The organism is Oceanobacillus indicireducens (genome assembly GCF_014647195.1).
Taxonomy (GTDB): Bacteria; Bacillota; Bacilli; order Bacillales; family Amphibacillaceae; genus Oceanobacillus; species Oceanobacillus indicireducens.
The window spans coordinates 61,252-106,718 of the sequence record NZ_BMOS01000012.1; the positions used below are offsets into that span (position 1 = coordinate 61,252).

At 38.6% G+C, this 45,467-nt stretch carries 45 protein-coding genes, 1 pseudogene and 1 riboswitch; of the genes and pseudogenes, 18 read left to right on the forward strand and 28 right to left on the reverse strand.

What is annotated here, in order from left to right; all coding sequences use genetic code 11:
• The 5 genes from IEX94_RS19775 to IEX94_RS10125 form a co-directional block, all read right to left on the reverse strand.
• The coding region (locus IEX94_RS19775; RefSeq protein WP_229782662.1) for an FAD-dependent oxidoreductase at positions 1-442 on the reverse strand (442 nt) is incomplete at its 3' end.
• Between the two features lie 4 nt (positions 443-446).
• Complete coding sequence (locus IEX94_RS10110) at positions 447-1,727, reverse strand: dihydrolipoamide acetyltransferase family protein (protein WP_188857067.1); 1,281 nt, start codon at positions 1,725-1,727, stop codon at positions 447-449.
• A gap of 23 nt (positions 1,728-1,750) precedes the next feature.
• Entirely contained in the window at positions 1,751-2,728 is a 978-nt protein-coding gene (locus IEX94_RS10115; RefSeq protein ID WP_188857068.1) for an alpha-ketoacid dehydrogenase subunit beta, read from the reverse strand.
• Between the two features lie 3 nt (positions 2,729-2,731).
• Entirely contained in the window at positions 2,732-3,775 is a 1,044-nt protein-coding gene (gene pdhA / locus IEX94_RS10120) for a pyruvate dehydrogenase (acetyl-transferring) E1 component subunit alpha (protein WP_188857109.1), read from the reverse strand.
• A gap of 417 nt (positions 3,776-4,192) precedes the next feature.
• Entirely contained in the window at positions 4,193-4,852 is a 660-nt protein-coding gene (locus tag IEX94_RS10125; RefSeq protein WP_188857069.1) for a YkyA family protein, read from the reverse strand.
• Between the two features lie 693 nt (positions 4,853-5,545).
• Here IEX94_RS10125 and def point away from each other — a divergent pair.
• From def to rnjA, 3 genes are all read left to right on the forward strand, one after another.
• The gene (gene def / locus IEX94_RS10130; RefSeq protein WP_188857070.1) at positions 5,546-6,097 is read left to right on the forward strand and encodes a peptide deformylase; all 552 of its coding nucleotides are present in this window, start codon (positions 5,546-5,548) and stop codon (positions 6,095-6,097) included.
• 581 nt (positions 6,098-6,678) lie between these two features.
• Positions 6,679-6,888 (forward strand): DNA-dependent RNA polymerase subunit epsilon, encoded by a 210-nt coding sequence (locus IEX94_RS10135; protein ID WP_188857071.1) that lies wholly within the window; start codon positions 6,679-6,681, stop codon positions 6,886-6,888.
• Between the two features lie 2 nt (positions 6,889-6,890).
• Entirely contained in the window at positions 6,891-8,558 is a 1,668-nt protein-coding gene (gene rnjA / locus IEX94_RS10140; RefSeq protein WP_188857072.1) for a ribonuclease J1, read from the forward strand.
• Between the two features lie 43 nt (positions 8,559-8,601).
• Here rnjA and IEX94_RS10145 read toward each other — a convergent pair whose 3' ends face one another.
• From IEX94_RS10145 to cbpB, 4 genes are all read right to left on the reverse strand, one after another.
• The gene (locus IEX94_RS10145; RefSeq protein WP_188857073.1) at positions 8,602-9,270 is read right to left on the reverse strand and encodes a potassium channel family protein; all 669 of its coding nucleotides are present in this window, start codon (positions 9,268-9,270) and stop codon (positions 8,602-8,604) included.
• A 181-nt stretch (positions 9,271-9,451) separates the two neighbouring features.
• On the reverse strand, positions 9,452-11,194 hold the full coding sequence (locus tag IEX94_RS10150) for an ABC transporter ATP-binding protein (protein WP_229782664.1): 1,743 nt from the start codon (positions 11,192-11,194) through the stop codon (positions 9,452-9,454).
• A gap of 109 nt (positions 11,195-11,303) precedes the next feature.
• Positions 11,304-13,052, reverse strand: coding sequence for an ABC transporter ATP-binding protein (locus IEX94_RS10155; RefSeq protein ID WP_188857075.1), 1,749 nt, complete (start codon positions 13,050-13,052; stop codon positions 11,304-11,306).
• Positions 13,053-13,253: 201 nt separating this feature from the next.
• Positions 13,254-13,703: a cyclic-di-AMP-binding protein CbpB gene (gene cbpB, locus IEX94_RS10160; protein WP_188857076.1), complete on the reverse strand. Its 450-nt coding sequence runs from the start codon at positions 13,701-13,703 to the stop codon at positions 13,254-13,256.
• 537 nt (positions 13,704-14,240) lie between these two features.
• On the opposite strand from cbpB, the gene IEX94_RS10165 reads away from it, so the two are divergent.
• The 3 genes from IEX94_RS10165 to IEX94_RS10175 all read left to right on the forward strand — a co-directional run bounded on the left by IEX94_RS10165 (position 14,241) and on the right by IEX94_RS10175 (position 16,451).
• Positions 14,241-15,101: a metallophosphoesterase gene (locus IEX94_RS10165; protein WP_188857077.1), complete on the forward strand. Its 861-nt coding sequence runs from the start codon at positions 14,241-14,243 to the stop codon at positions 15,099-15,101.
• A gap of 96 nt (positions 15,102-15,197) precedes the next feature.
• The gene (locus IEX94_RS10170) at positions 15,198-15,770 is read left to right on the forward strand and encodes an SCO family protein (RefSeq protein WP_188857078.1); all 573 of its coding nucleotides are present in this window, start codon (positions 15,198-15,200) and stop codon (positions 15,768-15,770) included.
• A gap of 210 nt (positions 15,771-15,980) precedes the next feature.
• Positions 15,981-16,451: a YkyB family protein gene (locus IEX94_RS10175; protein ID WP_188857079.1), complete on the forward strand. Its 471-nt coding sequence runs from the start codon at positions 15,981-15,983 to the stop codon at positions 16,449-16,451.
• Between the two features lie 219 nt (positions 16,452-16,670).
• Here IEX94_RS10175 and IEX94_RS10180 read toward each other — a convergent pair whose 3' ends face one another.
• The 3 genes from IEX94_RS10180 to IEX94_RS10190 form a co-directional block, all read right to left on the reverse strand.
• On the reverse strand, positions 16,671-18,128 hold the full coding sequence (locus IEX94_RS10180; RefSeq protein ID WP_188857110.1) for an aldehyde dehydrogenase family protein: 1,458 nt from the start codon (positions 18,126-18,128) through the stop codon (positions 16,671-16,673).
• A 13-nt stretch (positions 18,129-18,141) separates the two neighbouring features.
• Positions 18,142-19,005, reverse strand: a complete 864-nt coding sequence (locus IEX94_RS20135) for a methyl-accepting chemotaxis protein (protein ID WP_188857080.1) — start codon at positions 19,003-19,005, stop codon at positions 18,142-18,144.
• A 250-nt stretch (positions 19,006-19,255) separates the two neighbouring features.
• Positions 19,256-19,582, reverse strand: a complete 327-nt coding sequence (locus IEX94_RS10190) for a hypothetical protein (protein WP_188857081.1) — start codon at positions 19,580-19,582, stop codon at positions 19,256-19,258.
• Positions 19,583-19,697: 115 nt separating this feature from the next.
• Here IEX94_RS10190 and IEX94_RS10195 point away from each other — a divergent pair, with 115 nt between their 5' ends.
• A complete protein-coding gene (locus IEX94_RS10195) occupies positions 19,698-20,615 on the forward strand; it encodes a DMT family transporter (RefSeq protein ID WP_308425594.1) in 918 nt (305 codons plus the stop codon).
• A 46-nt stretch (positions 20,616-20,661) separates the two neighbouring features.
• On the opposite strand, the gene IEX94_RS10200 is transcribed toward IEX94_RS10195, so the two are convergent.
• Together IEX94_RS10200 and IEX94_RS10205 are read right to left on the reverse strand one after the other, a co-directional pair.
• Positions 20,662-20,829, reverse strand: a complete 168-nt coding sequence (locus IEX94_RS10200) for an FbpB family small basic protein (protein ID WP_156856322.1) — start codon at positions 20,827-20,829, stop codon at positions 20,662-20,664.
• A gap of 451 nt (positions 20,830-21,280) precedes the next feature.
• Positions 21,281-21,466: an aspartyl-phosphate phosphatase Spo0E family protein gene (locus tag IEX94_RS10205; protein WP_188857082.1), complete on the reverse strand. Its 186-nt coding sequence runs from the start codon at positions 21,464-21,466 to the stop codon at positions 21,281-21,283.
• 126 nt (positions 21,467-21,592) lie between these two features.
• Between IEX94_RS10205 and lepB the strand changes: the two genes are divergently transcribed.
• The 4 genes from lepB (at position 21,593) to IEX94_RS10225 (ending at position 25,283) form a co-directional block, all read left to right on the forward strand.
• On the forward strand, positions 21,593-22,123 hold the full coding sequence (gene lepB, locus IEX94_RS10210) for a signal peptidase I (RefSeq protein WP_188857083.1): 531 nt from the start codon (positions 21,593-21,595) through the stop codon (positions 22,121-22,123).
• Between the two features lie 598 nt (positions 22,124-22,721).
• Positions 22,722-23,873: a zinc-ribbon domain-containing protein gene (locus IEX94_RS10215; protein ID WP_188857084.1), complete on the forward strand. Its 1,152-nt coding sequence runs from the start codon at positions 22,722-22,724 to the stop codon at positions 23,871-23,873.
• Between the two features lie 33 nt (positions 23,874-23,906).
• Positions 23,907-25,049 (forward strand): S1C family serine protease, encoded by a 1,143-nt coding sequence (locus tag IEX94_RS10220; protein ID WP_188857085.1) that lies wholly within the window; start codon positions 23,907-23,909, stop codon positions 25,047-25,049.
• A gap of 102 nt (positions 25,050-25,151) precedes the next feature.
• Positions 25,152-25,283, forward strand: coding sequence for a YjcZ family sporulation protein (locus IEX94_RS10225; RefSeq protein WP_188857086.1), 132 nt, complete (start codon positions 25,152-25,154; stop codon positions 25,281-25,283).
• A 78-nt stretch (positions 25,284-25,361) separates the two neighbouring features.
• On the opposite strand, the gene IEX94_RS10230 is transcribed toward IEX94_RS10225, so the two are convergent.
• On the reverse strand, positions 25,362-26,726 hold the full coding sequence (locus IEX94_RS10230; RefSeq protein WP_188857087.1) for a TrkH family potassium uptake protein: 1,365 nt from the start codon (positions 26,724-26,726) through the stop codon (positions 25,362-25,364).
• A 28-nt stretch (positions 26,727-26,754) separates the two neighbouring features.
• Positions 26,755-27,165: a YwpF family protein gene (locus IEX94_RS10235; RefSeq protein WP_188857088.1), complete on the reverse strand. Its 411-nt coding sequence runs from the start codon at positions 27,163-27,165 to the stop codon at positions 26,755-26,757.
• Positions 27,166-27,321: 156 nt separating this feature from the next.
• Between IEX94_RS10235 and IEX94_RS10240 the strand changes: the two genes are divergently transcribed.
• The 6 genes from IEX94_RS10240 to spoVAE all read left to right on the forward strand — a co-directional run bounded on the left by IEX94_RS10240 (position 27,322) and on the right by spoVAE (position 31,284).
• Positions 27,322-28,059, forward strand: a complete 738-nt coding sequence (locus IEX94_RS10240) for a hypothetical protein (RefSeq protein WP_188857089.1) — start codon at positions 27,322-27,324, stop codon at positions 28,057-28,059.
• Between the two features lie 24 nt (positions 28,060-28,083).
• Complete coding sequence (gene nfsA / locus IEX94_RS10245; RefSeq protein WP_188857090.1) at positions 28,084-28,824, forward strand: oxygen-insensitive NADPH nitroreductase; 741 nt, start codon at positions 28,084-28,086, stop codon at positions 28,822-28,824.
• Between the two features lie 152 nt (positions 28,825-28,976).
• The gene (locus IEX94_RS10250; RefSeq protein WP_188857091.1) at positions 28,977-29,429 is read left to right on the forward strand and encodes a YhcN/YlaJ family sporulation lipoprotein; all 453 of its coding nucleotides are present in this window, start codon (positions 28,977-28,979) and stop codon (positions 29,427-29,429) included.
• Positions 29,430-29,446: 17 nt separating this feature from the next.
• Positions 29,447-29,920, forward strand: coding sequence for a stage V sporulation protein AC (spoVAC, locus tag IEX94_RS10255; protein WP_188857092.1), 474 nt, complete (start codon positions 29,447-29,449; stop codon positions 29,918-29,920).
• Between the two features lies 1 nt (position 29,921).
• On the forward strand, positions 29,922-30,926 hold the full coding sequence (gene spoVAD / locus IEX94_RS10260) for a stage V sporulation protein AD (RefSeq protein WP_188857093.1): 1,005 nt from the start codon (positions 29,922-29,924) through the stop codon (positions 30,924-30,926).
• 7 nt (positions 30,927-30,933) lie between these two features.
• Positions 30,934-31,284, forward strand: a complete 351-nt coding sequence (gene spoVAE / locus IEX94_RS10265; RefSeq protein WP_188857094.1) for a stage V sporulation protein AE — start codon at positions 30,934-30,936, stop codon at positions 31,282-31,284.
• A 263-nt stretch (positions 31,285-31,547) separates the two neighbouring features.
• Here the strand turns inward: spoVAE and IEX94_RS10270 are convergent, their stop codons facing one another.
• The 3 genes from IEX94_RS10270 to IEX94_RS10280 form a co-directional block, all read right to left on the reverse strand.
• Positions 31,548-32,528, reverse strand: coding sequence for a zinc-binding dehydrogenase (locus tag IEX94_RS10270; protein WP_188857095.1), 981 nt, complete (start codon positions 32,526-32,528; stop codon positions 31,548-31,550).
• Between the two features lie 276 nt (positions 32,529-32,804).
• On the reverse strand, positions 32,805-33,383 hold the full coding sequence (gene thiT / locus IEX94_RS10275; RefSeq protein WP_188857096.1) for an energy-coupled thiamine transporter ThiT: 579 nt from the start codon (positions 33,381-33,383) through the stop codon (positions 32,805-32,807).
• A gap of 121 nt (positions 33,384-33,504) precedes the next feature.
• Positions 33,505-33,609: riboswitch (TPP riboswitch) on the reverse strand.
• A 55-nt stretch (positions 33,610-33,664) separates the two neighbouring features.
• Positions 33,665-35,443 carry a M3 family oligoendopeptidase gene (locus IEX94_RS10280; RefSeq protein ID WP_188857097.1) on the reverse strand — a complete coding sequence of 593 codons (1,779 nt, stop codon included), beginning with the start codon at positions 35,441-35,443 and terminating at the stop codon, positions 33,665-33,667.
• A 256-nt stretch (positions 35,444-35,699) separates the two neighbouring features.
• Here IEX94_RS10280 and IEX94_RS10285 point away from each other — a divergent pair, with 256 nt between their 5' ends.
• Positions 35,700-36,236: a YceI family protein gene (locus IEX94_RS10285; RefSeq protein ID WP_188857098.1), complete on the forward strand. Its 537-nt coding sequence runs from the start codon at positions 35,700-35,702 to the stop codon at positions 36,234-36,236.
• Positions 36,237-36,281: 45 nt separating this feature from the next.
• On the opposite strand, the gene IEX94_RS10290 is transcribed toward IEX94_RS10285, so the two are convergent.
• The 9 genes and pseudogenes from IEX94_RS10290 to IEX94_RS10330 form a co-directional block, all read right to left on the reverse strand.
• Complete coding sequence (locus tag IEX94_RS10290; RefSeq protein WP_229782663.1) at positions 36,282-37,145, reverse strand: VanW family protein; 864 nt, start codon at positions 37,143-37,145, stop codon at positions 36,282-36,284.
• 256 nt (positions 37,146-37,401) lie between these two features.
• Positions 37,402-38,610: an NAD(P)/FAD-dependent oxidoreductase gene (locus IEX94_RS10295; RefSeq protein ID WP_188857099.1), complete on the reverse strand. Its 1,209-nt coding sequence runs from the start codon at positions 38,608-38,610 to the stop codon at positions 37,402-37,404.
• A 245-nt stretch (positions 38,611-38,855) separates the two neighbouring features.
• Positions 38,856-39,557 carry a hypothetical protein gene (locus tag IEX94_RS10300; RefSeq protein ID WP_188857100.1) on the reverse strand — a complete coding sequence of 234 codons (702 nt, stop codon included), beginning with the start codon at positions 39,555-39,557 and terminating at the stop codon, positions 38,856-38,858.
• Positions 39,558-39,674: 117 nt separating this feature from the next.
• Entirely contained in the window at positions 39,675-41,867 is a 2,193-nt protein-coding gene (locus IEX94_RS10305; RefSeq protein WP_188857101.1) for a type IA DNA topoisomerase, read from the reverse strand.
• Between the two features lie 334 nt (positions 41,868-42,201).
• Complete coding sequence (locus IEX94_RS10310; protein ID WP_188857102.1) at positions 42,202-42,432, reverse strand: hypothetical protein; 231 nt, start codon at positions 42,430-42,432, stop codon at positions 42,202-42,204.
• A gap of 358 nt (positions 42,433-42,790) precedes the next feature.
• A complete protein-coding gene (locus tag IEX94_RS10315; protein ID WP_188857103.1) occupies positions 42,791-43,102 on the reverse strand; it encodes a hypothetical protein in 312 nt (103 codons plus the stop codon).
• A 339-nt stretch (positions 43,103-43,441) separates the two neighbouring features.
• Positions 43,442-43,835 (reverse strand): annotated as a pseudogene (locus IEX94_RS10320) (ATP-binding protein); the annotation flags it as partial.
• A gap of 152 nt (positions 43,836-43,987) precedes the next feature.
• Positions 43,988-44,458 (reverse strand): hypothetical protein, encoded by a 471-nt coding sequence (locus IEX94_RS10325; RefSeq protein WP_188857105.1) that lies wholly within the window; start codon positions 44,456-44,458, stop codon positions 43,988-43,990.
• Between the two features lie 422 nt (positions 44,459-44,880).
• On the reverse strand, positions 44,881-45,063 hold the full coding sequence (locus IEX94_RS10330; RefSeq protein WP_188857106.1) for a hypothetical protein: 183 nt from the start codon (positions 45,061-45,063) through the stop codon (positions 44,881-44,883).
• Positions 45,064-45,467 lie beyond the last annotated feature (404 nt).

Consider the following 45,467-nt stretch of genomic DNA (forward strand, 5'->3'; position numbering starts at 1 on the left):
CTGTTGCAATGATACAATTATTGAATTTATACGTTTGTGAATTTTTTTCATCCATAACTTTTGCAGTGTTTTTGTCTACAAAGTATGCTTCACCACTTACAATATCTACTTTATTACCTTTAAGTAATCCTTCAACACCGCTCGTAAGTTTGTTTACGACAGAGTCTTTCCATTCTTGTACTTTGGAAAAGTCAACAGAAACTTTTTCTGCTTTAATACCAAGTTCTTCAATACCTTGTGCTTCAGCTGCCTTCTGTCCAGCAGTGATGAGTGCCTTAGATGGAATACATCCAACGTTTAAGCAAACTCCGCCTAGCGCTCCTTTGTCGACAATTGTTACCTTCTGTCCAAGTTGAGCGGCACGGATTGCAGCAACATATCCCCCAGGTCCAGCGCCAACGACAAGTGTGTCTACTTCTACTGGAAAATCTCCTACTACCATCTTCTTACGCCTCCATCATGATTAGTTGTGGATCATTTAGTACACGTTTAATTTGGTTCAGTGCAAGTTGTGCAGTTGCACCATCAACGATACGATGATCAAAGCTTAGAGATAATGTAAGTACTGGAGCAACAACAACTTCTCCGTTACGTACAATTGGCTTGTCAGCAATTCTACCAATTCCTAAAATAACCGCTTCAGGGTAGTTTAGAACTGGTGTGAACCATTGTCCACCAGCTGAACCAATATTTGAAATTGTGTTCGAAGCTCCTTTCATCTCTTCAGGTTTCAGTTTACCATCCCTAGCTTTTTCTGCCAAGGAGTTGATTTCTGCCGAGATTTCAAAGATGGATTTTCTATCTGCATTCTTAACAACCGGAACGAGCAATCCTCTATCTGTGTCAGCTGCAATACCGATATTATAGTAATGTTTCTGTACAATCTCATCAGTCGCATCATCAATAAAAGAGTTAAGGATAGGGTACTTTTTCGATGCAGAAATTAAAGCTTTTACAACATAAGGAAGATATGTTAGTTTCACACCTTGCTCCGCTGCAACTTCTTTAAATTTCTTACGGTGTGCAACAAGCTCTGTTACATCGATTTCGTCCATTAACGTAACATGAGGCGCTTTTGTTTTCGAGTTAACCATTGCATTTGCAATAGCTTTACGGATATTCGACATTTTCTCGCGTGTTTCTGGGAAATCACCTTCAGGAACGGCAACCTGTTGTGCACTAGAAGCAGCTTTTGTATCTTTGGCAGTTTCAGCTGTAACAGTTTCAGCTGGCTGTGCATCTCCGCTTACGAACGCATCGATATCTTCTTTTAAAATACGGCCATTCTTGCCTGTTCCAGAAACTTCTTTGATATTAACGCCTTGTTCACGTGCATATTTTCTTACAGAAGGCATGGCGATGACTACTACATCACTGTCTGAATCAGCGCTTTCCGCTTGAGCTGGTTTTGCACTGTCCGTTTTCGCTTCTTCTTTTGCTTCCTCTGTTTGTGCAGGTGCTTCTTCCGTACTATCATCAGACTCATAACCCTCTGCATCAAACGAAACAAAAGTATTTCCTACTGTCGCAACTTCACCTTCTTGAACGTAGATTTTCTTAACTGTACCATCTACTGGTGCTGGAATTTCTACAACTGCTTTATCATTTTGTACTTCACAAAGGACATCGTCTTCACTAATCTCATCGCCTTCATTAACGAACCATTTTACTATTTCGCCTTCTGTGATTCCTTCACCGATGTCCGGAAATTTAAATTCAAATGCCATTTTCTCTACCTCCTATGATGATTTTAGAAGTTTATTACTTGGTTGACTTTTTCTATAATATCTTTGTGGTTTGGTAGCCAAACTTCTTCCGCTTCTGAGAACGGGTATACTGTATCCGGAGCAGTTAAACGTAATACTGGTGCTTCTAAGTGCAGAATTGCTCTTTCTTGGATTTCCGCAACCACATTTGCTGCAACTCCAGCTTGACGTTGTGCTTCTTGGATAACTACGACACGGTTTGTCTTCTCAACAGATGCAAGAATTGTATCGTAATCGATTGGTGATACCGTACGTAAGTCAATTACTTCCGCTTCAATACCTTCTTCCGCAAGCTCATCAGCCGCTTTTAGCGCTGCGTGTACCATTGCACCGTAGGCTACTAATGTAACATCTTTACCTTCGCGTTTCACTGCTGCTTTTCCAATTGGAACGGTGTACTCTTCTTCCGGTACTTCTTCACGGAATGAACGGTAAAGTTTCATATGTTCAAGGAAAATTACCGGATCATTATCACGGATTGCAGAAATGAGTAATCCTTTCGCTTCATATGGAGTGGAAGGAATGACAACTTTAAGTCCTGGCTGTTGTGCAACGAGTCCTTCTAATGAGTCTGCGTGAAGTTCAGGTGTGTGAACCCCTCCACCAAATGGTGCACGAACTGTAATTGGAGCTTGGTACGTACCACCAGAGCGGTAACGCATTCTAGCCATTTGTCCACTGATAGAGTCCATTACTTCAAATAAGAAGCCGAAAAATTGAATTTCCGGAACTGGACGAAAACCTTGAGTTGTAAGACCAATCGCCAGTCCTCCGATACCAGACTCAGCAAGCGGAGTATCAAATACACGTTCTTCACCAAACTCTGCCTGCAATCCTTCTGTCGCACGGAAAACTCCACCGTTTTGTCCAACGTCTTCACCGAACACAAGTACGTTTTCATCATTCTTCAATTCGTTACGCATTGCGTCTGTAATTGCTTGAATCATTGTCATTTGCGCCATGATTTATTTCGACTCCTTTTCTTCATAAAATTCTAACTGCTCCTGTAAGTTGTGTGGGAGCTCTTCATACATATTATTAATTAAATCCGTTACTTTCTGTTTCGGATATTGGTCTGCTTTCTTAATCGCCTGTTTGATATCTTCTCTTGCTTCTTCAATTACTTTATTCTCGTCTTCTTCGCTCCATAGTTTCTTTCCTTCTAAGAACTTACGGAAACGCACAAGTGGATCTTTCTTCTCCCACTCTTTATCCAAGTCTTCGGAACGATAACGAGTTGGATCATCACCTGACATCGTGTGTGGACCGAAACGGTATGTCAATGTCTCAATCAATGTTGGACCTTCACCTTTAACAGCACGGTCGCGCGCATCTTTAGTTGCTGCATAAACTGCAAGCACGTCCATTCCATCCACTTGAATTCCTTCGATACCAGCAGCCACAGCTTTCTGCGCTAATGTTTTCGCAGCCGTTTGCTTTTCTACAGGTACAGAGATAGCAAAGCGGTTGTTTTGAACAACAAAGATTGCTGGAGCTTGGTAAGCACCCGCCATGTTGATACCTTCATAGAAGTCACCTTGAGATGTTCCACCGTCACCAGTATAAGTAATCGCTACATTTTTCGATCCACGTAATTTCATACCAAGTGCAACTCCAGCAGCTTGTACGTACTGTGCACCGATAATAATTTGCGGAGCTAATGCTTTCAAGCCATCCTCGTATTGGTTTCCATGGAAATGACCTTTCGAGAATAAGAATGCCTGATACAGTGGTAAACCATGCCAAATAAGCTGTGGTACATCACGATATCCCGGTAAAATGAAATCTTCTTTCTCCAGCGCAAAATGGCTCGCTAACTGCGAAGCTTCCTGACCTGCTGTCGGTGCATAGAAACCTAAACGTCCTTGACGGTTAAGTGCGATTGAACGTTGGTCAAGAATTCGCGTGTAAACCATTCGACGCATCAATTCTTTTAGCTCATCATCAGATAACTTAGGCATGGCCTTTTCATTAACAACTTCTCCATCTTCGTTTAGAATCTGGAACATTTCGAACTTACTCTCAACATCTTTTAATACATGTTTCAAGGTAGTCACCTCTCCTTTATTAATAAAATATTGTCATCGGAAGCAAACACTTCCATTGCATTCACGCGCAACACCTAATGGTGAATATCCTCACCATGGAACTGTTATATAGATTCCCGCAAAAAAACTAGTACAAATCGTGTACTATTAAATATTAGCTTAAATCCTTCAATAGGTCAAACACTTTAACTTCACTCTACCCTTATCGATGTAAGCCTAATCAACAAAACTTGTTATAATCCAATGTTTCTTTACTTTGCTGTTCCATTACAGTTTTGCAAAAGCGACTAATACAGGACTATTTTAATCTATATAGATAAAATGGGCAAAAAAATAAACCTTATGCATCCTGTTTCGTCTACATAAGGTTTTAACTTCTTATTCTTCTTCAAATGTAACTTCCATATTAGCTGCTTCATAAAAATCTTGTTTCAAGTTGTTATACTCGACTGTCAATTCATTAAAAGCATCGTTTGCAGTTAATATTTGTTCATATTTTTCATTTATTTTTTCAATCTGTTCATTTAATTCATCTTGTTCCACTTCTTCTTCCTGAAGCAATGTATACAATTCCGTTTCCAAGTTGAGTGACTCTTTATACGCTTCATAAAGCTCATCATATGTATCGTAACGTTCCATCATTACCTGATACATTTCCTCACCCTTCGTTTGAGCATCTCCTTCTTCAAGATCTTCAAGGAGTGCTTCAATCGATTGGAACTCTTCTTTTGCTCCGTGTATGCTTTCGCGTTCCGTGTCAATCTTTTCACCGCGCTCTTCTATTATTGTAATAGCATCTTGTGAGAGCTGCGTAATTTCCTCGAAGTCATCCATTCCCAGATCAATCACTTTAGCATAAATTTCTTGTTCTTGCTTTTCAAGTTCGGTAATCTCACTTTGCTGGGCCTCGAACTCTTGTTCCAGCAGGACAGTTTCCTCCAAGTGTGTATGTATCTTCTCTTCTGTACTTTCACTGCTGCATGCCGATAAGATGATGAGCAATAATCCAAATATAAGAATCCTTTTCTTCCACAACATGTTCTGTAACCTCCTAAACATCTAATTCATAAGTATGTTTTTAGAGTATATCATAAATTCAGCCCGAACCGATAGACAATTATCGATTAGAATCATACACCTTACAGAAAAATAACGAATAGCCTTTTGTGCTAATTCTTTCATTCAGCGTAAGTGTCTGGTTCGTTCACTAATTATGGCGTTCTAATCGCCGTTCAGTTGCCCGGTGGACGGATGCTTGCCGCGGGCACAGCCGAAGCCTCCTCGGGCTATTCCCGCAGGAGTCACCGTCCACCGGGCAACTGAACTGGTAGAGAGGATTATAATTAATGGAAAATATCCCACCATGATAGGTGTCCCCTTACAAAATGAAAAATAATGCTCCAAATTTGGCCTTTCCTAGGAGCAGTCCAGACACCTCGAGACTCCAGCAGGAGGATAGGCATAGGTGAGACCCCGCAGGGCGCCAGCCCGAGGAGGCTCACCAGCCGCCTGCGGAAAGCGAGAGGTGTCTGGACTGCGGACCTCCAGGAGAAGGTTGCACTTACGCTGAATGAAAGCGATCAGTAGTTCATTTGAATTGAATTTTTTGTTGGGCTGCTCTATATTTCTTTAACAACGTTAGTTTTTTATAGATGCGAAAGTTGAGTATTTCAGATATGATAAGATAAAGGAAGTAAACAGATTAATCCATTAAAGTAAGGAGAAATAGATATGATAACAATGAAGGATATTGTACGAGAAGGTCACCCTTCGTTAACGAAAGTTGCTGAAGAAGTAGAATTACCATTAACCGAAGACGAAAAGCAGCTTCTAAAAGATATGCTAACATTTCTTAAAAACAGTCAAGACGACGAAATGGCTGAAAAATATAAATTACGCGCAGGTGTAGGTTTAGCTGCACCACAACTTGGAATTGAAAAACGGATGTTCGCCGTCTATTACGTAGATGAGAAAGGCACAGTCCATGAATATGCGCTTGTTAATCCAAAGATTGTTTCTCATTCCGTTGAAAAAGCATTTCTACCAACAGGAGAAGGATGCTTATCCGTAGACCGGGAAGTGGAAGGGTATGTTCCACGATATGCACGCATCACGGTCAAAGCATTCGACATGGACAATAATCCAATTAAAATACGGTTAAAAGGTTATCTCGCTATTGTCTTTCAGCACGAGATCGATCACTTAAATGGTGTCATGTTTTACGATCATATCAATCAAGAAAACCCGTTCTATATTCCGGAAAATTCAAAACCAGTTGAATAATCGGAAGGTGCCAGGCACCTTCCCCTCCCCAAGAATGTACCTCCCTGGACAGACTCGCATAATATAAAGTATAAATTCCGATGAATGGCAAAAAATAGGATTACTCAAACGGAAGCAGCATAACATCTTTAGGTAGATAGGGTACCCGTTCATCGTCCACCATTTTGAGGTAAGTTTTCCCACCTATTAAAAAGGGAAAATGTACCTCTAAATAATATTTTTTTCCTTAATCATTTCAAATTTCATTGATTCGTACTATAATGTAGATAAGAGGATTGGATCGGTAAAATGTTTTTGCTGCTTTTCTTAATATCTGAAAGGAGACGTGTGTAAACATGTTAAAGCGCCTTAAAGAAAAGCTCAAGAAACGTTTGAAAGATTTTATAGGTCAAAAAGAACGTGTGCCTACACCTTATAAATAGAATGATTACTATTCACCAATCAACTAGAATTCATGCATGCTACGGAAACTTGCAGGAACTTTAATAACATCGAATACATGCTGGGCGCATGGGTACCAGAGCATGCGCTTAGTATGTTTTATTTGCAACGCTAAATATTAAAATGTCAGGAGAGATAATATGATATATAAAGTTTTATATCAAGAACTTGAAGATGAAGCTCCAGTTCGAGAACGAACGCAAAGTCTCTATATTGAAGCGGATTCTGTAAGAGAAGTACGTAAAAAATTACAAGATCGAAAATACAATGTGGAATACATCCAAGAATTAGATGAGGCACATCTAGAGTATGAAAAACAATCCGATGATTTTAAAGTGGAGAAAATCTGAATATGAAGTTTGTAAAAAATGATCAAACTGCAGTCTTCGCTTTAGGAGGACTCGGTGAAATTGGTAAAAATACGTATGCTGTTCAATTCCAGGATGAAATCATTATCATCGATGCAGGAATCAAATTCCCCGAGGACGAGCTTCTCGGAATTGATTACGTCATCCCGGACTATACGTATTTAGTCCAAAACCAAGATAAAATTAAAGGATTATTCATCACCCATGGACATGAGGACCATATCGGAGGGATCCCTTATCTATTGCGTGAAATCAATGTGCCCATATATGCTGGAAAACTTGCAATTGGATTAATTAGATCGAAACTAGAAGAACATGGTTTATTAAGGAATGCTAAGTTAAATCCTATTAATGAAGATGATGTTATTAAATTCCGTAAGACTTCCGTTAGTTTTTTCCGGACAACCCATAGTATTCCGGATTCCTATGGAGTTGTTGTTAAAACACCTCCAGGAAACATTGTTCATACTGGGGACTTTAAATTCGACTTCACCCCAGTTGGAGAGCATGCTGATTTGACAAAAATGGCTGAGATTGGCAAAGAAGGCGTACTTTGCTTATTGTCGGACAGCACAAACAGTGAGGTCCCTGGCTTCACGTTGTCTGAGAAGGTTGTTGGTGAAAGCATCGACGATATATTCAGTCGGGTTGATGGCAGACTAATTTTCGCCACATTCGCATCCAACATCTACCGCTTGAGCCAAGTGATCGATTCGGCAGTAAAATACGGCCGAAAAGTCGCGGTATTTGGACGCAGTATGGAGAATGCGATCAATCTAGGACTGGAACTTGGATACATCCAGGCACCTAAAGATACATTTGTGGATAGTAACCAAATCAATCGTCTTCCTGCTGATGAAGTAGCGATACTTTGCACAGGTTCTCAAGGTGAAGCAATGGCGGCCCTTTCAAGAATTGCTAATGGCACACATAAGCAGGTTCAATTAATACCTGGCGATACGGTTGTATTTTCATCATCTCCAATCCCTGGAAATACAATTAGTGTCGGCCGAATCATTAATAAACTTTATCGCGCAGGTGCTGAGGTTATCCATGGTAAATTAAGCAATGTACACACTTCTGGTCACGGAGCGCAGGACGAACAAAAGCTGATGCTTCGTCTGATGAAACCGAAGTTCTTCATGCCGATTCATGGTGAATACCGAATGATGAAAGAACACATCAAGCTTGCAGTTGATTGTGAAATAGATCCAAATAATTGTTTCACCCTCGACAATGGTGATGTGCTTGCTCTAAGTAAAGATACTGCTGATGTAGCTGGTAAAATTCCTTCAGGTACGATTTATATCGACGGAAGCGGGATTGGCGATATCGGTAATATTGTTCTAAGAGACCGACGCATCCTTTCAGAAGAAGGTCTTGTGATTGTTGTCGTAAGCATTAATATGAAACAATTCCAGCTCGCAGCTGGTCCGGATATTATTTCTCGCGGTTTCGTCTATATGCGGGAATCAGAAGATCTTATCAAAGAAGCACAAGAGCTTGTCACGAAACATTTAAATAAAGTAATGGAACGAAAAACAAGCCAATGGTCTGAAATTAAAAATGAAATTACAGACACAATTGCACCATTCTTATATGAACGGACAAAACGCCGTCCGATGGTCTTACCGATTATTATGGAAGTGTAAATAAAAAACATTAGCAGACATCTAGTTGCCTGCTAATGTTTTTTTATTGTTCATCAATAATAAGATGTTTTTCAAAACGGTGAATATCGTCATCGCTACCGATGACGAGCAATATATCATCGGGCTTAAACACATATTCAGGACTTGGTGAGACGTCGATTGTCTCGCCACTTTTTATCGCCATTACATTACAACCAAAGTTTGCTCGGATATCGAGATCAATTAATGATTTTCCGATCATTTTCTTTCCTGTTTTCACCTCGACAATGCTGTGGTCATCGGATAAATCCAGAAAGTCGAGAATATTATTTGAAATGATATTTTGAGCAATCCTCCTCCCCATATCCCGCTCCGGATGGATAACTCGATCAACACCAAGTTTTCGCAATATCTTTTCATGATAGTCATTTTGCGCTTTTACGGTGATGCGTTCCACGTGCAAGTCTGTCAAGATGACAGTTGTTAGAATGCTAGCTTGGAGACTATCCCCGATTGCAACAATGACGTGTTCAAAATTATGAATTCCAATTTCTTTTAATGATTCTTCATCGGTAGAGTCGAGAATGACGGCGTGGGAGGCAATGTTTTTAAATTCATTAACCTTTGCTTCGTCAATATCAATGGCGAGTACTTGTTTCCCTTCTCTGCTTAATTCTCGGCAAATACTGCCACCGAACCTCCCCAAACCAATCACCGCATAATCCTTACTCATCATATTCCCTCCAGAACTAGTAACATCTTTGTAGCTTCATTATAACCCCTACCTAAATATTGCACAAAATTAACAAATAAATGTAATATTGAATAGAAACTTTCTCCCTACTGAGCCAAGACACCTCTCGCTTTCCGATTGCGGCTGCGGAGCCCGAAAGAAACTTTGTAAACTTCCAATTTTATAGCGCATCGAGCATGGTGAATTGGGATTTGACTAATTCATAATATTTTCCACGCTCGGCGATAAGTGTCTGATGATTGCCGCTTTCGAGGATTTTACCGTTCTCAAGTACGAATATCTTGTCAGCTTCCCGGATCGTTGAAAGCCGGTGGGCAATGATAATCGATGTTCTACCTTTTAACAGCCGCTTTAAAGCTTGTTGAATCTTCATTTCTGACTCTGTATCAATACTAGCTGTTGCCTCATCCAAAATTATAATACGCGGATTAGCAAGTAGTGCTCTTGCGAAAGAAAGTAATTGCCGTTCACCAGCTGAGAGAATATTCCCCCGCTCCTCCACTTCCGTAGCATATCCATTAGACAACCGTTTAATAAAATCGTCTGCCCCGACAACTTTTGCTGCTTCTATTACCTCTTCATCGGTTGCATCCGGCCTTCCGAAGCGAATATTTTCCATAATTGTGCCCGAGAATATAAACGTATCTTGTAATACAACACTAATTTGTTCCCTTAGACTTGCAAGCTCAACATCCCGAAGATCCTTCCCATCTATTTTCACTGCACCTTCTGTCGGATCGTAAAATCGGCTGATTAAATTGGCAATTGTCGATTTACCACTTCCTGTATGGCCAACTAATGCAATCGTTTCTCCCGCTTCAATATTTAGGGATATTTCATGCAGCGCAATCCGGTCCTGATTATAAGAAAACTGGACGCGTTCAAATTGAATATGCCCTTTCATATTCTGAAAAACATATGCATTCTCTTTCTCCTTTACATTAGGCCGTTCATCAAGAAATTCAAATATCCGCTCCGAGGAAGCCATTGCCATCAAGAGTTGATTATACATTTGACCTAATCTTGAAATCGGCTCCCAAAACATTCCCGTAAAATAAGCAAATGATACGAAGGTACCGATTGCAATTCCACCATTTGCTTCTCCCAACAAAATTAAATAGGAACCAAAAGCAATAAGAATAATTGTTCCAACTGCATCACTCATATCGACAAACGGGCGGAATAATGCACTCTTTTTCGCTGCGTCTCTGAAGCTGTGAAAGAATCCCTTATTCACTCCATCGAAAAACTCAGCATTTTCCCTTTCCTGTGAGAATGACTGGGTAATTCGCATCCCCTGAATCGCTTCGTTTAAATGGGAGTTCATTCGCGATTGATTAATTCGCACTTTCTGCCATGAACGGCGGATATTTCGTCTTAACTTCGTAGATATATAAAACATAATCGGTAGGACGATTAATACAGCAATGGCTAATTTTGGACTTAGGACAAAAAGAATAACCATAATGCCGATTAAAGTAATTGAATCCATTAATAAATTGATAATTCCGTTTGTAAAAAGTTCCTGTAACGAGTTAATATCATTTAAAATCCGGACAAGAATCGATCCCGCTGAACGATGATCGAAAAATCCATGGGATAGCCTTTGTACATGGGAAAATAAGTGATGGCGCAAATCATAGATGACATTTTGCCCAAGCTGGTTCACCCATTTTATTCGTAACACGTTTGCCAGATAACTTAATAAGTACAAGCAGCCTATGATGACAACGAGCCACGTCAATAGTGTCGTATCTTTATTTAAGATGGCAATATCAATCGCAACCTTCCCGACTAAGATCGGTACTGCTAAACGGACGAAGGTTGATACAAGCATTGCAATAATTGCGGCCGGTAAATAACTTTTGGCGTAAGGTTTTAAATAGGTTAAGAGTCGTAGCATTTGTTTCCAGTTAAACGGTTTTTCAATAACTTGTTCCACCGTATAATGAAAACGAGTTAAATGATTTTTCTTATCTTTCTTGGAAGTTTCCAATCGAATCCCCTTCCTCTCAGTTCACAAGTTCCATAATCTCTTCCCGGTCTTGATATTGAATATCGTAAATTCTGCGATATATTCCATGCTCTGCAAGTAATTGATTATGTGTTCCGCGTTCTTTTATTTCCCCTTCTTCCAGTACTAAAATTTCATCAGCATGCTTAATCGAGGAAATTCGATGGGCGATAATAAAGGACGTCCTCTCCTTCATTACCTCTTTTAAAGCAGCCTGGATTTTAAACTCTGTCTCCATATCAACGGCAGATGTCGCATCATCCAAGATCAGGATACTTGGATTAATACAGAGCGCACGGGCAATGGCAATCCGCTGCTTTTGGCCACCCGACAGTCCCATCCCTCTTTCGCCGAGTAATGTATCGTATCCTTTTGGCAATTGCATAATAAAATCATGGGCCTGGGCACGTTTGGCCGCATCTATCACTTGTTCGTCACTTATATCGGGTCTTCCGTATGCGATATTTTCACGGATGGATGTTGAAAATAAGAAAGGTTCCTGTAATACGAAGCCAATCTGACTCCGTAATGATTTCAATTCATAATCGGAAACCAGTTCACCATCAACAAGGACTTCTCCCTTATCCGCTTCATAAAATCTTGTAATAAGCTGTGTAATACTCGTTTTCCCTGAACCAGTTGCGCCAATCAGCCCAATGACTTTCCCAGGAGGGGCATCAAAATCAATATCTTTTAAAGCTACGTCATCTTCTTCGACATATTGAAGTGATACATCTTTGAATGTGACATGACCCTTTATCGGTTGCCTGATTGCATTTTCTTTTTCCTGAATCTCTTCTTCCTGGTCAAGAATCTCGATCAAACGCTCTCCTGATGCTTTCGCTTGAGAAAACATATTAACAACAAACCCGAGGTTCATAATCGGACCGAGGATATACCAGACCAAACTAAAGAATGCAACAAGTTCACCAAGCGCCATTTGATCATTAATGACGAGATATCCGCCATACCCCAGTAACGAAACAACCGCTACATTACCGATAAACTCCATTAACGGAAAGTATTTCGACCATAATTTAGAAGTGAACAAGTACCGCTTTCGGTAATCATCATTACTGGAAGAAAATCTGTCAATCTCGAAATCTTCCCGTGATAATGATTTAACCGTGTTCATTCCACTGATATTCTCTTGCACTCGCGTATTTAACCTTCCAAACGATTTCCTTACTTTCCTAAATGCAGGGTGCACCTGTTTGTCAAATTGAAAAACAACGATACCCAAAAAAGGCATAGCAAGCATCGTAACGATCGCAAGTGGAATGGAATAATAAAACATGATCGTTAAACTGACACCAATCAAAACGACAATGCGGATTAATTCTGCAAATCCAGCGGATAGGAAAAAGCGAAAACCTTCTACGTCCGCAGTCAATCTTGACATAATGTCGCCAGTTTTTGAATTATCGTAATACTTAAAAGACAACACTTGCAATTTTCCATATAAAGCGTTTCTAAGATGATATACGGAGGTCATCCCAAATAATTCACTTAAATATTGAAAAGAAAAAGTAGAAATCCCTTTAATAATCATGAGGCCGAAGAAGATAAGCGAAATATAAAGAATGAGTCCATAACGATCCTGGAGTACGACTTCATCGATCGTTATTTGCAGAATGACCGGATAAACAACCGTGATACAAGTTAGAATAACTAGAAAGAATAACGACCAAAGAAAATAGTGCTTATATGGCCAATAGAATTCTTTCAATCGTTTAAATGTATTCAATTGTGCTCCCCCTTCAAAATTGTCAGTATATATAAATATATCGGAAACCGAAATAAATAGCTAGAACAAATTCTTGATTTTAATAATTTTTTTTCGGGACATGGGGTCAGAGGTTTTGTCCCACTTTCTGAATCTATGAATACATGAAGTTTAACCAATAAAAAAACCCCAAATATTATGGGGATATTTATTCGTTAGAGATTATTTTTTATAATGTTTCATATAAATGTCTTTCTTCAATTCCTTTAATATGGCTCGACGCGTTAAGATTCCGTCGAAGTAGCCATCTTCGTCAACTACACAGATAAAGGCATGATTGATTAATGCATTCAAGCCATCCACTAAATTATTCTTCCTTGTCAAACATGGTATATCGCTGTTCATTACCTCTTCTACGCGCATTTCTGACAAGTTTTCGATTTCGAATCGTTCTAACCCAAGAATTTCATTTAGAATCACGGTTTTGCCAACTATACCTACTAATTTATAAGACGAATCAAGTACAGGTACTGCGGCATAACCAGATTTCACAAGTACAAGTAAAGCATGTTCTAGTGGATTGTTTAGTTGGACATGAGCAACCTTCTCCGATGAAATCATTAGTTCTTCTACAAGAATATTTTGTAATTCCCTTTCTTGCATGGTACTCAAAAAAATTACCCCCTTCTCAAACTATATATCCATATTTTGTGCGGGTTAATTATTACGTCTTGCCCTTGTGTAACTACAAGTTTAAATACATGGTCGCGCTAACATTTCTCTAATGATCGTTAGTTAATTGTCATATGGACTCACTTCTATACAAAGATGCTCCTCTTTTATTGTATCAGATAACAAGATATTTTACGAAATTCAAACACTCAAAAGACAAATTGAAGACGTTTGGTTGGTATGTTGCGAGGGAATGCGAGCAGGTTATGACAAGGATAATGAAGACTGCATTTAAAAAACTTCATCTTATTAAAGTATATCGTTTTAGAAGAATTATGTCAATGATTTAACAGATAATTTAGATTATAATGCTTTTACTCGGAACCTTTAAAGTAAGTACAGTTACATTACTTATCCAGATTCCGCTTTATCCCTGTAGATTTCTCCCTGTACGGAGCCTTTGCTTACATGCTATAATCGGAAAGTATAACTATTTAAACAGGACGGAAAGTTTTTATATAGAAAGGTTTGACCCAGATGAATCGACGAGCATTTTTAAAGCGAGCGGCAGGATTCACAATGACTTTAATCGGCTTAAGCGGGGGAACATTTTTTTACAGTAGAGAAATTGAACCAGCAAGTCTACATATCCAAAAAGAAAACATTACATCGGATAACATTCCAACCACCTTCCATAAAAAGAAAATCATTCAATTCTCTGATACCCATCTTGGATTTAATTATTCGATTGAGAACTTAGAAAAGCTTGCCAACCAAATTAATAAACGTAACCCGGACATTATTTTGTTTACAGGGGATTTAGTCGATAACCCTAAATATTTAAAAGCCCAAGAACACAAACCGATTATTGAAGTACTTAGCAGTTTGAACGCTCCCTTAGGAAAATATTGGATTTATGGAAATCATGATCATGGCGGTTACGGTACGGAAACAATTCTCGACATCATGGAAGCAGCTGATTTTACCTTATTACAAAACAGCCATGTAGAAATTAGTTCGGAACAGGATACGTTCATTCTTGCAGGAATTGATGATCTAATGCTAGGCAAGCCCGATTTGGATGCTGCATTACAGCAAGCAAACCCAGAGTTATTTACAGTCTTGCTTGCCCATGAACCAGATTTTGCAGATGAAGCGGTAAAATATCCGGTAGATGTACAACTTTCAGGGCATAGCCACGGCGGTCAAGTGCGCTTACCTATCATCGGACACCTCTACACCCCTCTTTACGCGGAAAAATATGTACGTGGTAAGTATTTAATCGACAATCAGTTGCAATTATTTGTAAATGCAGGCATTGGGACTACCCGTGTCCCCTACCGTTTATTTTGTAAACCTGAAATCCATGAATATACACTTCAAGCGAATTTGTCATAAAGGTTTCACAGGAAAATCATTGGGATCAGCTAAAATCAAAAGAAAAGCATGCTATACTAAATCTAAGCATTATACTTAGAAAGGAAGATTGCTTACATGAAGCGCTTGTTATTTATCTTGGCACTCTCCCTTTTCCTTGCGGGCTGTGGTGAAGCAATCGAAACGAATATGAGTCAAGATATGCTCGACTTCGAATTCACCACCCAGGATAACGAAACGCTGAGCCTTAAGGATTTAGAGGGTAAATACTGGATTGCAGATATGATTTTCACAAACTGTACGACAGTATGCTTACCAATGACCGCCAACATGAAAATACTCCAGGACCGTTTAGCTGAAGAAGGATATGACGATATCGAACTTGTATCTTTTAGCGTCGATCCTGATTATGATACACCGGAAGTACTGCGCGAGTATGGAGAAGGCTATGATGCAGACTTCAGTAATTGGACATTTCTAACGGGTTATGATTTTGAAACGATAAAGGAAATTTCCATCAAATCGTTTAAGAGTTTACTTGCCGAAGCCCCAGAAGGTACGGATCAAGTAACGCATGGAACTAGATTTTTCCTGATCAATCCTGAAGGAGAAGTCATTAAGTTCTACGACGGAGTGCAATCCGAAAGTATGGAATCAATAATAAATGATATCAAAAAGCTAAATGAATAAGATCACCTACCAAAAGCATTCACTACGAATGCTTTTTCGCTTTCCATAAAGTGAAACTTCATTCAGTGGGGATTTATGAACTGTATGCCTACAGACTTCAAATGGTGAGACACGAAAGACTATAAAAAATCTATCAATCCCACCCCATTGCCTAAACCGGATCTTTAAGGTACGATAGATATACTAGAGGTATGCTAAAGGAGTGAATTTATGAATACAGATAGTGATCTACACGAAATAGCTCAGGCAATTTTCAGTGTTAATCGCCATGCGAAGACTGCCCCAGAGCCCCAACATTTATATTTCATCAAAAAAGAAGCGATCAATAAGCTGCTAAGAGAAAAACGCGCAAAAAAGATAGGCCTTCATTTCTCGGACAGACCTAAGTACAGCAACCAGCATTCCACACTGCTTGTTAAAGTGGCAGATTATTATTTTCACATTCCTCCAACAAAGGAAGACTTCAAAGAATTGGAACATCTCGGTTCCCTGGATAAAAACTACCGAAATCCCCAATCGAAAATGTCACTTTCACAGGCTAAGCGGATTTTATACCCTTATATCAACTATAAGTCTTCAACCAAACCGAAAAGAAATCGATCATATGCATCAGCTTACTATACACCCTCATCACTTGGTAAAATGAAATGGCCACCGACCAATGGATATAGAAAATATTAACCCTCTAGTTAAGCTCAATCGAGTAATGACTAACCATTAACTACAGACATAATAAAGTCCTTTATTTTCTCTAAATAAGAAAACAAAGGACTTTTTCGTTACCCATATATAATAAAGCTAAATACTTCGTAACATAATTATTAGACTCTGTTTTTTTATAGACCTATTTTCTATGCTGCAGAAAACTGCGCAAGTATGGCTAGAAGGGGGTTATTCACCTTAAGAATATGGATAAACTCGTTTTGTGTGCTGAATGGAAATCCATTTAGTTGTAGTAAATGCATCTAAGCTCCATTCTCCATTTAGTCGTCCAATTCCTGAATTTTTGACACCACCGAAAGCGACGTTAGGCTCATCATTAATTGTTCCATCATTGATATGGATCATGCCAGTGTCCATTCGCTTTGCAAGCTCGGCACCACGCTCTACATCTCTTGTATGAATTGCACCACTTAAACCATACGGGCTTTGGTTGGCATAGTTTAGAACTTCTTCTTCATTTGCTACTTTCATAATAGATACAACTGGTGCAAAGAATTCCTCATTTGCAATCGTCATATCTGGAGTAACATCAGTAAATACAACTGGTTCTATTACGTTCCCTTTAACATTTCCTTTAAGTAAAGGAGTTGCCCCCTCTTCAATACCTTTTTCAATTAATTCTACAGTCGTTTTAACTTGGCGTTCATTAATAACTGGTCCAATAATCGTGTTTGGATCTTTCGGGTCACCACAAGTCAAACCAGATACTGTCTTGATATATTTTTCCACAAATTCATCATATACATCTTCATGAACAATTAAGCGATTAGTTGACATACAGATTTGTCCTTGATGTGTGAAGCGGCTAAATACGCCTGCACTTACTGCTAAATCAATATCTGCATCCTCTAAAACAACTAAAGCACTATTTCCACCTAATTCCAGATGAACTTCTTTTAGATTTCTTCCAGCAACTTCTCCTATATGTTTTCCAACCTTTGTTGATCCTGTAAAGGAAATAGCACGTGGAATTGGGTGTTCTACAAATTTATCTCCAATTTCCGATATTTCAGTAGTAATCACATTTAACAAGCCTTTAGGCAGTCCAACACTCTCAAATATTTTAGCAATAAGTGTTCCGCCTGTAATTGTTGTATGCTCATGCGGCTTCAATACGACACCATTCCCAGTAGCCAAAGCCGGTGCAACAGATTTCATGGATAAGAAAAACGGGAAATTAAAGGGACTAATAACCCCAACCACACCAACTGGTACACGATAAACACGGTTTTCTTTACCATCAATTGGAGATGGTAAAATGGTACCATTCATGCGCATAGGAAAAGTGGCTGCTTCTTTTATCAAATTTGTAACTAAGCCAATCTCAAATTCTGCTTTTAAACGTGTACCACCAATCTCATCCGTAATTATATTAACAATTGCTTCATGATTTTCATTGATATAATCTACAGCTCTATCAAACACTTCTCTTTGTACAACTGGGTTTGTTTTCGCCCACTTTTCTTGTACAGTTTGTGCCGATTCATATGCATCATTCAAATCTGCTATACTAGCAGCTTTATATGTTGCAATAATTTCACCATTGTATGGGTTTTTATTTTCTATTATAAGATCACTAGAACCGTCTTTCCATTCTCCGTTAATATATTGACTTGCTAATTCTTTATAGTTCATCTCATTCAACCTTTCATTCACTTTTTAACTCCATGTTTTCTCTAGCTAATTCCGCTAAACTACGAATATTTCCATTGATTTCTTCCATTGTTGCTGTTAGTTCTTCAATCGAAGCGGATTGGGTATTGGATTCCAAATTTACTTTTTGTATATCCTTATCCAGATCCTCGATTACACTTTTAATTTGGGTTGTAATATTTTGGATTTCCTGTACATTGTCCTTTGAATTAGTTGCCATTTTTCTAATTTCATCAGCGACAACTCCAAATCCTCTCCCATGTTCTCCAGCACGTGCTGATTCAATAGCTGCATTTAAACCAAGTAAATTACTCTGATCCGCGATATCCCTAACAACTGTTGAAACTTTGTCAATAAGGTCTACACTATCTGTTACTTCATTTGCCTTTTCAGAAACAAAGTTAAGATTCGTAGCTAGTTCATTAACTGATTCTGCCATTTCTTGAACCGTATTCGTTACATCATTAATCACATTGGATAGACTGCCAGCTATTTCTGAAAGTTTGTTCGCCTTATCGACATTTAACCCAACACCAACTCCACCAATTACTTTCCCATGCTCATCATGCACAGGTGTTGCACGAGAAACAAGATTTACTCCAAATAAATCAGCCGGTACCACCATAGCCTGATTTTTATTTTCATGAATCGCTTTCGCAATAATATCACCTTCAAGCAATGGATCACCAGGAGCTACATGAAGTGAGAAGGTTTTCGCAGGAATATTGATTAGCAATTTTTCTGTATCATAAATCCCTATTGTTATATCATCATTAACTAGCATTTGAAAATATGGAGCTACTTGGATAAAGGACTGCAGGACTGGATGTGCCTCTTTTTGTATTAAAGAATCTTGCATTATTCTACGTCTCCTGTCATAAATTTACCCGGAATAGGTATATGTATTTATTTCTATTCTTTATATCGGTTATTTATAGTCAATTTGAAGTGTTTAATGGAAAAAATATGAAATACCATTTTGTTTGTGATCTATATTATTCAGTAAATTTAATAAGACTTTAAAAAGGTCATGAGCTAAACTCATGACCTTGCACACGCACCTTTTAATAAAATTCATATCTAAAAAGGGCGTGACAGCATTCAACTGTCTACGCCCTTTTACGAACGATTCGTTTAAATACAAACCTGCACCCCAAACCGAAGAGTAGTAATAACCCATAAATACCAATGATCTGTAGTAAATATGGCAGAAATATGACTGCATGCCCTTCTTTTTTTCCAATGACTAATATAAAGAAGAATAGATTCAGAAAAAAGCTGCTCCCCACAATAAAAGCGAGTAAATAATCCCTTTCTTTACCCCACTCGATCAGGCGTCTAGCTAAAATAAACATACATAATAACAATAATAAACCCGCGATAATAAAAAGGAAATCATAATGAAAAATTATCAATTCGGAAAAGAAACGCTCCATGGACTAAACCTCCAGCTAAGTAACTTAAATAGCCCCATTGTTCCCATTTCACAAAATTACTATACATTTAAATACTTTACTAATATAATGATATGAAAATGGAGGAAAGAGAGCGATGCTGGTGAATAAAGCATTTATTTATATTCTTATTGGAGCGGCGTTATGGGGGACAATCGGTTTTTACGTAAAGAATCTCTATACATACGGCTTTACTCCGATGGAAGTTGTGACACTGCGGGTATGGACATCAGCTTTTATCCTTGTCTTGTATTTATTGTGTACCACCCCAAGGAGCTTGAAATTACATAAAATAACGGATATTAAATATTTCATTGGCACTGGCGTATTCAGTATTGTATTTTTCAATTATTGCATGTTTACCGCTATAGAAATATCATCAATCCCAGTTGCTACCGCATTACTTTATACAGGACCGACGTTTGTCACAATCTTTTCTTATTTTTTATTCAAAGAACCGTTAACACGGATTAAAATCATTGCCCTTTTCATTACATTATTTGGCACGAGTCTTGTTGTTGGATTAATTCCCTTTGATAAAGAAGCTTTTAAGTTGGGAAGTATGATTTTCGGAATTGGTTCGGCAGTCGGCTATGCACTGTACAGTATATTCAGCAAATATGCCCTAAGGAAATATACATCTTTAACTATTACCACTTTCACATTTTTAACTGCGGCAATTGCTTTAACCCCTTTCTTTCCTTATAAGGAAAAAGCCGGCTTGCTAATTGAGCTAGAAGTATTGCTTTATGCATTCGGTTTAGGACTGCTGCCTACTGCTGTCGCATACATTATTTATACCCATGGATTAAATCAAACAGAAGCTTCAAAGGCTTCCATTCTGACGACGGTAGAGCCTGTCGTTGCAACGTTAATTGGCATCTTCATCTTCCAAGAGGCGTTCTCATTCATTCAGATGCTAGGAATGGCTGCTATTATCGCCGCTGTCATTATTGTTCAAGTTTATAATAAGCGTGATAATCATATAGCTGATAATCAAAAAATTAGAGCATAAAAAACGGGGAGTCGTTCTAGCCTCCCCATTTCTTCATGCTCTATTATTATTCATTAGAAAAAAGTTCAGCGTCTTGCTCGCGTTTTTTTCTAGCATTCGCTTCATGTCTTTTTTCCAAACGCATCTCCAGCTGATTGATGCTATTTTCATCCTCTAGCATCTCTCTTATATTTTGGCTGACGAGTTGCTCAAAACTCATACGTTTAGGTCTCATCTTTTTGCACTCCTTTACACATACTAGTTTCATTATACCCCATTTTCCGCTTTTCTAATCTAAATTATTTGAACATTTTAGGAACTTTAATTCGAAATTAACGGAAAATTATTATTTCAATTATATTATATGTCATTTGCTGATAATTTTCAAACAAATTACTCTTTTACTTACCACATTCGCGCAATACTTCTCGAAATATGTAACCGTTTATTCATAAAGTGAAACTTCATTTAGTGGGGGTATCTTTACAGCCCCCACTGAATGTTAGTTGAACAGAATCAGGTACTTACGGACTGTTTATCCCCGCCTTCACATTTCGGGTTTCCCTCCTGTTTAGAGGTGGGGATATTACAGACCGTTAATACGTGATAATTACAAAGTTTTCGCTCCGAATCATACTCCTGAATTATACTCTTCTATCACATTATAAGATTTACTTCAAATTACTTTATTGTTTTGTTTTTATTTTAGGAGACGATACCTGTTTTACCCGTTCGTATTCATTCAATAACTGGTCCAACTCCTTACTGATTGTAATGCACTTTTCATGATTCAATCCATTCTCCTCCGCTGTCTGAATCATTTCTTTACGTAGAACTTCAATTTGTTTAAGCATGTCCACAAGCGTATCCATTGAAATTATAGCACTCCTTTAAAACTGAATTGTAATTCATTAGTTGTCATGAAAAAAGTTCATCGTTTACTGTCGATAATGCAAGGAAGTTATGCTACTATAAAAAGTGAATTATAATAGAAAAGGATGGTAGCATTGGCTACAAAACGAAAATCCGAGTGGTTTGAATGGTTAAAAGCCATTGCAACCGCTGTTATTATTGCCCTTTTAATCCAAAATTTCGTATTTGCCACATCGATTGTTGAAGGTGATAGCATGGAACCGACACTCGAAAATGGCGAAAGACTCATCTTTAATAAAATGATTTATCTCCTTAATGAGCCTAAGCGCGGAGATATTATCATCATTCAACAAACAGACAAAAATTATGTCAAGCGAATTATCGCTCTTCCTGGTGAAACAGTTGAAATCAGAAATAGTGAATTATATATTGATGGAGAAAGATACATCGAAACATTTCTGAGCGAAGAAATTAGCAGCAAAACTGGAGAATTCGGCCCGATAGATGTTCCTCAGGATAGTTATTTTGTGATGGGAGATAACCGTGCGATTAGTAAAGACAGCCGTAACGGCCTTGGATTTATTCAGCGCGAGGAAATCATTGGAAGGTCAGAACTCATTATTTACCCAATTAGTGAATGGGGTCGAACAAGATAAAGTGAAACTTCATTCAGTGGGGGTTTCCTTACCTCCTCCACTGATTGTTAGTTGAACAGAATCAGGGACTTACGGACTGTTTATCCCCGCCGTAACATTTTGGGTTTCCCTCATGTTTAGAGGTGGGGGTATTACAGACCGTTAATACGTGAGGAAAATCAAAGACACACGTGCCCTTACATTAAGTTTCGCGGGCGCCCGGGACTTCGACTACTTGTCTCACCGAAAAGCGTTTGTACTAGCAGATCACTAGCCCGAGCAGAGCTAACGCGGCTACAGTTAGAAACTCGTTATTCAGAGCGGCTTTATTTTATAGTTTTCTACGCAACAATGGAAACAGGGCAGTCGGGTGTGGCTGCCCTGTTCGATTCATTACTTTTCATTATCTAATAAACAGTAGCCCATGTTTAGGATAAGAATGCCGAAGAGAACAATTACATAAATTGTTTCCATTCATATGCACCCCTTTCATAATTTATCATTTATTTCATTCAAAATTAAAGCTATGTATCTCATCATCCCTCTTATCATATCAATTTTTTCCTTTTAAATAAAGTATTTATGATAAAATAATATAGATTATTGGAGGTGGTAGACCATGTATTATTGCCCAAATTGCGGGACGAAAGTGAAAGAAGATGAGCATTTCTGTTTAAAATGCGGGAAACCGCTACCGGATATAGAGGCAAGACTCGAACCCGCAAGATTCCAAAAATGGTGGATACTCCCGATCGCCATGTTGGTCATTGTTATAAGTAGTGTTTTTATATCATCCTTCTACTTCAATCATCAATCTGCAAAAGCAATTGAATTATATACGGAAGCGCAAGAATCCCTGCAAGAGGATGATTATGAACAGGCGAATCAACTTCTTCAAGATTCTCTGCGCCACCGGAAAGATTTCGACCAGGCTCAAGTAGCGTTGCAATACACAACGGAAGCGATAAACATTGGAGAACAATTGGAAAAAGCAGAGCAACTCCTGCAAACCGAAGATTATAATGAAGCACTCGATATTCTCCATCTAGCAGAAGATAAATTGAAGACATATCAAGGTCCTGTTGTCAGTGAACTCGTGGAAAAGATTGATCAAACGCACGCCTCTGTCCTGATGGAACAGTTAAAAGCGAAACTGGAAAAAAGTCCAAGCATGAATGAAATTCGAATGCTTATTTGGGAAGCAGAAGAAATAAATCATCCTGAAGCGAATGAAATTGTCATGCAATTACGGAATGAACTCATTGAGTACACTTTCTCTACAGCAAGTGAAGCATTGAATCATAAACAATTTAACGATGCCCTTTTAATTACAGAGGATGGATTAAAATACGCACCAGATTCCGAGAAGCTGCAAAGTTTATTAGCAAATATTAATAAAGAAAAAAGTTCTTTTGAAACTGCAGCAAAGGAACGTTTGGAACAAGCAATGGATACCGTCTACCAGGAACATCAAATGAATGAGAACGATGCGATTGAAGTTGTTTCTATAAAAGTGGAAAATGATGAGGATGGTAGAGTTATAGTTAATGGAGCAGTGAAGAGTAATGCCACCGTTCCTATCAATTCAATACTTGTTGATTACGCTCTTTCGCGGAATGGGGAGGAAATTTTAACGAATGAAATATTCGTCTATCCAGACACACTCTACCCAAACGAACAAGGTAAATTTGAGTTTACTCATTTTGATTTAAAAGACAAGTCCAGTGAATTGGAAGCAGAAATAAAAAGAATTACATGGTATACCGACTGATCAATCGGATACTGATATCTGAGGTGAAGCTTCATGAAACAAAGACGATACCCCGCTATTCTCATAAGTATTGTCATTCTATTAATTGGCATGTTTATCCTGTTCAAGATGTATTCCGACTGGAAAAATACGGAGCTTACTGTCAATCAACCGTTTGTCAACCATATTGCCGAAAATAGCAAGAATCTAGATTTGAAATCAATTATACACGAAGCGGAAAAAAGCGTGATCCAAATTGAAGGACATAATGAGTACAGTACAATTACCGGGTCCGGATTTTTATATAACGATAAAGGTGACATCATTACGAATGCCCACGTCATTCAAGATGCGGATGCAATCTACGTCCGTACATCAAATGCAAGATTTTATCCTGCCGCTGTTGTTGGTATGAGTGATGATACAGACATTGCAGTCATTCGTGTACCGCAACTCGCCAATCGTGAACATCTTTCCCTCTCTAATGATTTAGCGGAGATCGGGGATGAGGTCATTGCTCTTGGCAGTCCACACGGCTTCCAAAATACCGCAACACTAGGAATTATTTCAGGTACGGAGCGAGACTTGGATGTTGATGGATTTCATTATGCCAATGCCTATCAGATTTCCGCACCGATCACCCACGGTAATAGTGGCGGTCCTCTCATTAAAAGAGAAACTGGTGAAATCATTGGTATCAATTCTGTTGGGATGGACGATGGGATGTTCGGATTCAGTATCCCGATAAACGAAGTAATTGACATCGTGAAAGAATGGTCCAATGAAGCTGTTAATGAAGATTTAAAATTTGCCAGTATCACAGATATTGTAAATAACATAAATATGGAACAAGGTGTACAGGATGCTAATTACCTAATCGAGTATTTCTGGGATAGTATCGGCATCCGTGATTATATCAGTGCCTACTCACTTCTCGGAAGCAGCCTGCAACAGAGCACTTCCTATGCAGATTTTAGGAACCAATATATTCATATCATTGATTTAAGAATAACGGATCCAGAAAGTGAAGTATTAGATAATAATCAAATTAAGACAACAATTGAAGTTGATGTCATTGAACGGGACAGCAATCAAGATGATGAAAAGGAGCAAACGACTTCTCATCAATTTGAATTTATCTTTGCTTATGAAAATGATCAATTAAAAATCATAAAAATTACAGATTCAAGCGATTAATTGGTTTTTGTTTGGAGCCTCCTTGTCCTTTTCTGTGCGAATGACTATACGTTTTCTGTTTTCCTGCATATAGTAACACTGTAGATGTGGGAGGTGAAACATATGGGCTACGGATTTGGCGGCGGCTACGGTTGTGGTGGCTACGGCGGAGGCTATGGTTATGGCGGCAACTTCGCTTTAATCGTGGTACTTTTTATTTTGCTAATCATTGTCGGAGCAGCGTTTTACTTCTAAAAAACGAATGAATAGCTTGTGCATTCCCCACCCAATGCACAAGCTATTTTTGTTTATCATTTTTAAACTTCTATATCACTAACCGATAATGATCCTTTCTTTTGGATAGCGGACATTACTCTTCGTTACGCGTCGCCGGAAGATAAGCAAGAAAGTAATGATGCCGACCCTCCCGATAAACATGAGGAGCATCAGCAAAACTTTACTTACAATACTAAGGTCCGCAGTAATGCCCATCGAAAGTCCAACCGTACCAAATGCCGAAGTGACCTCAAATAAAATCTGCGTTAAAGAGAAATCCTCAACAACCGAAACGAGCAAGACTGAAACAAACATAATGAAAAATGCAACCAATGTAATTGTCACAGCTTTCCTCAAGTCTTCTTCGTGAATTTCTCTGTTAAAAATCCGCACCTGCTTCTTCCCGCTAATATACGTTAAGATAAATAACATCACAAGGGCAAAAGTGGTCGTTCGGATCCCCCCACCTGCACTACTCGGCGAGGCACCGACAAACATAAGAAATGACATAAAGAGCTGATTTGCATCTGTTAGCTGGCTAACGTCAAGTGTTGCAAGTCCGCCACTTCTCGTCGTCACAGATTGGAAAACCGCATAGAAAAGGGCTTCATGCCAGACAACTCCCTTGAAAAAACCATTAAAGTCCAATACAAATATCCCGATTGCTCCAATGAGAATCAATGCGAAGAAAGTTGTAACCGTCACTTTAAAAAATAAAGAAAAGCGATACGTCCTATTTTTCTTCCTTTTGCCGAGCAGGAACTCTTTCCCTTCAATTAAAACAGGAAAACCTACCGCTCCAAAAATAATTAAAAACATGACCGCACTTTGAATAAAATAATCGCCACGAAACGGTATCATTGAAAAGCCTGTCAGATCAAAGCCTGCATTCGAAATAGCCGTAATCGTTGTAAAATAACCATGAAAGAAAGCTTCTGGTAACGATTCATAATATCTTACATAATAAAAACCTAAAATAATGACAAAAAGCAGCTCAACAAACAAGAGTAGAATAATAATTTGCTTAATTAAACGAACGATTCCCTTAAAACTTGGCTGGTTCTGGTCGGTCATAATTAGTCTTCTTTCGATTAAACCAATTTTCTTACCAATTAATAACCAGATTAACGTACTGATCGCCATCACGCCGACAGCTCCAAGGTGTAAAATAATCGTCAGAAAAATAATTCCGGTAGTGCTGAATGTATCAACAATTGAAATCGTGCTTAATCCCGTGACACTGAGCGCACTAACGGCTGTAAATAAAAGATCGATAAATGAAATAGATACATTTTCTTTATATGCTATAGGTAGCGCAAGAAGCGCAGTCGAGAAGATGACTGCAGCGATATAAAAAAGCAGCAGCAGTTGAACTGGGGTTAACCGATTCAACCAAATTAGTTTACCATCACGAATGTTCATTGCCGAGATACTCCTATGACTTTAATTTTCAAAGATATTCTTTAAACTTATTCAGCAAGTCTCCTCCTCTATTTCCTTCCTTCATCAATTGCTGAAGAATTTCCTCTAACTTATTTGTCTTTTGGTCCACCATCGTACCGAGGAATAATATATTTATATTATCACCAATTTGATTGATACCAATGATGGACGTAATGAAAGTTGCCAATTCATTCAACTCTGTTGTAATTTTGACATGGATAATCAATTCTTTATATGTTTCTTTTAATTCTGTGAAATAATCCAAGAGATCACGCTTCGTATATGCTTCGATTAACCAGCGATTTTCTTTATCTTCCCGATTAATACTTAATCCGTCGATTAGCGGGATATGTACGGTTTGATATGTATCTGAATGGAATTCTACAATTTGCAGCTGTTTTAATTTAAAAGTTTTCATCCTAATTCCCCCAACCATTTCGTTATATTGAAGTGTATCAAAAATTTTACGAGATGGGAATAAAACATAATAATTATTTAAAATGCAAAGCAACTGCATGTTTATAAAAAGTAGTGTACAATTGGATTGTGAAAAAACAACTAGGGAGCGGTTACTATGCGAATGATTCTTCCTGTCGCGCTCATTGTAATTCTTTTATCAGCTTGTCTTGAAAACGATACGATTTCTCCAATTCATAAAGCTGATTTAGATCTTGAACCGTTGACAACATCCGCTGCAGCAGAATCTGAGCCATTGGATCAAGAGCCTGTAGATATAGAGGACTACGCGGAGTTTACAATTAATGAAGAGATCGTCTCCCTGTCCATCCGTGATATTCCGATACTTCATCAGTTTTTACAAGCTCAGAAAAACCCACAGCAAGCACTTAAAGAAATGGAACTGGAGAAGTATATATTGGGGCTCGAAGAATTCTTTATTTTACGTTTCTCCTGCCATCATGACCAATGCTCTTATCTTCTTTTACATCCAGACCAAAATAAGCCTGCATTTCTAGTGGCAGATATGGCAACATATGAAAGTCACACGTTCTCTCCAGATGCAACAAAAGTGGCTTTTCACTTTACCCGCCCGGGAAATGGACATTTGACTCCTGGTCATATTGTTATATTCGATCTTCAACATTGGACGACTGTCTCAATGGTAAGGGACAATGAAAAAACAGGTAGCCTTGGTTTTACATGGCCAATCCTCTCATTCGAGTGGATCGATGATTCATCGCTTGCAATTGATTTTCCCGTTTTGACCGAACCGAGTGAAGAGGCCTGGGACGCTTGGAACGCACTTGAAGAACAACCTACTATCACAACAACTTATAATCTAACAATAGAATAATTTTAATATAAAGGAGAGCAACCAATGAACGAAACACTTAAATTACTCCACAATCACCGCTCTATTCGAAAATTCACACGAGAGAAATTGACGAAGGATGAAGTAAGAACAATCGTAGAAGCTGGGCAACGGGCCTCGACTTCAAGTAATGTTATGGCCTATTCCATTATTGGCGTAACAGATGAAAACATAAAAAAAGAATTAAGAAAAGTCTCTGGGCAACCCTACGTAGAGAAGAATGGCTACTTATTTGTTATCTGTGCCGATTTAAGCCGGATTGCCAATCTGGATTCGAACGGGGTACAAGGAAATGTTAAGCAGAATCTGGAAAGTACGGAACAATTCATCGTCGCGACTGTAGATGGTGCGTTAGTGACGCAAAATATGGTTATCGCCGCGGAATCTCTCGGGTTTGGCGCATGCTTTCTTGGAAGCTTACGGAACGATATCAACCGGGTTGACGAGCTTCTGAAGCTACCGGCATATGTTATCCCGCTATTCGGTCTAGCTGTTGGCCATCCAAATCATGAGCCCGACATTAAGCCTCGCCTGCCATTCGAAGCAGTATTCCATGAAAATACATATGATCAAGCAAAACATACGCATATAGAAGATTATGATCGAATCCTGTCAGATTATTACCAGCGGCGTGATTCAAATCTTAAAGATGATAACTGGTCGAAGCAAATGCTCCGAAAATATAACGTACCTACCCGTATGGATGTCGCAGCATACGTACAAAGCAAAAATATGAATAGACATTAAACATCAGGTTAACCTTCCCTGATGTTTTTTCTTCTTCCTCACCTCTCGCTTAATTGATAGGAAGTAAATTCCAAGTATATTTCCGACCGATTTCCCAATGCTAAAAACTGTAAGTTCAAGAACATAAGACCTTGCAGAAAGATGTGATTTCAATGAAACCTAACGTATTTGCAGTTCCCTTTCTTCTCTTACTTATATTGAGCGCTTGCGCAACGAATGACACTGGACGATCAGCAAGTGAAACAAATCCCTCCATCATGCGCACCTCGACCAATTTTAAACAAGAAACGAGTAACCATGCAAAAGAACTTATTGAACAAGAGCATGATGTCAATGAAGTGATTGCAATCAATAATGACAAAGTAATTATTGTTGCCGTTGATCCAAAACATCATGACCGTTTGCAATTAAAAGACTTGAAGAAGGATCTGAAAAACACGGTTGAATCCACATTCAATAAACATGAAGTTGAACTATCAACAGATCAGAAAATCTTTCTCGAATTAGAGAAACTGGAACAACGGTTAAATAGTGGGGATTTATCCAAAGCTGAATTAAATAAAGAGTTAGAAAGAATCCGCAAGCTTTCTAAAGAACAGACATAAGGAATGAGGTGTTTTACATGACAGAGCAAAAAAATGAGCAAAAGAAGGCTAAACAATATCAATCCTTTGAGGAAAAACGAGAGACGAAGCGGCCAATTTTACTTAACTGTGTAAAAGCCTTCCTTATCGGTGGCCTTATTTGTTTAATCGGACAAATAATCACCACCTTTTACATTTATTATTTCGACTTCACCGAACAAACAGCAGGCAATCCAACTACTGCAACGCTCATTTTCATCACGATGATTCTGACAGGTTTTGGCCTCTATGATCGAATTGGTCAATTCGCTGGTGCCGGTTCAGCTGTTCCTGTTACCGGGTTCGGTAATGCAGTCATTTCTGCAGCGATGGAACACCGTACAGAAGGTTTTATTATCGGGGTAGGGACAAATATGCTTAAACTTGCTGGTCCCGTCATTGTATACGGTGTATTTGCCGCATTTATTATTGCATTAATCAAAACGATTTTCCTGCAATTGGGGGGCTTATAATATGTTACTTGGAAAGCAGACATGGGAATTTAAAAATCGACCGGTCATTCTCGCTACCGGTATAACGGGAGGACCATTTGAAGCAGATGGCCCTCTCCGCAGTGATTTCGACCATTTATTTGATGATGGCTGGCTTGAAGAAAAGTCTTTTGAGAAAGCACAGCAGCGTTTAATGGAAGAAGCAGTTAAAATTGCCTTAAAGAAAAGCCCGATCGAAAAAGAGCAGGTAAATTTCTTTATAAGTGGAGATTTAATCAATCAAATTACTCCTACAACATTTAGTGCCAAGGCATTGGCGATGCCTTACCTCGGCTTATTCAGCGCTTGTGCTACCTCTACAGAAGGGCTCGCATTATCCGCTGCTTTACTTGATGGCGGATTTGCCGACTTTATTGTAAGTGGCTCATCTAGTCACCATGCCGCAGCGGAAAAACAGTTCCGCTATCCGAATGATTATGGCAGTCAAAAACCCCCGACTGCGCAATGGACTGTTACCGGAGCGGGTTGTGCCGTTCTCAGTAAGCAAGGGAATGGTCCAACTGTGACCTCTGCAACAATTGGGAAAGTCGTTGACATGGGAATAACGGATCCTTTCAATATGGGAGGGGCAATGGCCCCCGCTGCAGTGGAAACGATTCAAACACATTTAAAGGAAAGAAACGTAGATGAAACTTATTACGATCTGATTATAACTGGAGATCTCGGTAAAATTGGAAGAAATACTTCTTTTGATTTATTAAAGCAACAAGGCATTCAACTAGAAGATAAGCAATACGTGGACTGTGGTATGACGATTTACGGTCCCGATCAACCTGTTCAAGCAGGTGCAAGCGGCACAGCCTGTTCAGCAATTGTCATGTACGGGCATTTTCTGAAACGGATGATGCAAGGAGAGTTTAAACGGATGTTACTTGTAGCTACCGGCTCTTTGCACTCCCCGTTAAGCGTTCAGCAAAAGGATTCGATTCCCGCTATTGCACATGCAGTCTCAATTGAAATGGAGTGACTTGTTCATGATATTTTTCTGGGCATTTGTTATTGGTGGTCTTATTTGTGTTATTGGACAGATTATGTTTGATGTATTCAAGCTCAGTCCTGCTCACACATTAACAACTCTCGTAGTTTTAGGTGCTATTCTTGACGGACTCGGTTTATATGAACCGTTAATTGATTTCGCTGGGGCAGGTGCGACTGTTCCGATTACAAGTTTTGGGAACTCTTTAGTCCATGGAGCCATGGCTGAAGCCGAGAAACACGGGCTGATTGGCGTTGTTACGGGGATGTTTGAAGTGACGAGTGCCGGTATTTCAGCAGCAATTATTTTTGGAGTTCTCGGTGCCATTCTCTTTAAGCCGAAAGCCTAGTGTTTTGTAACAGACAGATCTTTCACTTATGTTATCAAAAGAACATTAACAACCATATTCGCACCGCTAGCGCTTGCTGCCTTTTACTCCTTTTTTTCAAGCGGATTAGAAAGCAAATGTAACATTCTTTCGGATTGTAGATGGAGGCATATTCCTAGCCAAAAATGACGGCGAAAAAGGGGATGTCCACTTAATTTCGTTACAGACCGTGGTTTTCAGTTCCGATAAAAATAATAGGACCGGGAAATTTACCGGTCCTATTTCTATTCGATTAATAAAGCAATTTTACCAAACTGGCTGTTCACTTCCAGATGATTGAACGCTTCTTGGGCATCATCCAGTTCAAAGGTTTTATCCATAATCGGTTTTATTTCATGCTTTTCCATATGGGCTAATACCTGTTGCAACTCTTCACGACTTCCCATCGTGGAGCCGAACAATTGATACTGACCATAGAAAAAGGCACGTAAGTTAAGGTCGATTTCATCCCCAGCTGTAGCTCCGTAAATAACAATTTTTCCGCCTTGCTTCAATACGTCCAACGAACGATTAAACGTTGCTGCACCTACACTGTCAATCACAAGATCAATCTGCTCGTTCTCCAATTCCTTTTCCCAATCACTTTCCGTTGAAATGGCAAGATCCGCTCCGATCTCCTGGGCCTGCTTCAACTTTTCATCACTTCTTGAAGAAACAATCACGCGTGCACCGATGCTTTTTGCAAATTGGATGATATACGTGTTCACCCCACTACTTGCTCCAGGAATAAATACGGTCTCTCCTGCTTTAATATTCCCCTTAGTCACTAATGCACGGTAACCTGTCAATGCAGCAAGAGCGAGCACACCGGCTTCTTCCCATGTTAAGTAATCTGGCTTCATTTCTACTTGTTCTTCATTGATCACAATTTTTTCGGCAAAAGTTCCGTGATCAGGCATTCCGAGGATGTCAAATCCTTTTGGTGGTGCATCACTATTTTCGTGCCAGTTAAGTGATGGATTGATGATGACTTCATCCCCCACTTTAAAACGAGTAACATCTGCTCCAACTGATTCGACGATCCCCGCTCCATCCGAACCGAGGATTAAAGCTTCTTTATCGTTACCTCTCCGGTTTGGTATATAGAGATCTCTCCTGTTCAGACCCGCTGTTTTTAGCTTAACAACAATTTCATTATTTCCCGGCTTTGGTTCGGGCATACTTTTTAGTTTTAATTCTCCATATTCCACAACAAATGCCTTCATTTCCACTTCCCCTTTCGTATGCACTTTTATATCTATTCAGATAATTATCTTCTATTATCAGCGACTTTGGGCGAATTATCAACCAGAACGAATTGATTCTTTTTTATAATGTTGTGCTGAAAATTCTTCTCTGAAGATTCGCAGCCTAAACCTTGAGACTCCTGCGCCGGAGAGATCTACGTATTCACTTTGAAACAGTTAAACTAAAAAAATCTCTCCTTAATTTGGGAGAGATCATTATTTTTACAGTTGCAATGTGAGCGGATAGATTGCGGTTTAGCTTGATGCTAGGTTGAGCAATGCGCGCGGTTGTTTGTGGAATAGGAAAAATACAATCACTGCTGACAATACAAATGACGGGAACATGTACGATGAATTATAGATAATCGAATACACCCAAACTGATTGTCCCTCAATCGCTGCTGAACCGAAAAATACTGCCCCAGCAACGGTATGTGCAAGGAAACGCAACACAGAACCAAGCAGTACACCCGCCGTTATATACGTTAGGTACACTTTTGTCCGCCCGTCCCGTACCGCTTCTTGAACTTGTCTTGCGAACAGACCGGCAAAACCGATCACCGTAAAGGCAAGTGTATAATCAATGAACCCCTGAAGTGGCGTCAGAATATATGCGTTCCCCGTTGCAATCTGTAACATCCCCCAGAGGAAACCGGATACTAATCCACCTTTTAATCCCCAACGGAACGCTACTATAAACACCGGAATCATTGCAAAGGAGACCGAACCACCTTGCGCCCAGATTTTAAACGATATTGGCAAGATATCTAAAAGCAACGCCAAAGCAGTGAAGATTGATACTTCAATTAAAAATAGTAGTTTATTAGACTTCATTCGTTATAACTCCCCTTTTTATAAGCTTTTTATAAGCTATTTTGAACAACTTTTTTAAATACAAAAAAAGCAATGCCAAGGGAAGGTTCCTGATGGGGAATCCGCTCACATTGCTTTTTATCCATCAAAAAACCATCATCCCTACGCTAGTACTAACTAACAGGTTCAAAGGGTCTGAGCAATCCTCGTTGCCCACTCTCAGCTATTAGCTCCCCCTGTTGGCTTTTTCTATGCTTTTTTCGTTAACCCTATTATAGCTAATGTACACTTATAAAACAAATTTACAGTTTAAGAAACGCTTCGACGTCCTTGATGCAAAGCTCGATTGCAGCTTCCCAGAAGTCCGGTTTTGTAAGATCGACTTGTAAATGTTTCATCGCAAGCTCTTCTACCGACATCCGTCCCGTATCTTCCAGTAATGCAATATAGTCGTCTTCAAAGCTCTCTCCCAGCTCTTTTGCGCGGGCATAAATACCAAGACTGAACAAATAACCAAATGTATAAGGGAAATTATAGAATGGTGTCCCTGTTATATGGAAATGAAGTTTCGACGCCCAGAAATAAGGATCATATTCATCGAGTGCATCTTGATAAGCCTCTTTCTGTGCTTCCACCATCAATTCATTCAATCTTGCCGGTGAGACAAAACCTTTTTCTCTTTCTTTATAAAAATTTAATTCAAAGATAAACCGGGCATGAATATTCATAAAGAAAGCAACACTTCGATTAACTTTATCTTCAAGTAAAGCTTTCTTTTCTTCTGCTGTTTCTGCCTGTTCAACTGCTGCATCAGCGACAATCATTTCCGCAAAAGTTGAGGCCGTTTCCGCGACGTTCATTGCATAACGTTGATTAAGACCATGAACGTCATTCATCACATGCTGATGATAAGCATGACCAAGTTCATGGGCTAACGTGGCAACATTCGATGCTGTTCCGGAATACGTCATAAAAATTCTTGTTTCCTTACTATCAGGAAAACTTGTACAGAAACCGCCAGGACGTTTGCCAGGCCGATCTTCCGCTTCAATCCAACGTTTTTCAAAAGCTTGCTCAGCAAAATCCGCCATCTTTGGGCTAAAAGAACGGAATTGATCCATAATAAATTTGGCGCCTTCTGTATAGCTCAATTTTTTAACATGGTCGGTAATCGGTGCATCGACATCATAGAAGCTTAATTTATCTATATTCAATAGTTCTGCTTTTTTATTTATATAAGCGACAAAAGGTTGTTTATTATTAGCTATCGCTGTCCACATCGCATCTAACGTTTCTTGCTTCATCCGATTGATACTCAGCGGTTCTTTTAATACATTTTCCCATTTGCGGTGCTTATACATTTGTAGTCTAAAACCTGATAAATGATTCAATGTTTGTGCAAATAAGGATGCTTGTTTATTCCATGCATCGTTTAACTTATCAAATACTTTCTTTCTAGTTGCTCGGTCGCTTGAAGTTAATAGATTGGAGGCCTGACCAATTGAATAGGACTCTATCTTTTCTTCCCCTTCAATTTCCACTGTCATATTCCCTACGATTGTATTATACATTTGATTCCATGCATGATAACCATCGACAGCAAGATCATTAATCAGCACTTCCTGTTCCACAGCAAGTAAGTCCCGTGCTTTATTACGATATTCTGATAATACATACCCTATTTCTTGTAACGCTTCGTGCTGAATGGTTGCTTGCCATTCCTCGTCCGGGATTTCCGCAAGTTTCTGCATGAAAGTTGTCAGCACGCCATTAAACGAAGCTGAAAGTGTGCCATATTCAGCAACTAGTGTTTTAGCCCCTTCATCCGTTACATCTTGCGCACTTAAACAACTGACGAACGCTCCAGCCTCACGAAGTTTGAACATTGTCTTCTCCAATTCCTTTATAAACTGGCTAAGCATCGTGGAAAATGAATCTACCCCCACTTCCAATGTGGTGAATTGGCCTTCTAATTGTTTAATCTCCGTTCGAATCTGACCAAGATAATCTCTGAATTGCTGTGACGCACTTCCTCCTGGAAATAGTGAATCCAAATCCCAAGTTGGATTATATTCTTTCATTTCTCTTCCTCCTTCTTCTCCCCATATTATTGTATCGAAATATCTGAAGGATTGCATTATTAAGATCCATTTACACGGAAAACAAGTTTGAGATAGTCTATTTAGTGGTATTTGAATAATGGTTTCGTTTTGTTAATTTATCCTTAAATAAATATTTTTTAATTAAGATATATTGACATTACCGATTTATTAATTTATACTAGGTAACAGAAAGTAAGTATTGAGGAATACTTAATAATATTTGGAGGGATTTTAAATGACTAGAGAAAAATGGACGGTAGACTTGGCGCACAGTGAAGTAGGTTTTTCGGTTAAACACATGATGATTTCTCGAGCGAAAGGAACATTCGACAAATTTGATGCAGTGATCGAAGCAGATGTGGAAGACCTTACCGATTCGAAAATCGAAGTAACGATTGATGCTGCAAGTATAAACACACGTAACGAAGACCGTGATAACCATCTTCGTTCTGCAGACTTCTTTGACGTAGAGAATCATCCGACACTTACATTTGTTTCAACAGATGTAAAACGCAAAGGAAATAATGAATATGATGTAATTGGCGATTTAACAATTAACGGAAATACAAATCAAGTTACATTAGACGTTACATTTGAAGGTCAAAGTAAAGACCCGATGAGCGGTTCTACAGTTGCCGGCTTCAGCGGTGAAACGAAAATCAGCCGTAAAGAATTCGGACTTACTTGGAATGCTACACTTGAAACAGGCGGCGTACTCGTATCCGACGAAGTAAAAATCCACTTCGAACTAGAACTTCATAAAGCTGAGTAACTGATGCACATAAAGCAGTATCCCCATGAACCCGGGATACTGCTTTTATTTTGATTGGAAATAATCTACTGTTTCAGAAGAGAATACTTCAACTGTTAAGCTGCCATTTGCTGCATAGGCGGTAAGCACGATTGGTTCATTGTATAAATTTTTAAATGTAAAATCTGGTCCCCACCAACTTACGGTTGCATCTCTTCCCGGGGGTACGTAAGGAACGGAGCGGCTATGAGTGTACCTTTCAATCATTTGGATACCACGTAAATCAACTGCATTAAAAATTGTTGATGATAATTGACAAATACCCCCGCCGATATCTTCTGAGAACTCACCTTTTACAATAACCGGCGCTCGTTGATACCCTTTCTCTTCTGTTCGTTCACCAACAATATCATTAAATGAAAACACTTCACCAGGAAAAATAACCGTTCCATGTACAGCTTCTGCAGAAAGGTTAATATTTTTTGTCCGTTCTTTGTTTGCGGAATTATAGTAAGTCGTGTAAGAGCCAAGACGTTTTTGAGTTATTTCCCGCAGCATTTCCTGACTCACCCTTGGTCGAACTGCTTTAGTCGGGATTTCAACCACCTGATCCTCTCCAGTATAAAATGCCTTTAAAAAAGAGGTTGTAAAAGCAATTCGATCCAACGCTTTTCCAGGCTGCCCCTCGATAATTTCAAAGCCGTTGCCAAGTGTTGCGTTAGTAGGGGGCTCTTTAACTTGTTCTGCCAATTGATCCATTAATTCATCCAGCCTTTCCCAATTTACAAATCCATGTGCCCAATCAGATAGGGAATAAGATTGGAGTTCGTCTCTCTGAAGCATAATTTCATCATCTTCTGCAGAAACAACCGCTATAGACAAGAGAAACCATAACAGGGTGAGCACAAAATATAAAGTATTACGGCGCAACTTTATCACCTCTGTTATAATATGGCTCAACTGAAGATATAACATACGAATGAATAAAAAAGCCACCCAGTTTAAAAACCGGGTGACTTTTTAAATTGGTTTTATTAGCGGAAATCCCTTGAATCTTCTAGGATATCACTTACTGCTCGGTAGCCTACAATTGCAGCTACAGCGAGCAACAAAATGCTGCAAAATCTTTTCATCGTTCATCTACTCCTCTTTACCTTTTATAGTGGATTAATAGTAGAATTCCAAATTAGAAAGGACGATATTTTCCTTTTTTCAGCAATGCTTTCGGTCCGCCGACTACCAAGAGTGTACGGTCGTCAACTACCTTCTTCATCGCAGCTGCTGGCTTTCCTTGCAATTTCACGCCATTAAAGATGTTTCCAATACCATCGGAAATTCCTAGTGATGCTACTGTACCTTTGTCATCGAAAACAAAGTCTGTTAATGGTAGGCCATATAATGCGTTCTTGATGTTCTCTGCTACATGAGCACCTTCTTGTGTTGCTAATTGACCAGTTGGTGGATATGGTTTTCCTGTTTCTTTATCCATAGTCCAAGAGCAGTCACCAATAATAAATACATTTTCAGATCCTGGTAAGCGTAGATCAGCGTCAACGTTAACTTTTCCACGGAATACTTCAAACCCAGATTTTTCAAGTACTGGGCTTCCCATTACACCTCCAGTCCAGACACTTGTACCAGCTTTAATTAATTCATTATCTTCACCAACAATGAATCCTTCTTCTGTACATTCCGAAATAGCTGCACCGATTCGGAATTCAACACCACGATCTTCTAACGATTTCTTCGCATATGCTACAAGATCCTCTTCAAATACCGGCAATATAGATGGTGCCGCTTCTACGTTAATGATGCGTGCTTTGTTACGCGGGATATCATATTTCTTACAGAGTTCAGGAATCTTCTCGGCTAATTCACCAACAAATTCGATACCTGTAAATCCACCGCCACCAACAAGCACAGTTAGATCACTATCATCTGTTGATTCACCACTGCTATATTGTGCGAATTTATATTCGATATGTTCGCGGATGACGCGCGCACTGTCGATATCTTGAATGAAGAATGCATTATCCTCCATTCCTTTAATACCGAATGTATTTGTTACAAAACCTAATGCGAAAACGAGGTAATCGTATTCTACTTCACTGTTTTCGAGTACGACACGCTGGTCTTCCGTTTTAACTTCCACTACGGTGTCATAGATCAGACGAACACGCTTTGGATTAACCACGTCAGAAATCATATAGCGAGCCTGGTTATGGTTAATTGTACCTGCTGCAACTTCATGGAGCCAAGTTGCCTCATAGTGATAGTTATGCCTGTTAATGAGTACAATTTCTGCTTCTTCAGGTGACAGTTTTTGAGCTAATTTTCTCGTTGCAGTAAGCCCTGCATAACCTGCCCCCAAGACAACAATTTTGGGTTTGTTCATTATAAACACCATCCCTTTTTGTATTTTTTCTGTGTTTAGTAAAAGCGTTTTTCTTCTCATTTCATAGCATGATTATGTACAAAAGAACGCTTGTACCAGTTAGCTTATAACCTACTTTACAATGATAGCAAACTTTACTTAATTAAGCTATTAATGAAATCGTTTTTATTAAATTTAGAAAGCTTATTCTTTTAACTGCAGTTGAAAAGGGATTTGCTCAAACAAATCCCTTCTTCCATATCTTATTAATGCAATCTTCCACCGTCTGGATCATCATCAATCGGCTCTTCCGGTTCTGGTTCCGGATCAGGATCTGGTTCGGGATTTGGCTTCGGATCCGGTTTCGGATCTGGCTTTGGTTCTGGATCAGGTTCCGGCTTTGATGGTTTTGGATCCGGATCCGGTTTCGGAGTCGGGTCCGGTTTCGGAGTCGACGGTGCCGGCCGCTTATGCGTATCTGGGTTATGATCATTACGATTATTATAATTGCTTGAGTTATCTGGGGTATTATTATTTCCAGTATTTGAATTATTGTTATTTGGAACGGTCCAGTTCCAGTTCGTCGGTTCTTCCGTTTCCGGTAATTCATTTTCCACCGATTCTTCTTCCGGAACTTCCGGTTCTTCCAGCGGCTCTTCCTCTACCTCTTCAATTGTGTCACTTGAAGCAAGGATGAACTTTGCCTTATCCTTTAAAACTAAAGAACTAAGCGTTTCCTTTTTCACCGTATCTACCGGTGTCTCAAGTGGTTCATCATCTTCTTTTTCTACGATTTCAATGTCTTCCCGTTCCTCGGTTTCTTCTGCTTCTTCTTGTTCAAACTCTTCATTATCTGTTTTCCCGAGTTCGCCACGGTTCGCATTCGCTTGGTAAATACCTAGGCCAACAACGCCAACAAAAACAAGAAACGTAATAATATTAATAATTAACAGCTTCCTAGGTTTCACGATTTATCCCTCCTTGCTACATCTTTCCAATTGCCCCTATTGTAAGCTTTTAGTAGGAGGTTTTTCAATGGTTTTTGATAAATTATTCCTTTATCTCTCATTTACCTAAGAAATTCGTCATTTTTCATGTGTTTGTTTCTTATTAAAATCCATTTCCCAGCTATAATACGCTGTTCCTTCTTTCTTATGATAAGAAAGGTAAGCATTGAATTTCTTCCCTTTTTTACTAGTCAATCCTTTTACGTAAGCTCGGTTATTTTTCAAAATCTGTTTCACCATTGTTTTTGTCGGTTTCTTCCGCATCGTGGCGAGGAACTTATCATTTTTCCAAATGGCGAACTTACAGCCGGTTTTCCAGTTTTTACAGCTAAAGGCCATGTAAGTATCAACGACGTCCCCGCCACAAGCTGGACATTTACCTAATACTTCGTTTGTCGCCTTCTTTTTCGCTGCTTTATGGATGATCGTTTCCTCGTCTTGCTTAATAGTTTCGACCGCTTTTGTTGTAAACTGAAAAATTAGGCTGAGGAAGTCTTTTCGCGTTTCTTCCCCTTTTTGAATATCTGCGAGACGTTTTTCAAGTCGGCCGGTAAATTCTAGATCAAATAAACTTTTCACCGGGAAAGTCTCTACAAGCTTTCTTCCTAGTTCCGTACAAGTTAGGTTCTTTCCCTTTGCCGAAATATAACCGACATCCTTCAATTTCTTAATCGTCTCAGCACGTGTCGCAGGTGTACCAATACTAAAACCCGTTAATATGCTACCGAGCAATTCTTCATCTGCTTCACTGTCTTCTTCTTTTATATTCTTACCACACGTTTCCATGACCCGCAGCAGCGTTCTTTCGGTATGCTGTTTCGGAGGTTTCGTTACATGATCAGTTAATTTTGTTTCATTAATGTCTACTTGATCGTCAACTTGAATAATAGGTAAAAGGACATCCTTCGACTGGATTTTCTCTACTTTTTTCCAGCCTTCAATTAGTTGGACTCTTCCCTTCGTTATAAACACACCGTCAATCGAGGCATCGATTATTTTTGTCGTCAGATTGGTTTCCTCGTATTCAGCAATCGGCATAAATTGCATTATAAAACGGTTTTTAATCGCTTGATAAACAATTGATTCGTCTGAGGTGAGCCTTTTCGGTTTTAAATAAGTTGGAATAATCGCACTATGGCTTTCTACTTTTGCATTGTTGAATACCCGTCTTGTCTTCATAAATTTAATCTCATCTCTATAAGGTAAATCTTCGCTATGCGTCTTTAACACATGCGCCGTTTTCCCGACTAAACTCTCATCAAGCGCGACACTGGAAGTTCTAGGATAAGTGATTAACTTTTCCTCATATAGGGACTGGGCAACTTTGAGGACTTTGTCTGAGGTCCAGCCTTTGTATTTATTCGTAATAAATCCTTGAAGATTCGAAAGGTTGAAAAGAAACGGCGGGAATTCCTTTTTCTTCGTCACTTTTTTATCAATGACTTGTCCTTGTTTGCCAGCAATTTTTTCCTCGATTTCAAGAAGCGTTTCTTTCTTCTTAAATTTATCTTCTTTACCTTCTGTATATGTCCCTTCATAAACCTCTTCCTCGTTTGTTTCAAAAACAGCGGCAAGCTTATAATAATCTTCTGGTTTGAAATTCTCAATTTCCTTATCCCGGTCATAAATGATTTTTAATGTCGGCAAGAGCACGCGTCCGATGTTTAACGCTTGTCCACTACCCTCTTGGTATTTCAGCGTCGTGACGGAGGTGAGATTAATCCCGATTACCCAATCCGCCCATTGTCTGCTGATTCCTGCGTCCCGGAGGGCTTTCATCTCATCATTCTGCTTTAGTTTCTCTAATCCGCTTCGCACTTCATTTGGCGTCCATTCATTCAAGAGGAGCCGGTACACCGGTTTATTCGGCCGTTTGCCACCACGATAAATGATGCTGTCACCGATTAGTTGACCTTCTCTATCATAGTCACAAGCGGAAATAATAGATTCCACTTCCGTTTTTTTAATAAGTGATTCAATAATTTTTAATTGTTTTACAGCTCCCGGGTCAGCCGCTTTCCTGTTCCGCGGATTGCTTTTCACTTTATATTTGAACGCCTGCGGAATGAACGGGAAATAATTCATATGCCAGCGCTGCATCTTCGGTTCATAATCTTTCGCGTCATATAACTCTACTAAATGACCAAAAGCCCATGTAATAAAATAACCATTTCCTTCATAATAACCATCTTTCTTCGTCTTGATCTGCAAGGCATCTGCAATGTTTTTTGCTACGGATGGTTTTTCAGCGAGGATCAATGTATGTCCCATCTTTAAGTCAATCCCCTTTCACGTATGTTTAACTTTTCACCCTGGAAAAGTTTTGTTTTTTACTTTCCATTTAATCTTGTTCAACACTTTCAAACCGAACGTTTATTCTTTTTCAGTTTGGACGATTTCGCTTAAAAAGTCAATTAAATTTGATTTAAATAGCATCTGTTCGAATTCATTTTTTAAGATTCAAAGAACCTGTTTTGAAAAAATTATCAAAACAGGTTTTATCCGCGAAATATTATGCTATTTATACCTCTGGTCTTTCTGATTGCTTAAATATGGACTATCACAAAAAAGAATGATATCCCTCTATCTCCTTTGCATCCATCATTTACACATAAACAGAAAAGAACCACACGATTAATAACATACTTACTAATCCCCACACCGTGGCTCCTACAATCCACCAAACAACGGGTTTAGTTGATATCTGTTCGCCTTCCATACCATCCTTGTTTTCTATTGCTAAAGCAACTCTTTCCTCCATGCTTTTTTTCATTGACATAAGGACAAAAAGTCCTAATACGATAAAACCAACCGTTATCCAAAGTAAAAAATTCATTTTAACACCCTCATTTCTTATAGGTTACTTTCTAGCCTGGTTCATCTATATTAAAAGCTTCATTCAAATTAATGGTCCGTTTGTTTCATTACCATAATCTGGTTATTACGTAATTCTATAATTCTATCAAATTTTTTAACGGATTATTGAACTTTGTTTAAAATAATCAAACTTAATTCAATGTATGTAGCAATAGGATCTTTAAAAAATAAGGACTAACATGACTGTTGTTCATGTGACTACCCATTTCACATTCAACTGTAAACCATTCGTTCATCAAATTTCAATGTGTATTATGTAACACTCTATTCCCCCGGATATATTTATTCTACTCCTGCGACCTTTTAATAAGCAGATATTACCCCCACCACATAGCTAAAACAAACAAAGACCACCACGAAATAAAGAAACCAACTACAACATTCGTGATCGATAACGTAAGAAATACTTTTGGTTTTATTTTTTGTACTACCAATAAGATAATTTCTATTATGAGTGTAAGTAAAAATAAACTAACACTCGTTACCGTTACAATAATTAAAGTCTTAAATGGAGGCTCATAAAATAAATGGTCTTCGAAATAATAAGCTATGTCTTGACCATAAATGCCTAAAAGTGCTGCAATTAAAGTCATACTAAGAAGAATAACGGATAAAACTTTTCGTTTCATAAAAATAATCCTCCATTTCATTCACGACCTTACTCTTTTCCTCATGCTTGGACGCTGAGCCTTGTTCCAGAACAACGCCCGGTTGCGAACTAATCACGTTTCCGCCCTGTTTAGTAACGATTACATTTAGTGATCATCAATCCACAAGTTGGCGAGCAATTGATTTCAAGAGAATAGGTTAGAAACCTTGAGTATCAAAAGGAAACTAATATCCCGATACTAAACACAATATTAAAGAAAGAAGAGGTTTTTTCTCTTAACTATTAATTTTATAATTAATTATTCCACTAAAGCAACCGTTAGCACAATAAAAAACTTTAATTTAAAACCGAAAGATAATCATTTACATTTAGATATACTAACAATTTCTTCGATGACAGAATTAACCTCTTTGTTATCTTTAATTACAAATAAATAGTCTGCTTCCCCTTCTTCTGGGTCTACTACATCCTTATGTAAAGATTCAGCTTGTTGCCGAATAAGCACTTGCTCAAAATTAGAATAGGCACCCCTAAATATATTGGTATTACGTGTACTGTTGATAACCCGTTCTTTTAGAATTTCATCTGGAATATCAAAATGAACTAAGATACGGATAAACTTATCTTTATCATAGAATTCTTCAAGCAAATACTTTCTACCTTTTCTAGTTCGATTTGCACTACTTATAAAGATCCGTGTTTTCTATTGCATAATTAGCAATTAACTTAGAGATAGAATGTTTAAGAGTATTAGATACATTGTTATTTGCCATCCAGCCTATAACCCTTCATGATATTAACTTACATATCTCCCTAGACTAATGTCTTTTATTCTTGTAAAAAACCTGCCCATTATAAAAATAACGTTAACCCTTGAATTAATGTACCCATTTTTTAATAAAGTTTATTCAACTTCTAGTACAAAATTATAGAAGGCATCGCCATTGGATACGTTCTCTTCCTGCTCATCCATCCACCATACTCCATAAGAATAGTAATATATTCCCCGTTGTAAAGGTGCCCGGAAACTATTCTCTTGGACACTTACTTCAATTTCATCAATTTCACTTATCTGTAATACGTAAGACTCATTTGGTTGCGGTTCATCATTCATCACAAAAAATATTTTCACTCCAGCTTTTACCTTGATCGGCTCTACCCCTTTCAACAGTTCTTGTGGTCCAGCAGTATCAACACATGTTGTTTGACCATTTTCACCCCAGCAATAAGAGCCCAATATCGTGTCATACGATTTACTCCCTATCTCAATCACAGCTTCTGGAGGTTTTTGTCCAGCAATCCCATTATCCGAGTCCGAACAACCAAAAAGAGTAAGTCCAACAAATACCAACGATACAACGAACCATTTTTTCATTGACTTTCCTCTCTTCTTTGTAAACGCGCTAATCCATACTCAGTTCTTTGGCTCTTTATTTTATATTCAATAAAAAAGGTACTTTACCTTCTTTTTTAGCGCTTGCCCCAATCACTACTCCAAATAAGGCTAGTGCATTGTATCCTACAAGAACAAGGTAAGATGTCTTTCCTTTAATAGAACAAGAATATCATATTGTAAGTTATTGGAGTATCTGTTACGATTTAAATAATACAGAATCTTCGCAAAAAGGAGTGTTTTGCAATCGTGAGAGTCTTTTTAAGCATTTTAATTACTTTATTGCTGTTAATTACTTTAAGTTTGGGATTGGCTTATTTTACAAATTCAGGATTCTTAGATTACGCTTTTTTCATTGTAGGAAATGATATCGGCCAAATCATTAACGGCTCATTTTGACCATCTCAATTCAGCCATTTAGCAAATTTCTCCTTTACTCCATCACGAGAATAATATTCTCCGTTATTAAGTTGATCCAGCCCTTTTTGAATCTTCACTTTAACAGATAGCTCGTTAACAATATCTTCTAACGTCACATCATTAGGTAAGTCTTTAATTATCTTTATCACTTCTTCTTTTGCACTCATTCAACTACCTCCTAACTTATAAACCAAATTCATTTAATAATCAGCAGTTGACTGGTTCCACGTTATACCTTTTGGACTAAAACTATGCTTGTGTTTCATAATAACATCATACCTAATATTTTTAAAAATCCATTTAAACTTGACTAACAATTATTTCAGTGACATAAATTATGAGTTTATTGAAGCCCCCCTCCATCCCATCAATTTTATGATATAATATTTACAATAGACTGGCTCGCGTGGGGGGTTAGGTAGCACTGTCCTTTTTGAAAGCGTTTAAAGTTTTCAAGAAGGGAGGTGACGCCTATGGACATTGTTAGTGCTCTAACGCTCATGATATCTTTCGGGATGTTAGTAGTGTAAAGCTCCACATTGTTCCATCTAAAACACTTGCTAATTGTTCA

Excerpts from the sequence above, each read along its gene's own strand:
- IEX94_RS10110 (WP_188857067.1), bottom strand. The coding sequence starts at position 1,727 with ATGGCATTTGAATTTAAATTTCCGGACATCGGTGAAGGAATCACAGAA.
- IEX94_RS10115 (WP_188857068.1), bottom strand. The coding sequence starts at position 2,728 with ATGGCGCAAATGACAATGATTCAAGCAATTACAGACGCAATGCGTAAC.
- pdhA (WP_188857109.1), bottom strand. The coding sequence starts at position 3,775 with ATGTTCCAGATTCTAAACGAAGATGGAGAAGTTGTTAATGAAAAGGCC.
- IEX94_RS10125 (WP_188857069.1), bottom strand. The coding sequence starts at position 4,852 with ATGTTGTGGAAGAAAAGGATTCTTATATTTGGATTATTGCTCATCATC.
- def (WP_188857070.1), top strand. The coding sequence starts at position 5,546 with ATGATAACAATGAAGGATATTGTACGAGAAGGTCACCCTTCGTTAACG.
- IEX94_RS10135 (WP_188857071.1), top strand. The coding sequence starts at position 6,679 with ATGATATATAAAGTTTTATATCAAGAACTTGAAGATGAAGCTCCAGTT.
- rnjA (WP_188857072.1), top strand. The coding sequence starts at position 6,891 with ATGAAGTTTGTAAAAAATGATCAAACTGCAGTCTTCGCTTTAGGAGGA.
- IEX94_RS10145 (WP_188857073.1), bottom strand. The coding sequence starts at position 9,270 with ATGAGTAAGGATTATGCGGTGATTGGTTTGGGGAGGTTCGGTGGCAGT.
- IEX94_RS10150 (WP_229782664.1), bottom strand. The coding sequence starts at position 11,194 with ATGCTACGACTCTTAACCTATTTAAAACCTTACGCCAAAAGTTATTTA.
- IEX94_RS10165 (WP_188857077.1), top strand. The coding sequence starts at position 14,241 with ATGAATCGACGAGCATTTTTAAAGCGAGCGGCAGGATTCACAATGACT.
- IEX94_RS10170 (WP_188857078.1), top strand. The coding sequence starts at position 15,198 with ATGAAGCGCTTGTTATTTATCTTGGCACTCTCCCTTTTCCTTGCGGGC.
- IEX94_RS10175 (WP_188857079.1), top strand. The coding sequence starts at position 15,981 with ATGAATACAGATAGTGATCTACACGAAATAGCTCAGGCAATTTTCAGT.
- IEX94_RS10180 (WP_188857110.1), bottom strand. The coding sequence starts at position 18,128 with ATGAACTATAAAGAATTAGCAAGTCAATATATTAACGGAGAATGGAAA.
- IEX94_RS20135 (WP_188857080.1), bottom strand. The coding sequence starts at position 19,005 with ATGCAAGATTCTTTAATACAAAAAGAGGCACATCCAGTCCTGCAGTCC.
- IEX94_RS10190 (WP_188857081.1), bottom strand. The coding sequence starts at position 19,582 with ATGGAGCGTTTCTTTTCCGAATTGATAATTTTTCATTATGATTTCCTT.
- IEX94_RS10195 (WP_308425594.1), top strand. The coding sequence starts at position 19,698 with ATGCTGGTGAATAAAGCATTTATTTATATTCTTATTGGAGCGGCGTTA.
- IEX94_RS10200 (WP_156856322.1), bottom strand. The coding sequence starts at position 20,829 with ATGAGACCTAAACGTATGAGTTTTGAGCAACTCGTCAGCCAAAATATA.
- IEX94_RS10205 (WP_188857082.1), bottom strand. The coding sequence starts at position 21,466 with ATGGATACGCTTGTGGACATGCTTAAACAAATTGAAGTTCTACGTAAA.
- lepB (WP_188857083.1), top strand. The coding sequence starts at position 21,593 with ATGGTAGCATTGGCTACAAAACGAAAATCCGAGTGGTTTGAATGGTTA.
- IEX94_RS10215 (WP_188857084.1), top strand. The coding sequence starts at position 22,722 with ATGTATTATTGCCCAAATTGCGGGACGAAAGTGAAAGAAGATGAGCAT.
- IEX94_RS10220 (WP_188857085.1), top strand. The coding sequence starts at position 23,907 with ATGAAACAAAGACGATACCCCGCTATTCTCATAAGTATTGTCATTCTA.
- IEX94_RS10225 (WP_188857086.1), top strand. The coding sequence starts at position 25,152 with ATGGGCTACGGATTTGGCGGCGGCTACGGTTGTGGTGGCTACGGCGGA.
- IEX94_RS10230 (WP_188857087.1), bottom strand. The coding sequence starts at position 26,726 with ATGAACATTCGTGATGGTAAACTAATTTGGTTGAATCGGTTAACCCCA.
- IEX94_RS10235 (WP_188857088.1), bottom strand. The coding sequence starts at position 27,165 with ATGAAAACTTTTAAATTAAAACAGCTGCAAATTGTAGAATTCCATTCA.
- IEX94_RS10240 (WP_188857089.1), top strand. The coding sequence starts at position 27,322 with ATGCGAATGATTCTTCCTGTCGCGCTCATTGTAATTCTTTTATCAGCT.
- nfsA (WP_188857090.1), top strand. The coding sequence starts at position 28,084 with ATGAACGAAACACTTAAATTACTCCACAATCACCGCTCTATTCGAAAA.
- IEX94_RS10250 (WP_188857091.1), top strand. The coding sequence starts at position 28,977 with ATGAAACCTAACGTATTTGCAGTTCCCTTTCTTCTCTTACTTATATTG.
- spoVAC (WP_188857092.1), top strand. The coding sequence starts at position 29,447 with ATGACAGAGCAAAAAAATGAGCAAAAGAAGGCTAAACAATATCAATCC.
- spoVAD (WP_188857093.1), top strand. The coding sequence starts at position 29,922 with ATGTTACTTGGAAAGCAGACATGGGAATTTAAAAATCGACCGGTCATT.
- spoVAE (WP_188857094.1), top strand. The coding sequence starts at position 30,934 with ATGATATTTTTCTGGGCATTTGTTATTGGTGGTCTTATTTGTGTTATT.
- IEX94_RS10270 (WP_188857095.1), bottom strand. The coding sequence starts at position 32,528 with ATGAAGGCATTTGTTGTGGAATATGGAGAATTAAAACTAAAAAGTATG.
- thiT (WP_188857096.1), bottom strand. The coding sequence starts at position 33,383 with ATGAAGTCTAATAAACTACTATTTTTAATTGAAGTATCAATCTTCACT.
- IEX94_RS10280 (WP_188857097.1), bottom strand. The coding sequence starts at position 35,443 with ATGAAAGAATATAATCCAACTTGGGATTTGGATTCACTATTTCCAGGA.
- IEX94_RS10285 (WP_188857098.1), top strand. The coding sequence starts at position 35,700 with ATGACTAGAGAAAAATGGACGGTAGACTTGGCGCACAGTGAAGTAGGT.
- IEX94_RS10295 (WP_188857099.1), bottom strand. The coding sequence starts at position 38,610 with ATGAACAAACCCAAAATTGTTGTCTTGGGGGCAGGTTATGCAGGGCTT.
- IEX94_RS10305 (WP_188857101.1), bottom strand. The coding sequence starts at position 41,867 with ATGGGACATACATTGATCCTCGCTGAAAAACCATCCGTAGCAAAAAAC.
- IEX94_RS10310 (WP_188857102.1), bottom strand. The coding sequence starts at position 42,432 with ATGAATTTTTTACTTTGGATAACGGTTGGTTTTATCGTATTAGGACTT.
- IEX94_RS10315 (WP_188857103.1), bottom strand. The coding sequence starts at position 43,102 with ATGAAACGAAAAGTTTTATCCGTTATTCTTCTTAGTATGACTTTAATT.
- IEX94_RS10325 (WP_188857105.1), bottom strand. The coding sequence starts at position 44,458 with ATGAAAAAATGGTTCGTTGTATCGTTGGTATTTGTTGGACTTACTCTT.
- IEX94_RS10330 (WP_188857106.1), bottom strand. The coding sequence starts at position 45,063 with ATGAGTGCAAAAGAAGAAGTGATAAAGATAATTAAAGACTTACCTAAT.